Annotated in this window: 51 protein-coding genes and 2 riboswitches (2 of these 53 cut by a window edge); of the genes, 35 read left to right on the top strand and 16 right to left on the bottom strand. The window is 38.8% G+C overall.

Features of this window, described 5'->3' with window-relative positions; translation table 11 throughout:
* Positions 1 to 1,190 carry the 5' portion of a heavy metal translocating P-type ATPase gene (locus J4Q03_RS09790; protein ID WP_426048006.1) on the bottom strand. Its footprint begins 1,186 nt before the window's first position, so only the first 1,190 of its 2,376 coding nucleotides appear in the window; its start codon is at positions 1,188 to 1,190; its stop codon lies off the left edge, out of view.
* Between the two features lie 89 nt (positions 1,191 to 1,279).
* Between J4Q03_RS09790 and J4Q03_RS09785 the strand changes: the two genes are divergently transcribed.
* From J4Q03_RS09785 to J4Q03_RS09725, 13 genes are all read left to right on the top strand, one after another.
* Positions 1,280 to 1,993 carry a Crp/Fnr family transcriptional regulator gene (locus J4Q03_RS09785; RefSeq protein ID WP_062652074.1) on the top strand — a complete coding sequence of 238 codons (714 nt, stop codon included), beginning with the start codon at positions 1,280 to 1,282 and terminating at the stop codon, positions 1,991 to 1,993.
* A 62-nt stretch (positions 1,994 to 2,055) separates the two neighbouring features.
* Complete coding sequence (panB, locus tag J4Q03_RS09780) at positions 2,056 to 2,871, top strand: 3-methyl-2-oxobutanoate hydroxymethyltransferase (RefSeq protein WP_111958535.1); 816 nt, start codon at positions 2,056 to 2,058, stop codon at positions 2,869 to 2,871.
* Between the two features lie 3 nt (positions 2,872 to 2,874).
* Entirely contained in the window at positions 2,875 to 3,198 is a 324-nt protein-coding gene (locus J4Q03_RS09775) for a hypothetical protein (protein WP_426048005.1), read from the top strand.
* Positions 3,199 to 3,201: 3 nt separating this feature from the next.
* On the top strand, positions 3,202 to 3,879 hold the full coding sequence (locus J4Q03_RS09770; protein ID WP_426048004.1) for an RluA family pseudouridine synthase: 678 nt from the start codon (positions 3,202 to 3,204) through the stop codon (positions 3,877 to 3,879).
* 208 nt (positions 3,880 to 4,087) lie between these two features.
* Positions 4,088 to 6,157, top strand: a complete 2,070-nt coding sequence (locus J4Q03_RS09765; RefSeq protein WP_426048003.1) for a T9SS type A sorting domain-containing protein — start codon at positions 4,088 to 4,090, stop codon at positions 6,155 to 6,157.
* Positions 6,158 to 6,258: 101 nt separating this feature from the next.
* A riboswitch (TPP riboswitch) is annotated at positions 6,259 to 6,356 on the top strand.
* Positions 6,357 to 6,414: 58 nt separating this feature from the next.
* Positions 6,415 to 6,621: a sulfur carrier protein ThiS gene (gene thiS / locus J4Q03_RS09760; protein ID WP_426048002.1), complete on the top strand. Its 207-nt coding sequence runs from the start codon at positions 6,415 to 6,417 to the stop codon at positions 6,619 to 6,621.
* 25 nt (positions 6,622 to 6,646) lie between these two features.
* A complete protein-coding gene (gene thiC / locus J4Q03_RS09755; RefSeq protein ID WP_426048001.1) occupies positions 6,647 to 8,458 on the top strand; it encodes a phosphomethylpyrimidine synthase ThiC in 1,812 nt (603 codons plus the stop codon).
* Positions 8,455 to 9,042, top strand: coding sequence for a thiamine phosphate synthase (locus J4Q03_RS09750; RefSeq protein ID WP_426048000.1), 588 nt, complete (start codon positions 8,455 to 8,457; stop codon positions 9,040 to 9,042). Before thiC ends, J4Q03_RS09750 begins: the two co-directional genes overlap by 4 nt.
* Positions 9,018 to 9,767 (top strand): hydroxymethylpyrimidine/phosphomethylpyrimidine kinase, encoded by a 750-nt coding sequence (locus tag J4Q03_RS09745; protein WP_426047999.1) that lies wholly within the window; start codon positions 9,018 to 9,020, stop codon positions 9,765 to 9,767. Before J4Q03_RS09750 ends, J4Q03_RS09745 begins: the two co-directional genes overlap by 25 nt.
* A 2-nt stretch (positions 9,768 to 9,769) precedes the next feature.
* On the top strand, positions 9,770 to 10,384 hold the full coding sequence (locus tag J4Q03_RS09740; RefSeq protein WP_426047998.1) for a thiamine phosphate synthase: 615 nt from the start codon (positions 9,770 to 9,772) through the stop codon (positions 10,382 to 10,384).
* Positions 10,381 to 11,157 carry a thiazole synthase gene (locus J4Q03_RS09735; protein ID WP_426047997.1) on the top strand — a complete coding sequence of 259 codons (777 nt, stop codon included), beginning with the start codon at positions 10,381 to 10,383 and terminating at the stop codon, positions 11,155 to 11,157. The genes J4Q03_RS09740 and J4Q03_RS09735 overlap by 4 nt, the downstream gene beginning before the upstream one ends.
* 11 nt (positions 11,158 to 11,168) lie before the next feature.
* Positions 11,169 to 12,287, top strand: coding sequence for a 2-iminoacetate synthase ThiH (gene thiH, locus J4Q03_RS09730; protein ID WP_426047996.1), 1,119 nt, complete (start codon positions 11,169 to 11,171; stop codon positions 12,285 to 12,287).
* A 126-nt stretch (positions 12,288 to 12,413) separates the two neighbouring features.
* Complete coding sequence (locus J4Q03_RS09725; RefSeq protein WP_426047995.1) at positions 12,414 to 13,124, top strand: HesA/MoeB/ThiF family protein; 711 nt, start codon at positions 12,414 to 12,416, stop codon at positions 13,122 to 13,124.
* A gap of 72 nt (positions 13,125 to 13,196) precedes the next feature.
* On the opposite strand, the gene J4Q03_RS09720 is transcribed toward J4Q03_RS09725, so the two are convergent.
* Positions 13,197 to 15,413, bottom strand: coding sequence for an outer membrane beta-barrel protein (locus J4Q03_RS09720; RefSeq protein WP_426047994.1), 2,217 nt, complete (start codon positions 15,411 to 15,413; stop codon positions 13,197 to 13,199).
* A gap of 122 nt (positions 15,414 to 15,535) precedes the next feature.
* Positions 15,536 to 15,634: riboswitch (SAM-I-IV-variant riboswitch) on the top strand.
* A gap of 537 nt (positions 15,635 to 16,171) precedes the next feature.
* On the opposite strand from J4Q03_RS09720, the gene J4Q03_RS09715 reads away from it, so the two are divergent.
* A complete protein-coding gene (locus J4Q03_RS09715; RefSeq protein ID WP_426047993.1) occupies positions 16,172 to 18,910 on the top strand; it encodes a TonB-dependent receptor plug domain-containing protein in 2,739 nt (912 codons plus the stop codon).
* Between the two features lie 131 nt (positions 18,911 to 19,041).
* On the opposite strand, the gene J4Q03_RS09710 is transcribed toward J4Q03_RS09715, so the two are convergent.
* Together J4Q03_RS09710 and J4Q03_RS09705 are read right to left on the bottom strand one after the other, a co-directional pair.
* The gene (locus J4Q03_RS09710; protein WP_426047992.1) at positions 19,042 to 21,309 is read right to left on the bottom strand and encodes an aconitate hydratase; all 2,268 of its coding nucleotides are present in this window, start codon (positions 21,307 to 21,309) and stop codon (positions 19,042 to 19,044) included.
* 317 nt (positions 21,310 to 21,626) lie between these two features.
* Entirely contained in the window at positions 21,627 to 24,407 is a 2,781-nt protein-coding gene (locus J4Q03_RS09705) for a bifunctional aconitate hydratase 2/2-methylisocitrate dehydratase (protein ID WP_426047991.1), read from the bottom strand.
* Positions 24,408 to 24,849: 442 nt separating this feature from the next.
* Between J4Q03_RS09705 and J4Q03_RS09700 the strand changes: the two genes are divergently transcribed.
* The 9 genes from J4Q03_RS09700 to J4Q03_RS09660 all read left to right on the top strand — a co-directional run bounded on the left by J4Q03_RS09700 (position 24,850) and on the right by J4Q03_RS09660 (position 34,569).
* Positions 24,850 to 25,620 (top strand): WG repeat-containing protein, encoded by a 771-nt coding sequence (locus J4Q03_RS09700; protein WP_426047990.1) that lies wholly within the window; start codon positions 24,850 to 24,852, stop codon positions 25,618 to 25,620.
* A 281-nt stretch (positions 25,621 to 25,901) separates the two neighbouring features.
* Complete coding sequence (locus J4Q03_RS09695) at positions 25,902 to 28,040, top strand: TonB-dependent receptor (RefSeq protein ID WP_426047989.1); 2,139 nt, start codon at positions 25,902 to 25,904, stop codon at positions 28,038 to 28,040.
* A 138-nt stretch (positions 28,041 to 28,178) separates the two neighbouring features.
* Positions 28,179 to 28,931, top strand: coding sequence for a hypothetical protein (locus J4Q03_RS09690; protein ID WP_426047988.1), 753 nt, complete (start codon positions 28,179 to 28,181; stop codon positions 28,929 to 28,931).
* Positions 28,919 to 29,470: an acyl-CoA thioesterase gene (locus J4Q03_RS09685; protein ID WP_426047987.1), complete on the top strand. Its 552-nt coding sequence runs from the start codon at positions 28,919 to 28,921 to the stop codon at positions 29,468 to 29,470. Before J4Q03_RS09690 ends, J4Q03_RS09685 begins: the two co-directional genes overlap by 13 nt.
* An 84-nt stretch (positions 29,471 to 29,554) precedes the next feature.
* Positions 29,555 to 29,941: a GxxExxY protein gene (locus tag J4Q03_RS09680; RefSeq protein ID WP_262901748.1), complete on the top strand. Its 387-nt coding sequence runs from the start codon at positions 29,555 to 29,557 to the stop codon at positions 29,939 to 29,941.
* 44 nt (positions 29,942 to 29,985) lie between these two features.
* Entirely contained in the window at positions 29,986 to 30,915 is a 930-nt protein-coding gene (locus J4Q03_RS09675) for a 2-hydroxyacid dehydrogenase (protein WP_426047986.1), read from the top strand.
* A gap of 147 nt (positions 30,916 to 31,062) precedes the next feature.
* Positions 31,063 to 32,325, top strand: a complete 1,263-nt coding sequence (locus J4Q03_RS09670; protein ID WP_426047985.1) for a serine hydrolase domain-containing protein — start codon at positions 31,063 to 31,065, stop codon at positions 32,323 to 32,325.
* 23 nt (positions 32,326 to 32,348) lie between these two features.
* Positions 32,349 to 34,106, top strand: a complete 1,758-nt coding sequence (locus tag J4Q03_RS09665; protein ID WP_426047984.1) for an Ig-like domain-containing domain — start codon at positions 32,349 to 32,351, stop codon at positions 34,104 to 34,106.
* 4 nt (positions 34,107 to 34,110) lie between these two features.
* Complete coding sequence (locus J4Q03_RS09660; protein WP_426047983.1) at positions 34,111 to 34,569, top strand: heme-binding domain-containing protein; 459 nt, start codon at positions 34,111 to 34,113, stop codon at positions 34,567 to 34,569.
* 62 nt (positions 34,570 to 34,631) lie between these two features.
* Here J4Q03_RS09660 and J4Q03_RS09655 read toward each other — a convergent pair whose 3' ends face one another.
* From J4Q03_RS09655 to J4Q03_RS09635, 5 genes are all read right to left on the bottom strand, one after another.
* Positions 34,632 to 35,150, bottom strand: a complete 519-nt coding sequence (locus tag J4Q03_RS09655) for an NUDIX hydrolase (protein ID WP_426047982.1) — start codon at positions 35,148 to 35,150, stop codon at positions 34,632 to 34,634.
* Positions 35,151 to 35,190: 40 nt separating this feature from the next.
* Positions 35,191 to 36,105, bottom strand: coding sequence for a site-specific tyrosine recombinase XerD (gene xerD / locus J4Q03_RS09650; protein WP_426047981.1), 915 nt, complete (start codon positions 36,103 to 36,105; stop codon positions 35,191 to 35,193).
* A 6-nt stretch (positions 36,106 to 36,111) separates the two neighbouring features.
* Positions 36,112 to 36,534, bottom strand: a complete 423-nt coding sequence (locus J4Q03_RS09645) for a deoxycytidylate deaminase (protein WP_111958590.1) — start codon at positions 36,532 to 36,534, stop codon at positions 36,112 to 36,114.
* 43 nt (positions 36,535 to 36,577) lie between these two features.
* Positions 36,578 to 37,345 (bottom strand): enoyl-CoA hydratase/isomerase family protein, encoded by a 768-nt coding sequence (locus tag J4Q03_RS09640; protein ID WP_426047980.1) that lies wholly within the window; start codon positions 37,343 to 37,345, stop codon positions 36,578 to 36,580.
* A 104-nt stretch (positions 37,346 to 37,449) separates the two neighbouring features.
* A complete protein-coding gene (locus J4Q03_RS09635) occupies positions 37,450 to 38,937 on the bottom strand; it encodes a catalase (RefSeq protein ID WP_426047979.1) in 1,488 nt (495 codons plus the stop codon).
* Between the two features lie 132 nt (positions 38,938 to 39,069).
* Between J4Q03_RS09635 and J4Q03_RS09630 the strand changes: the two genes are divergently transcribed.
* The 8 genes from J4Q03_RS09630 (at position 39,070) to J4Q03_RS09595 (ending at position 46,682) form a co-directional block, all read left to right on the top strand.
* Positions 39,070 to 40,020 (top strand): LysR substrate-binding domain-containing protein, encoded by a 951-nt coding sequence (locus J4Q03_RS09630; protein ID WP_426047978.1) that lies wholly within the window; start codon positions 39,070 to 39,072, stop codon positions 40,018 to 40,020.
* A 230-nt stretch (positions 40,021 to 40,250) separates the two neighbouring features.
* Positions 40,251 to 41,531 carry a methionine adenosyltransferase gene (metK, locus tag J4Q03_RS09625; protein WP_426047977.1) on the top strand — a complete coding sequence of 427 codons (1,281 nt, stop codon included), beginning with the start codon at positions 40,251 to 40,253 and terminating at the stop codon, positions 41,529 to 41,531.
* Positions 41,532 to 41,614: 83 nt separating this feature from the next.
* Entirely contained in the window at positions 41,615 to 42,106 is a 492-nt protein-coding gene (locus tag J4Q03_RS09620) for a hypothetical protein (RefSeq protein WP_426047976.1), read from the top strand.
* A 197-nt stretch (positions 42,107 to 42,303) separates the two neighbouring features.
* Positions 42,304 to 42,894: an RNA polymerase sigma factor gene (locus J4Q03_RS09615; protein ID WP_034726967.1), complete on the top strand. Its 591-nt coding sequence runs from the start codon at positions 42,304 to 42,306 to the stop codon at positions 42,892 to 42,894.
* Between the two features lie 204 nt (positions 42,895 to 43,098).
* The gene (locus J4Q03_RS09610; protein ID WP_426047975.1) at positions 43,099 to 43,794 is read left to right on the top strand and encodes a YjjG family noncanonical pyrimidine nucleotidase; all 696 of its coding nucleotides are present in this window, start codon (positions 43,099 to 43,101) and stop codon (positions 43,792 to 43,794) included.
* Between the two features lie 285 nt (positions 43,795 to 44,079).
* Complete coding sequence (locus tag J4Q03_RS09605; protein ID WP_426047974.1) at positions 44,080 to 44,529, top strand: PepSY-like domain-containing protein; 450 nt, start codon at positions 44,080 to 44,082, stop codon at positions 44,527 to 44,529.
* A gap of 182 nt (positions 44,530 to 44,711) precedes the next feature.
* On the top strand, positions 44,712 to 45,383 hold the full coding sequence (locus J4Q03_RS09600; protein ID WP_426047973.1) for a response regulator transcription factor: 672 nt from the start codon (positions 44,712 to 44,714) through the stop codon (positions 45,381 to 45,383).
* Positions 45,384 to 46,682: a sensor histidine kinase gene (locus tag J4Q03_RS09595; protein ID WP_426047972.1), complete on the top strand. Its 1,299-nt coding sequence runs from the start codon at positions 45,384 to 45,386 to the stop codon at positions 46,680 to 46,682.
* Here J4Q03_RS09595 and trpS read toward each other — a convergent pair.
* The 7 genes from trpS to ileS form a co-directional block, all read right to left on the bottom strand.
* The gene (gene trpS, locus J4Q03_RS09590; RefSeq protein ID WP_426047971.1) at positions 46,679 to 47,647 is read right to left on the bottom strand and encodes a tryptophan--tRNA ligase; all 969 of its coding nucleotides are present in this window, start codon (positions 47,645 to 47,647) and stop codon (positions 46,679 to 46,681) included. The two genes, J4Q03_RS09595 and trpS, sit on opposite strands and share 4 nt — an antisense overlap.
* 289 nt (positions 47,648 to 47,936) lie before the next feature.
* A complete protein-coding gene (locus J4Q03_RS09585) occupies positions 47,937 to 48,581 on the bottom strand; it encodes a SanA/YdcF family protein (RefSeq protein WP_426047970.1) in 645 nt (214 codons plus the stop codon).
* Positions 48,582 to 48,595: 14 nt separating this feature from the next.
* Positions 48,596 to 49,234, bottom strand: coding sequence for a lipoprotein signal peptidase (locus tag J4Q03_RS09580; RefSeq protein WP_116013115.1), 639 nt, complete (start codon positions 49,232 to 49,234; stop codon positions 48,596 to 48,598).
* The gene (locus J4Q03_RS09575; protein ID WP_111958618.1) at positions 49,234 to 49,419 is read right to left on the bottom strand and encodes a DUF2683 family protein; all 186 of its coding nucleotides are present in this window, start codon (positions 49,417 to 49,419) and stop codon (positions 49,234 to 49,236) included. The genes J4Q03_RS09580 and J4Q03_RS09575 overlap by 1 nt, the downstream gene beginning before the upstream one ends.
* A gap of 20 nt (positions 49,420 to 49,439) precedes the next feature.
* On the bottom strand, positions 49,440 to 49,685 hold the full coding sequence (locus J4Q03_RS09570) for a DUF6576 domain-containing protein (protein ID WP_426047969.1): 246 nt from the start codon (positions 49,683 to 49,685) through the stop codon (positions 49,440 to 49,442).
* An 80-nt stretch (positions 49,686 to 49,765) separates the two neighbouring features.
* On the bottom strand, positions 49,766 to 50,146 hold the full coding sequence (locus tag J4Q03_RS09565) for a TraR/DksA family transcriptional regulator (RefSeq protein WP_048505480.1): 381 nt from the start codon (positions 50,144 to 50,146) through the stop codon (positions 49,766 to 49,768).
* A gap of 59 nt (positions 50,147 to 50,205) precedes the next feature.
* Entirely contained in the window at positions 50,206 to 53,595 is a 3,390-nt protein-coding gene (ileS, locus tag J4Q03_RS09560; RefSeq protein ID WP_426047968.1) for an isoleucine--tRNA ligase, read from the bottom strand.
* Positions 53,596 to 53,934: 339 nt separating this feature from the next.
* On the opposite strand from ileS, the gene J4Q03_RS09555 reads away from it, so the two are divergent.
* The 4 genes from J4Q03_RS09555 to J4Q03_RS09540 form a co-directional block, all read left to right on the top strand.
* Positions 53,935 to 55,623 carry a M23 family metallopeptidase gene (locus J4Q03_RS09555; protein WP_426047967.1) on the top strand — a complete coding sequence of 563 codons (1,689 nt, stop codon included), beginning with the start codon at positions 53,935 to 53,937 and terminating at the stop codon, positions 55,621 to 55,623.
* Positions 55,624 to 55,701: 78 nt separating this feature from the next.
* Positions 55,702 to 56,994 carry a phenylacetate--CoA ligase family protein gene (locus tag J4Q03_RS09550; protein WP_426047966.1) on the top strand — a complete coding sequence of 431 codons (1,293 nt, stop codon included), beginning with the start codon at positions 55,702 to 55,704 and terminating at the stop codon, positions 56,992 to 56,994.
* A gap of 12 nt (positions 56,995 to 57,006) precedes the next feature.
* Positions 57,007 to 57,609 carry a hypothetical protein gene (locus tag J4Q03_RS09545; RefSeq protein ID WP_426047965.1) on the top strand — a complete coding sequence of 201 codons (603 nt, stop codon included), beginning with the start codon at positions 57,007 to 57,009 and terminating at the stop codon, positions 57,607 to 57,609.
* A gap of 55 nt (positions 57,610 to 57,664) precedes the next feature.
* Positions 57,665 to 57,671, top strand: the beginning of a protein-coding gene (locus J4Q03_RS09540; RefSeq protein WP_426047964.1) for a hypothetical protein. It continues 602 nt past the right edge of the window; the window shows 7 of its 609 coding nt (coding positions 1-7); it begins with the start codon at positions 57,665 to 57,667; its stop codon lies off the right edge, out of view.

Raw genomic sequence — 57,671 nt, 5'->3', positions numbered from 1 at the left:
TTATTCCAAAGTTGTGTCAGATAACTCTGATCAACATCTTTGATCACTTCCAGTTCCAGTGAAGAACCGATCTGTTTACCTCCTGCAAAGATTTTGTCACCCGGCTGTTTGCTGATGCTTTCGCTTTCTCCGGTGATAAAACTGTTGTCTATATTTCCTTCTCCGTTGATCAGGATAGCGTCAACGGGGATGATCTCCTGATTTCTTACCAGGATCCTGTCTCCCACTTTAATCTCAGAAAGAAGAATATTGTCCTGCTTTCCTTCAAAATCTACTTTGGTTACTGCGATAGGGTAGAATGATTTATAATCTCTGTCGTAAGATAAGGCGCTGTATGTTCTTTTCTGGAAAATTTTTCCCATTAACATAAAGAAAAGCAATCCACATAATGTATCAAAATATCCGGGACCGTAATCTGTAACCACTTCGTAAATACTCCGTCCGAAAAGAACAAGTATCCCCAAGACAATAGGGACATCGATATTGACAATTTTATTCTTCAATCCATACCAGGCAGATTTGTAATAATCTGAAGCGGAATAAAATACAACCGGACAGGCTAAAAGGAACATCAGTGTTCTGAAAAGTCCTTTATAATGTTCCATCCAGTAATCTTCACCTCCTACATATTCAGGAAAGGCCAGGAACATTCCGTTTCCGAATGCAAAACCGGCAATGGCAAATTTTATAAGTAGAGATTTATCGAGATGATCTACATTTTTATCGGCGGTTTCAAGGCTGATAACAGGTTTGTAGCCAAGGTTGGTTAAGAAATTAGCTAGTTCGCTTAATTTGAGGTCGTTATGGTTGAATGAAATCTGTAGGGTCTTCCTGGTGAAATTTACCTGAGAATAATTGATATGCTCATTCAGGGTATGTAAGCTTTCCAGAAGCCAGATGCATGAAGAACAGTGTATTACGGGAATTTTAAAAGTAACAAGACTTGTTTTTCCTTCCGAAAAATCAGTGATTTTTTCAAAAATTTCCGGCGTATCAAGATATTCAAATTGAGAAGAACTCTCATCGGGGCGGATTCCTGCTCTTTTATTAAGTTCGTAGAAATTAGTTAAATCATTGAGATTCAGAATTTCGTAAACAGACTTGCATCCGTTGCAACAGAAAGTCTTTTCATCAAATAAAATTCGCTCCTTTTCTATACCTTGACCACAATGAAAACAGTTCTCGCTCACCACCATAATATATTGAACTACAAAATTATAACAATTTTTTTTGTTTATCGCGTTAAAAAGTTCTATTTTTGTGATAAATGTCATATAAAATGTCGCAGGAACAACAGATTGCAATTGAAGAGAGGTTCGCCAGAGTTTTTAATGATAAATCATTTAAGGAAAGACTTTCTAGCACTGATTTTGAAAAATATATTAACAGCAAGAAAAAATTGAGTTTTCAGAAGCACGACACCATTTTCGAGGACGGGGAAACACCAAAAGGAGTGTATGTTTTAGAAAAAGGAGCTGCTAAGCTTTCCAAGTCGGGAGCTTTTGGAAAAGACCAGATCTTAAGATTTATCAAAGAGGGGGATATTATCGGCTATCGTTCATTACTTTGCGGGGAAAATTTCCAGGCAAAGGCTGAGGCTATGACAGACATTGAATGTATCTTCCTCCCGGCAGATGTTTTCATGTACCTTCTGGAGGTAGATCCGCAGCTTTCTTTTGCGATGCTTCAGAAAATCTCTTATGAACTGGGAGAATCATCCAATACCATAACCTTCCTTGCACAGAAAACGGTAAGAGAAAGACTGGCAGAAATCCTGATTCTTCTGGAACAGAAATTGGGAGTAGATCCTGAAGGGTTTATTAAAATTTCGCTCACCAGAGAAGAAATTGCCAACATTATCGGTACTGCTACAGAAAGTGCCATCCGTTTGATCTCTGAATTCAAACAGGACAGTCTCATAGAAGTAGACGGAAGAAATATCAAAATTTTGAACCACGACAAACTGATGAAACTAGGTCACGTAGTTTTATAACAATCATACAAAAATTTAAGTCGGCGAAAGCCGACTTTTTAACTTTTAAAAAATAGATAATTATGTCTGTTCATTCTGAAATTAAAAAAGTTACAACTGAAACCTTGCGTAAAATGAAATTCGACAAGGAAAAAATAACAATGCTTACTGCTTACGATTTTACCACTGCCAAAATGGTAGATGCCGGCGGTGTTGATGCTATTTTGATAGGAGATTCTGCTGCTAATGTGATGGCTGGTTTTGAAACGACTCTGCCGATTACTTTAGATCAGATGATTTATCACGCTCAAAGTGTTGTTCGTGGAGTAGACAGGGCTCTTGTGGTAGCAGACCTCCCATTCGGGACCTACCAGAGTAATCCTGAGAAAGCCCTGGAGTCTGCGGTAAGAATGATGAAGGAAGGAGGTGCTCATGCAGTGAAAATTGAAGGAGGTAAAGAAATTTCAAAATCTATTAAAAAAATTATCAATGCCGGAATTCCAGTAATGGGACATTTGGGACTGACACCGCAGTCTATCTACAAATTCGGAACCTATAAAGTAAGAGCTAAAGAAGAAGCGGAAGCTGAAAAACTGATCAGTGACGCACAGCTTTTGGAAGAACTGGGATGTTTTTCAATCGTTTTAGAAAAAATTCCTGCTGATCTAGCTAAAAAAGTATCGGAAAGTATTTCTATCCCTACCATCGGGATTGGAGCGGGAGCTGACTGTGACGGACAGGTTCTTGTGTATCATGATATGGTTGGGATGAACAAAGGTTTCAGTCCTAAGTTCTTAAGAAGATATCTTGATCTGTATACAGAAATTACAGGAGCAGTTGCCCAGTACGTGAAAGATGTGAAAAGTGTTGAATTTCCTAATGAAAATGAAAGCTATTAATTAATGATGAACCAACAACAATCACTTCAGGGAATCTTATCAATCGCAGCCATTATATGTATGGCGGTAGGCTGGTTTAACTTATTCTCTCCGGAGATCAACGAGCTTCTCTCCAGAAAAGTTTTTTATGTATTGATAGGAGCGAGTTTCTTCGTTCAGGCCCCGTTACTTACCAATAAAAATTTTATGTATGCCATGTATGTGGCAGCAGCAATTTGTGTAATCGGAGCATTTCTGCCGTCGGATTCTAAACTTTCAATGCTTAAAACAATTGGTCTTCTCGGAGGAATTATCATTTCTTTTACCAACAGACCGGGACGTTCGTAATGTATGGAGGAGCAGATTGTATATGAAGATAACCATCTTCTGGTGGTTAATAAAAAAGCAGGACAGCTTGTTCAGGGCGATAAAACCGGTGATGAATCTTTGCTGGAGTCCATTAAGAATTTTATAAAGAAAAGAGATGCTAAGCCGGGAAATGTTTTTCTCGGCTTAGTTCACCGTATAGACCGCCCGACTTCGGGACTGGTCATCTATGCTAAAACCTCCAAAGCACTTTCCAGACTTACCCAGATGGTAAAAAGCAGGGAAGTCAGGAAAACATACTGGGCTGTTGTAGGAAAAGAAATGATTCCTCAGAGCCAGAGGCTTGTTCATTATTTAAAAAAGAATGAAAAGAATAATAAGGCTATTGTTTTTCCAAAGATAACCGAAGGAGCAAAGGAAGCTATTCTTACTTATCGGGTGATTAAAACATTGGATAATTATATGCTCCTTGAAATTGATCTGGAAACCGGAAGGCATCACCAGATCCGTGCCCAGCTGTCAAAAACCGGGGTTCCTATAAAAGGAGATCTGAAATACGGAGCGGCCCGCTCCAATCCGGATGGTGGAATTAATCTTCATGCAAGAAAACTGGAGTTTATTCATCCTGTTACGAAGGAAAAAATAGAAATTACAGCTCCCGTTCCGCAGAATGATGCCATATGGAGAGCCTGCGAAGAATAAAAAATTGATCCTGCATATTTTGCAGGATTTTCTTTTGTTGCTTTAGATATTGAATTTTATTGACGATTCTGTATTTGTATTTTTCCATTATGTGTGATAAATTCGTTGTTTTTAATTGTATTTAATATAAATAATGTTGTTAATTTCATTTTTTATTTAGATTTTCGTAAAAATTAATATCTTAGTGGGAATTTTAATCCAATCCCATATGAAACATTTTTACAATTTTTTTCCTCAACGAAGAGAAAAAGTAAATTATTTAAAAAGTGCCTTATTCGGTTTTACCGCTTTGCTTGCAGGCAGCAGTTTAGTATCAGCACAGGTAAGTGCTTATAGTTTTTCCCGTTCTTCCGGAACCTACACTCCCATTGTAGGAACTGCATTGGCAGACGCTACCGGCAATACTTCATCAACAAACCTTAACAGCGATGTTTATCCTTTAACCTTGCCGTTCGACTTTGTATTTAACGGAACTTCCTACAATGCATTGAATGTATCAACGAACGGCTTTATTACTTTTGGTACAACGGCTCCGGGTACAACTACGACTACTCCAATATCAAGTTCTACAGCCTATGACGGAGCAGTTTCCGTTTTTGGAAAAGACATAAGCAGTTTTTTCGATATCAGTGGAACTACCGGCAGCATCAACTGGGAAATAACCGGTTCGGCTCCCAACAGGGAAGCTGTTATACAATGGAAAAATTTCAGGCCCAACAGCAGTACCTCTACAACAACAGCATATGCCTTTTCGTTTCAGATCCGTTTGAAGGAAATTTCAAATATTATTGAAATGGTTTATAGCAGCGGGGCCTATTTAGTAGGGAACACAACTATTTCAGGAACAGCTCAGATCGGTCTGAGGGGAACTTCCTCCGCTGATTTTAATACCCGGCTTAATGCCACAACACTGGAATTTGTAAACTCTACCGAAGGAACAGCAAATAACAGCACACAGGCATTTAATACAGTTAACTCAATTCCGGGAATGCCTTCTGCAGGGTTAACCTATACCTGGACACCGCCAACATGCTATGCTCCATTGGGACTTACGGCAGGCACAACTACCAATAACAGTGCCTCAGTATCCTGGACCGCTTCTCCATCAGCTCCATCAGGATATGATATTTATTACAGTACTTCCAATACAGCTCCAATATCTTCTACAGCACCTACTAACCCAAATCTTACCGGCACTTCAGCTACCATAGGATCATTGGCGCCTTCTACCGTATATTATGTCTGGATCAGATCAAATTGTGGAGGAGGAAATACAAGTGTATGGTCGCTTCAGCCTATACGGGTTGTTACACAATGCCTGCCGCCGGCAATTCTTACAACTGCTGGTGCTACTGTTTGTCCTAATCAGACTGCAACACTGTCGGCTACAGCAGACACCGGAGCTTCTATAACCTGGTATGATGCTGCTACGGCAGGAAATGTAGTCGGTACGGGACCGAGCTTTACAACTCCGGTATTAAGCAGCACAACTCCTTATTATGTAACTGCTTCAACAGGAAATACCGCTTCGGCAGGAATGACGAATGCTATATCTACATCAGGTTATACTCAGGATGCAGGTTTGCTTTTTGACGCTTATTCTACTGTTGTCATTAATGGGGTAAATGTATATCCAATGGGTACAGGAGCAGGAACGGTAGAAATTGCTTTACAGGATGGAAATGTTTCCCCTGCTGTGACACTACAGACCATTACGGTAAACCTGGTGGGCTCTGCCACTCCACATGTAAAAACTTATGTCCCTTTAAACTTTACAGTCCCACCTGGAAATAACTATAAATTAATGATGCTTGCCAAATCAGGTGGTGTGTCTGGATTGATAAGAGAATCAGGAGATACCTGGGGTAGTTATCCATTGACGGTTCCGGGAGCATTATCTATAACAGCCGGAAACCTTACTGGAAATAGCCCTATAGCATCTTACTATTATTTCTATGACTGGCAGATTAGCAGCAAATGCGAAAGCGCAAGAACAACTGTTACTGCAACAGTGGACAGCGCATGCTTAAGTACATCCGAAGTGAATGCTAAAGACCGCATGAAAGTATATCCTAATCCATTTAAAGATATCATAACGATCACTGATATTGAAAAAGTAAAATCTATTCAGGTTTTTGACAGTGCAGGAAGAATGATAAAAACTATTGAGGATCCATCTCAAGAAATCTACTTAGGTGAATTAAAATCAGGATTATACATTCTAAATCTGACTATGAAAGACGGAAGTATAGGCCACGTAAAAGCGATTAAAAAATAAAATCTTAAAATAAAAATTAAAAGCCCGGAGTTTTGAACAGCTCCGGGCTTTTGCTTTTTCAATCTTATATTTTGTCTGTTCTGAAAAAATACCTACCTTCGTCACAACTTTAGGGGTGTCTGTAGACATACAGACTGAGACTTTACCCTTTGAACCTGATCTGGATTATACCAGCGTAGGGAAAAGTAGATGACTTTTACTGTACATTCTATTGTACAATAACGGCCATTCCTAAAGTATATATAAAATAATTAGGAATGGAACTTACAATCAACCACAGTACGAAAACATTTGAAGTACTTCCGGATAATCTGGAGGTACTGATGGCTATGGAAATACCCGGAAAGAAAAAAGGGATAGCCGTGGCTCTCAATAACCGTATTATTCCACTGTCCGCCTGGGCAGAAACAATCCTTAAAGACAAAGATTCAGTTTTAATCATTGCTGCCACTCAGGGCGGTTAACTCTCACTTAATAATACAAAAACTTATGGCTCATTCAATCACCTGTTCGCCATTTCCGAACGCCAGGAAAATTTACGTTGAAGGAAAAATACATCCTATCAGCGTAGCAATGCGTGAAATTCATCTAAGTCCCACAAAGCTTAGCAACGGAACTTTAGAAGATAACCCTCCGGTTACTATTTATGACACCTCGGGGCCCTATACCGATGAAAATGCATCCATTGATATCACAAAAGGACTTCCACGAATCAGGGAGCAATGGATACTGGACAGAAAAGATGTGGATATCCTGAGCGGAATCACTTCAGAATACGGAAAAGCCCGTCTTGCAGATTCCCGCCTTGATGAACTGCGTTTTGCGTACGATCACAAACCTAAGGTAGCCAAAGAAGGATTAGAGCTTACCCAGCTTTATTATGCAAAACAGGGAATCATTACCCCGGAAATGGAATATGTGGCGATCAGGGAAAACCAGCGGATTGAGCAGCTGGAAACAGTCTCTAAAGAAATGTCATTTCAGCATCCCGGAAACAGTTTCGGTGCCAATACTCCGAAAAGCAAAATAAGTCCCGAATTTGTAAGAGATGAAATTGCTGCAGGAAGAGCAATCATCCCGAATAACATCAATCACCCGGAGAGCGAGCCAATGATCATTGGGCGTAATTTTTTAGTTAAAATTAATGCCAATATCGGAAACAGTGCTGTTTCATCAAGTATTGAAGAAGAAGTAGAGAAAGCGGTCTGGGCCTGCCGTTGGGGTGCAGATACCATTATGGATCTTTCTACGGGGAAAAATATCCACGAAACAAGAGAATGGATCATCAGAAACAGTCCGGTTCCTATTGGTACCGTCCCCATTTATCAGGCTTTGGAAAAAGTGAAAGGTGTTCCCGAAGATCTGACATGGGAGGTTTTCAAAGATACCTTAATTGAACAGGCAGAACAGGGCGTTTCATACTTTACGATTCATGCCGGCGTTTTATTGAGATACATCCATCTTACCGCAAAAAGAGTAACAGGAATTGTTTCCAGAGGAGGTTCCATCATGGCAAAATGGTGTCTTTACCATCATAAAGAAAATTTCCTGTACACCCATTTCGAAGAGATCTGTGAGATCATGAAGAAATATGATGTGGCTTTTTCGCTTGGAGATGGTCTCCGTCCGGGATCTATTGCAGATGCTAATGATGCTGCACAGTTTGCAGAACTTGAAACTTTAGGTGAGCTGACGAAAATTGCCTGGAAACACAATGTACAGGTGATGGTCGAAGGCCCGGGACATGTACCCATGCACATGATCAAAGAAAATATGGAGAAACAACTGGAAGAATGCCAGGAAGCTCCGTTTTATACTTTAGGGCCTTTGACAACAGATATTGCACCGGGTTACGACCATATTACCTCTGGTATCGGTGCTGCTATGATCGGCTGGTTCGGCTGTGCAATGCTGTGCTATGTAACCCCGAAAGAACATTTGGGTCTTCCTAACAAAGAAGATGTAAAAGTTGGAGTGATCACCTACAAATTAGCAGCACACGCGGCAGATTTGGCGAAAGGTCATCCCGGAGCACAATACAGAGACAATGCTTTAAGTAAGGCAAGATTTGAATTCAGATGGGAAGACCAGTTCAATCTTTCACTGGATCCTGATACGGCAAGAGCTTATCATGACGAAACGCTGCCGGCAGAAGGAGCTAAAATAGCTCATTTCTGTTCCATGTGCGGTCCGAAATTCTGTTCCATGAAGATTACCCAGGAAATTCGCGATTCTGCAGAAAAGGGCATGCTGGATAAATCCCAGGAATTTATTGAAAAAGGAAAAGAAATTTATATATGATCCTTGTCATCACTCCCGAAACAAGAGTTCATAATGAGACGGAGATCATCAACCGGATGTTTCAGGAAGGATTGGATCTGCTCCATATAAGAAAACCTTTGATGAGCCGGGAAGAAATGACCAGTTTCCTGTACAGTATTGATGAGAAATTTTATCCTCAACTGGTACTGCACGGATATTATGATTTGGGGAAGGATCATCGTATTTCCCGGTTTCATTTCAGAGAAGCTGACCGGAAAGACGAAGCTTATCAATCTTATATAAGCCAAAGTACCCTTTCCACTTCTGTTCATGATATCGAAACCTATAATTCCTTGGAAGAAGAATGGGAGTATGCATTGATAAGTCCGGTTTTTCCGAGTATTTCCAAAAAAGGCTACGGAGAAGAATCAACGGTAATAGAAGAGATAAAGCACAGAACCAATCCAAACGTAAAATTAATTGCATTGGGAGGAATTAATGAGAATAATATCTGTAAAGTGTTTGAAAGCGGAGCAGACGGAGCTGCATTATTGGGTGCGGTTTGGGAAAGTGAAGAACCATTAAATACATTCAAAAGATGCAGGAAGAACGTCCTTTTGTGATAAGTATTGCAGGATTTGATCCCTCAGGAGGAGCAGGTCTTTTAGCTGATATAAAGACATTTGAGCAGCTTGAAGTAATAGGATTGGGTGTGTGCACAGCAATGACCATCCAGACCGGATCTCAATGTCTGAGTATTGACTGGCAGTCTTTGGAGCAAATAGTTTCGTCAATAACTGTTTTAATGCAGGAATATACTATTCAGGCTGTAAAAATAGGGGTAGTAAAAGATGCCGTATTTCTGGAAAAGATTATAGAAACCGTACGGTTCCATAGCGGGGGAGCAAAGATCATCTGGGATCCCGTATTAAAAAGTACCTCAGAGTTTTCTTTTTTTGATCTGGAAACCTTAGCTCTTTTGACAAATGTTTTAAAGAAGATTGATCTTATCACACCCAATTATAATGAATACCATGTTTTAAAGGAGCACAGTCTTTTAAATAAAGACCAGAACTCATGCGCCATATTGGTCAAAGGCGGCCACAGAAGTGATAGAATAGGAACAGATATCCTGATCCAGAACGGAGAAGAGATCTCCTTGGAGCCAGGCTTTGATGATTCTTCCGGCTATTCTCCGAAACATGGCTCAGGATGCGTACTGTCTTCAGCAATTGCGGGTTGGCTGGCAAAAGGAGAAAGCCTGGAAAGTGCTTGTAGGAAAGGAAAATTATATATTGAGAAATTTTTAAAAAGTAACCCTTCTTTATTGGGTTTTCATTCAGTTTAATCATGGAAAAATTACAATACATATCACAGGGATCAACAAGAGAAGAGCAGGAGCTTAATATCCGGAATGCTTTGAATAATGGTATAAAATGGCTGCAGGTCCGCTGGAAAAATGCCAATGAAAGTGAGTTCTTTCAACTCTGTGAAATTTCAAAGAAACTTTGTTCAGAGTACCAGACGGTCTGTATCATTAATGACCATGTTCAGATGGCAAAAGACATTGATGCAGACGGTGTTCATTTAGGTTTAAAAGATATGTCCGTTGAAATTGCGAGACATGTTTTAGGTAAAAATAAAATCATAGGCGGAACAGCCAATACCCTTTCAGATGTCCTTCAGAGAATCAGTGAGCCATGTGATTATATAGGTTTGGGACCTTTGAGATTTACAGCTACAAAAGAAAAACTGAGTCCTGTTCTGGGATTTGAAGGCTATCAGAATATCATTAAAAGTTTAAAAGACAAATCAATCACTATTCCGAGGATTTTTGCGATTGGAGGAGTTGTGCTTCAGGATATAGAACGTCTTCAGCAGATCGGAATATATGGTGCTGCAGTTTCCGGAGAGATCACCAGCCGGCCATCTGTAATCAGTGAATTTAAAAAAGCAATGATATGAATAATCAGAAATTAATAATAGCAGACAGGATATTTGAGTCAAGATTGTTCTTAGGAACAGGAAAATTCGGAAATCTTCAGGAAATGGCAGCCTCTGTGATCGCTTCAGGAACAGATATGGTTACCATGGCTCTGAAAAGAATAGATTCCGGGGCAGCAGAAGACGGATTATTGGATTCATTAAAAGGAACCAATGCCCATCTCCTTCCCAATACTTCAGGAGCAAGAACTGCAAAAGAAGCGGTATTGGCAGCCCAGCTTGCAAGAGAAGCGCTGGAAACCAACTGGGTAAAATTAGAGATCCATCCCGATCCTAAATACCTTCTTCCGGACCCTATTGAAACCCTATATGCAACAGAGGAACTGGCCAAACTGGGATTTATCGTAATGCCTTACATCCACGCCGACCCTGTTCTGTGTAAACGTCTGGAAGATGCCGGAACCGCTGTGGTAATGCCTTTGGGTGCTCCAATCGGGACCAATAAAGGATTGAGAACATTGGATTTTCTGGAGATCATTATCAGCCAGAGCAATGTTCCCGTTGTAGTAGATGCCGGAATCGGAGCCCCTTCGGATGCCGCAAAAGCGATGGAAATGGGAGCTGATGCCGTTCTTGTCAATACCGCTATTGCCGTAGCAAGGAACCCTGTAAATATGGCGCTGGCCTTTAAAGAAGGAGTTATTGCCGGAAGAAGAGCCTTTGAATCAGGCTTGGGAGCAATAGCAGATCATGCCGAAGCATCAAGCCCTCTGACGTCTTTTCTATTTGAATAATATGTAGCACAATGAACAGCTTTAAAGATATTTTTGAACACTATCAATGGGATGAGGTAAAAGAAAGACTCGGAAAAGTAACCCACTCAGAAGTATTGAGCAGCCTTCAGAAAAAACAAAGGACGATGGATGATTTTCTCAATCTTCTTTCTCCTGCCGCTGCCCGGGAGCTGGAAATGATGGCCAGAATGACCCGTCACCTTACCCAGAAACGCTTTGGAAAAACCATCCAGCTCTATGCACCGATGTACCTCAGTAATGAATGCCAGAATATCTGTACGTATTGTGGTTTTAGTCTGGATAATGAAGTAAGGAGAAAAACCCTTTCCGATACGGAACTGATGGTAGAAGCTTCTGTTTTGAAATCTATGGGGGTTAATCATGTTCTCTTGGTAAGTGGAGAGGCTAATAAAACGGTTGGTATTTCCTACTTTCTGAATGCCGTGCGCCTGCTGAGACCACATTTTGCCAATATCTCGATCGAGGTACAGCCTTTGTCAGAAGAAGAATATCTGCAGCTGCATCAAGAAGGCGTTTATTCCGTCTTGGTTTATCAGGAGACCTACCACCAGGAAGTCTATAAACAATATCACCCCAAAGGAAAAAAATCAAACTTTCATTTCCGGCTGGATACACCGGATAGAATAGGACGTTCTGGAATTCATAAAATAGGGCTTGGCGTTCTGCTTGGGCTGGAAGACTGGCGGGTAGACAGTTTCTTTAATGCACTTCACATTGATTATCTGCAGAAGCAATACTGGAAAAGCCGTTTTTCAGTTTCATTTCCAAGGTTAAGACCTGCGGAAGGAATCATTGAGCCCAATTTTATTATGGAAGATAAGGATCTGCTGCAACTGATCTGTGCCTACAGAATTTGGAATGAAGACCTGGAAGTTTCAATATCCACCAGGGAAAATGAAAAATTCAGAGACCATATCATATCCCTTGGAGCCACGGCAATGAGTGCTGCCTCAAAAACAAATCCCGGAGGTTACGCCGTAGACGTAGAATCTCTGGAACAGTTTGAAACCAGCGACGAAAGGACTATGGAAGAAGTGAAAAACAGCATCAGAAAAGCCGGCTATGATCCGGTGATGAAAGACTGGGATCCTGCATACGGCAGAACTTAAACCATTAAGAGCATTGAAGTCATTAAGTTTAATTAAGAAAAATCAGTTGATTTTTTAATCTTAAAGCAGACTTGTCCTAATATTCTTAACAGCTTAAAAACCTTAATGGTTCAAAAACAATTTATAGTGAAAAGTAAAGACATTTTTGCCAGATACAGCCGGCAGATATTTATCGAAGAAATAGGTCTGGAAGGACAGAGAAAAATCAGGTCGTCCAAAGTGCTTATCATTGGGGCAGGAGGTTTGGGAAGTCCCGCTATCCAGTATCTGGCAGCGGCCGGAGTAGGAACTTTGGGGGTGGCAGATTTTGATGAGGTGGAGCTTCATAACCTGAACCGCCAGATCATTCATAACGAAAATACCGTTGGATCCTTAAAAATCAAAAGTGCAGAAGCATTTGTGGAAAATCTTAACCATCAGGTGAAATTTATCGGAATCAATCAGAAAATTGACAGCTTAAATGCAGAAGAAATCCTTTCACAGTATGATATTATTCTAGACGGATCCGATAATTTTATCACCAGATATCTCATCAACGATACCTGTGTGAAGCTTGGGAAGACTTTGGTGTATGGAAGTATCTTGGGTTTTTCAGGACAAATTGCCGTGTTCAACTATAAAGGCAGTAAAAGCCTCAGGGATCTCTTTCCTGAACCTCCTTTTGATGAAGATATCCCGGACTGCGACAGTCTCGGAGTTTTGGGAGCGCTGCCGGGCATGGTAGGGAGCATGATGGCTATGCAGGCTTTAAAAATCATTACAGAGCTTCCTGTATATCCGGATCAGCTTACCCTTATCGATACCCTGGAATGGAGATTCCAGACCATCAATTTTTAAATTATATTGTTTTAAATAAATGAGGCAGTAAAGAAATTTTACTGCCTCATTTTATGATCTTGATTCTAAAAGTTACTGTGCCTGCGGCATCACGCCGGTATCCTCTTTTTTAGTCTGGTTCAGGATGTTGGGATCTTCCTTAGCCAGTTTATTTTTCGTTGGAATTTTGTAATTGATTGAAATTCCGAAATTTCTTGTGTCATACTTGCTTCTTATCATTACAGCCTGTCCTTCAGGTGGATTGGAATATACCTGCATCACCTGCCCGTTGAAAATATCATTCGCGAAAACAGAAACCGTAAGACGGTTGTTCATGAACTTTTTCGTCAGCGTGATATCCAGATTATTATTGAACGGTTTATCTGCTGTAAAGTAGAAATAGCCTGCTTTTGGAGTCAGATAGCTGTAATTAGCCGTTAGTTTGATGTCTTTTGGTAAAAGCAACTGAGTCATAATATTGAAGATCCAGAAACCTTTGTTGTTTAAATTATCAATCTCGTGCTTCTGATATCCTGTATACAGGTACATGAAATTAATTTTATCAGGGTTAAAATTGAACTTCATGATCTCGCTCATCGGTTTGCTGAAAATCATAAACGGAACCGGAAGACCCAGGTTGAAGTTATGAATTTTCATATTCGAAATATTCACCTGCTTGTTGAAAAGGTTCTTGCCGTCCTTCATGACGATCTGGGCTACCTGATCTTTAGCAGAACTTACACTGTACCCGATAAAAGCATAGTCAAAAGCTGATACTTTAACTTCGTAATTGTCAAATATCGTTGGCTGCAGATCCGGGTTACCCGTTACCTGGGTATTCGGGCTGCCAAACGTTACGTTATTCGGGTTCAGGGCAGAAATACTTGGAAGGCTGATCTTTTTGTTATAGTTGGCGGCCACATAAACCTGGTTCATCAGGCTGTACTGTACACTTGCATTAGGGAAAAGTTTGAACCTGTTGAAGGGAGTAAGATCTCTTTCAAGAACAGCACCGTCTTTTATGGTTCTTGTAATTCCTGAAATATCATAATTTTCAGCACGGGTGCCTAATATAAAGTCAAACTTCTTGAGTTTTGCCTGGAATTCAAGATAAGTAGAAGTCGTTTGTCTCTGATATTCTAAGTTGGTAAGCCCTTTACTTTCCGTATCATAATCCTGTCTTTCATATAAACCTCCCAAACTCACTTTCCCACCATCCATAAGCTTGATTGGCTGCGAATAGTCTACCTTGAAATTCGCCACTTTCATATCCGATTGGTTATCAAGCACATTTTCTCCGCCAATATTAAGAAAAGGCTGCCAAAGGTCTGTGTAAAATCCTCTCTGGAAAAAATTATCCTGAGCGAATTTAGATGTAGATTTTGTATATCCGAACTGAAAGTCCAGCTTTTGAGATTTATCGCTGAAACGTTTTTGATAGGTCACAACGGCTTCTTGTCTTAAGTTGTTAGTATGGGCAACATCCGATGCTTCATAATCTGCTTCCCGGTACTTAATAGGATTAAAGCTTACAGGAATGTCAGCAAGCCCTCTGCTCGCAGTATAGTTGTCATTATTATTATGATAAATATCGTAGTTCAGCAATAATCTGTCCTGTCCAAGATCAAAAGTCAGACCTGACTTAGCAAAATATCCGCGTCCGATTCTATCTGTATTGTTATGCAGAAGTATATCCTGATCACCGTTCAGCATGCTTTCGCGATAGTTTTGCCCAACATTCAGCTGCCATCCGAAATACTTGTTTCTGGCATTTAAGTTTAAAGAATTGGTAGTTCTGCTTCTGAATTTATCATAATTCGTGAAAGAGTAATTCCCTGAATACGTTGCGGTTAAATATTTATTGGCATTTTTATTTGTAATAATATTCATGATTGCACCTCCTGAAGTGGCAGGAAATTCTGCGCCGGGCTGAGTGATGACTTCAATTTTTTCTACTGAATTAGCCGGCATTCCTTCCAGGAAAGAGTTTAATTCATTGGAGGTAATATTTAGAGGTCTTCCGTTAAGATATACATCCAGAATTTTCCCCTGATACATCATTCCTGCAATATCGGTAGCCACTAGTCCAGGGAGTTTTTTGATGCCTTCCAGAACATTACCATTATTAAGCTGAGGCTGTTCAGAAAAGTCAAAAATCGTACGGTCAGCTTTCTGTTCAACGGCTTTTTTAGTTTTGGTAATGACAACGCCTTCAATTTGTTTTTCTTTTTCTGTACTGTTGCTTTTTTTCTCCTGCGAAAAGACAAAAATAGAGCCTAACAGAGATAAAGCAAGTATAGTTTTTCTCATAATGTTTTTTTACTACTCTTCAGTTAGACGTAAAAAAGAACAATTTGTTACGGTGAAATTTGCGAAAAGTTAAATTTTTAAGCAATTATTTTTTTATTTCCGAAATAATTATATCTTTGCCGGGTAATTATCAAGAATCTCATAGATGGGATAGCAACCTGCAAAAACAAGCAAGGTGCTGAAATAGATAAGCCGGTATGCCCGGAAAAAATGTTTATTCTCTATTTTCTTCCCATCTTGACATTTTTGTTTTAAAAATAAAATCAATGTTTAAAGACAAGGGAAACCACAAGACCAATTTAAATTTTCGTTTCTCAGATCATGAAGTGTCCCTTCATTATTCTGACCTCTTTTCATGCCATTTCCACATGCGCATGTGTTGCTGTTTCTAGACTTTGGATCAACTTCAAATCTGTGTAAGAGATAAGCTTTTTTTTGACGCAAAGAAATTAATTATTGTATTGATAAAGGGAAGCAAAGGCGGAATCAATTTCATTGATTCGATTAAGCGAATGTTGTAAACCTATAGCTTCATCAGTGACGCAGTCACATTCTTTGCCTTCCTCAAAACTAAACGTTAACAAGATTAAACTTTGCGTTAAAAACCATTTTCTCTTCCCAAGTTTTGCATATGATCCTAGACTTCTTTAAAAAATAATCTAAACATTCCGGCTTTTTGCAGCGCCCTGAAATAGAGGTTGCAGGAGAACTATGGCCTGAAATCAAACCAACAATCAGTAATAAAAAATAGAAAACACATGCGTAATTTCGATAAAAAAATAATCACGGCATCAGCTGCCCTTATTTCAGCATTTTACTTTGGGCAGACGGATTCTGCCTCATCCAAAACAATTGATGATGTAGTGATCCTTGGATCGAGAGGATCCGGAAGATCTCTGACAGAAACCCCAGTTCCGGTAGACATTATCAATATTTCAAAGATTTTAAGACAAAGTCCGGTTAACAATATAAGCCAGGCCCTCAACTATGTAGTGCCTTCATTTTCTTCCACATCACATACGGTTAATGACGGAACCGATTTCGTAGATCCAGCTCTTCTCCGAGGACTTGGCCCGGATCAGGTTTTGGTACTTCTTAACGGAAAAAGAAGATACCAGTCTTCTCTGATTAATGTTACATTGACACCTGGAAGAGGTTCGGTGGGAACAGACCTTAATGCTATTCCTGCGTTTGCCCTGGATAAAATTGAAGTACTTAGAGACGGAGCTTCTGCCCAATACGGCTCTGATGCCATTGCCGGTGTGGTGAATTTAGGACTTAAAAGAAGGTTAGGACTATCAGGACAGGTTTTCCTGGGAGGATATGCTTCACCGGTTGCCAATAATTTTTCCGGAGGAGTAGACGGACAGACCATTTCAGCTGATCTGAACTATGGAGCAAGAATTGGTGAAAAAGGGTTCATTAATGTAACCGGATCGGTACAGTACCGTGATCCGTATTCAAGAGCGGGCGTACGCCAGGGAAATATTTATAATGCGTATAATGCAATTAATTACAGAGCATTGCAGAATGGAATCAATATCGATGGATTATATAAAAACATCACCAATACTTCCAATACTCAGCAGATCATTAATACAGTCAAGCAATATGCGTCACAGGTTGATTACTTTTCACAGGATTTTAAAGATCAGATATCGGGTGCAAACAGTATTTCAGCATTACAAGGGTTGCTGGGAAAAGATTTTACCGATCAGGAGCTCAATTACAGAGGCTTGGAAAGGAAAGATTTCAGCTTAAGAGCTGGGCAGTCTAAGCTGCAGTCGGCGCAGCTTTTCTTCAACTCTGAGATTCCGGTTAATGAGGAATGGAAGGTTTATTCCTTTGGAGGATATAGCTACCGCCTGGGAAATGCGGGAGGATTTTACCGTCTGCCGAATACAGAAAGAAATATCAATGCAGTCACTCCCAATGGATATCTGCCGCAAATTGAAGCCAATGTCAATGATTATTCCTTAGCCGCAGGAATTAAAGGAAAATGGAACGGCTGGAATGTGGATTTAAGTAATACTTTCGGGAAGAATGCTTTTAATTTCGGAGTGGTTAATACATTTAATGCCTCTCTTATAGATCGTTCACCAAGAACTTTCGAAGCAGGAGGATCAGAATTTTTACAGAATACCCTGAATTTAGATTTTTCAAAAAAATATGATGTCCTTCACGGCTTAAATGTGGCCTTCGGAGGAGAATACCGTTATGAAAACTATAAGGTAAATGCAGGAAATGAAAACTCCTATGTTTCCTATGATATTTTTGGACGTGTAGTGACTGCCGCTACCCCTGACAATGAAAAGGTAACCGACTTTTTTGGAGCTGTAAGACCTGCCGGATCACAGGTTTTCCCGGGATTCAGCCCGGATAATGCCGTTTCCGGAAGCAGAAACAGTATTGCTGCGTACGCCGATGTTGAAATTGAACCAACCGATTGGTGGCTGCTGGAAGGAGCCATACGTTTTGAAAATTATTCAGACTTCGGTTCTACCTTTAATTATAAATTGGCGACCAATGTAAAACTGGCTAAGAATTTCAACTGGAGAGGAGCAGTCTCCACCGGATTCCGGGCACCTTCTTTAGCACAGATCTACTACAGTTCCACTTCTACACTGATACAGCAGGGACAAACCACGCAGGTCGGTACATTCAGAAACAATTCTGAAGCAGCCCAGGCTTTAGGAATTCCAAAGTTGAAGCAGGAAACTTCGCAATCGTACAGTACTGGAATTACATGGAAGATTCCGGCTTTAAGTCTGGTATTTACCGCGGATGCCTATCTTATAAAAATTAAAGATAGAGTAGTGCTTACTGATCTGTTTTTCCGTCCGAGCAAAATCAACGGACCTGATGATCAAGTACTGCAAAGTGCTTTCGATCTTGCGAGAGCCAGTGCCGCGAATTTCTTCGCCAATGCTGTAGATTCCCAGACCAAAGGACTGGACATTACGGTTTCCCAGAATACAAGAATTTCAGAGGGGATATCTCTGGAAAATAACCTGGGGCTTAATCTTAATCAGACGAAGAGAGTTGGCGATATTCATGCTTCTCCGAAGCTGGTAAGTCAGATCAATAATTATTTCTCTGAACCCAACAGAGTGTACTTTGAAGAAGCGGTACCCCGCATAAAAGCTACCCTGGCCAATACGCTGAAATTCTCTGCGCTCACAGTTGCTCTTAGAAATTCCTACTTTGGAAAAGTGACTGATGCAGATGTATTGGATACCAATTTTGACGGCGTTACTGAAAGCAGAGAACATTTTGTTTTGAATGACCGTATTGTGACAGATTTGTCAGTGGGTTATGATTTTAACAAGAATATTTCTGCAACGATAGGAAGCAATAATATATTCAATATACTTCCTGCCAAAAGTCCGGATATCAGTTCACTGACCGCCGATAATCAGTTTGTATATTCCAGACAGGTTTCGCAATATGGTATTGGGGGACGATTTGTGTTCGCGAGAGTGGAATTTAAATTTTAGGACAAATAAAGGATAAAGCAGAATAACAGAGACCTGGTTCTCTATAGGGAATTAAATGCATCATCTATTACAATAATAAAAAAGCAGTTTCGATCGAAACTGCTTTTTCTATGATTAATTAAATCTAACAATTAATTTTCTTGTTTCTTAATCAGGTTAAGAGCAGAACCTGCCTTAAACCAGTCGATCTGCTGATCATTGTACGTATGGTTAGCCATAATGATATCTCTGGTTCCGTCAGTATGAATGAATTCTAAAGTCAGCTGCTTTCCTGGAGCAAACTGATCAAGATCTAGGAAATTAACCACATCATCTTCCTGAATTTTATCATAATCAGCTTCATTAGCGAAAGTGATCCCAAGCATTCCTTGTTTTTTAAGGTTGGTTTCATGGATTCTCGCAAATGATTTTACCAATACCGCTTTTACACCAAGATGTCTTGGCTCCATTGCAGCATGTTCTCTTGAAGAACCTTCCCCGTAGTTTTGGTCTCCAACAACAATGGTAGGAATTCCTGCCGCTTTGTAAGCTCTCTGTACAGCCGGAACTTCACCATATTCGCCTGTTAATTCATTTTTAACACGGTTGGTTTCCATATTGTAAGCATTTACGGCTCCAATCAGCATGTTATTTGAAATATTGTCCAGATGACCTCTGTATTTCAGCCATGGTCCAGCCATAGAAATATGGTCAGTAGTACATTTTCCGAAAGCCTTGATCAATACTCTGGCCGCTTCAATATTCTTACCGTCCCAAGCCGGGAATTCTTCCAATAACTGAAGCCTGTCCGAAGTAGGACTTACCTTTACAACAACAGAAGAACCGTCTTCAGATGGTGCCTGATATCCGTTATCGTCAACAGCAAATCCTCTGGCTGGTAATTCAGAACCTTTAGGCTCATCAAGTTTTACCTGCTCACCGTTTTCGGTTGTTAAAGTATCTGTAATCGGGTTAAAGTCTAATCTTCCGGAGATGGCAACAGCAGCTACCATTTCAGGAGAAGCTACGAAGGCGTGCGTATTTGGGTTACCATCAGCTCTTTTAGCAAAGTTTCTGTTGAAAGAGTGAATGATAGAGTTTTTCTCTCCTTTATCAGCTCCTTCTCTGTCCCATTGTCCGATACAAGGTCCACAGGCATTGGTAAAGATTCTTGCGTTTTCAAATTTTCTGAAAGAATCTAAGAACCCGTCTCTTTCTGCTGTGAATTTTACCTGCTCAGAACCAGGGTTAATTCCAAGGATCGCTTTAGGCTTAACTCCTTTTGATACTGCATCTTCCACGATAGAAGCTGCTCTTGATAAATCTTCATAAGAAGAGTTGGTACACGAACCGATAAGAGCCCATTCCACTTCTATTGGCCATCCGTTAGCTTCAGCCTTAGCTCTGAATTCAGCTACAGGAGTAGCAAGATCCGGAGTAAAAGGACCATTTAAGTGCGGGGTAAGCTCAGAAAGGTTGATTTCAATTACCTGATCAAAATACTGCTCAGGGTTGGCATATACTTCAGCATCACCTGTTAAATGTTCTGCTATTTTATCGGCGGCATCTACTACATCCTGCCTTCCTGTTGCTGCCAGATATCTTCTCATGGAATCATCGTAGCCAAAAGTAGAGGTTGTTGCTCCCACTTCAGCACCCATGTTACAGATTGTTCCTTTACCTGTTGCTGAAAGAGACTCTGCCCCTTCTCCGAAATATTCTACGATACATCCTGTACCTCCTTTTACAGTAAGAATTCCTGCCACTTTCAGGATAACATCTTTTGCAGACGTCCAGCCACTCATTCTACCGGTTAATTTTACTCCGATAAGTTTTGGCATTTTAAGTTCCCACGCCATTCCGGCCATTACATCTACTGCATCAGCACCACCTACCCCGATAGCTACCATTCCCAGACCACCTGCATTTACAGTATGTGAGTCAGTACCGATCATCATTCCTCCCGGAAATGCATAGTTTTCCAGTACAACCTGGTGAATGATCCCGGCTCCGGGCTTCCAGAAACCGATTCCGTATTTGTCGCATACAGAGCTCAAAAAGTTGAAAACCTCAGAGTTTTTGTTGATCCCTTCCTGTAAATCTGATTCAGCACCTACTCTTGCCTGGATCAGGTGATCGGCATGAGCAGTTGAAGGAACGGCTACTTTAGCCTTTCCTGCCTGCATAAATTGTAAAAGCGCCATCTGCGCAGTTGCATCCTGCATGGCTACTCTGTCCGGTGCGAAATCTACATAAGAGTTTCCTCTTTCATGTGCTGATGTAGCATTACCTTCCCAAAGATGGGTGTAAAGGATTTTTTCTGAAAGTGTAAGAGGTTTTCCCACGATTTGTCTTGCCGCAGCAATTCTCTCAGGGTAACGCTCATATACTTTTTTGATCATATCAATATCAAAAGTCATATCTTAATTTAATTTTTCTTTTTTTAAATAAACTTCCGTCATTAAAAAACGGAAATATCTTTTGTTACTCAATTCATCAAATTCTATTCCTTCAATTCATAAAAAAGGATAATTATATAAATAACGAGGATGTTTTATTTCTATCAAGTTAAGAAAAAAATGGAATTTCTTTCTATATTTTTATTTTAAATAATTCTAAAGTAGTCTTAAATAGAAAGGTTCTAAACAAAAATTGAAAGATTTTAAATCCAATAGGACTAAAATCTTTCAATTGTATAATTTTTTAAAACAGTCCTGGGACTTATCGTCAAGCTTTATTAATGGCCAACCTGAACCAACTCCTTAATAGGCGGAGCAAATTTAGTAAGGTCAATCCCTTCAACGGCTGCTTTATATTCATCGATATTAGGAATCCTTCCAATGATGGCAGATAAAACAACAACTGGTGTTGAAGCCAATAAAGATTCTCCTTTTTTACGTTCGGAATCTTCAACCACTCTTCCCTGGAAAAGTCGGGTAGAAGTTGCCAGTACCGTATCTCCTTTAGCCGCTTTTTCCTGGTTACCCATACAAAGGTTACAGCCGGGACGCTCAAGATACATCATGTTTTTGTATTCAACACGTGCTTCACCTTTAGGAGCATTATCATCAAATTCGAAACCGGAATATTTTTCTAAAAATTCCCAGTCTCCTTCTGCTTTTAATTCATCGATGATGTTATAGGTAGGAGCCGCTACAACAAGTGGAGCATTGAACTCAACTTTACCCTGTTGTTTTTCAATGTTTCTAAGCATTTGAGAAACAATTTTCAAATCGCCTTTGTGAACCATACAAGATCCAACAAAGCCCAGGTCTACCTTTTTCTCTCCTCCGTAGAAAGAAAGTGCTCTGATTGTATCGTGTGTATATCGTTTGGAAACATCATCATTGTTTACGTCAGGATCTGCAATCATAGGCTCTACAATCACATCAAGATCAACAACAACTTCGGCGTAATACTTAGCATTCGCATCGGGAGCCAGAGCCGGCTTTTCACCTGATCTGATTTCAGCGATTCTCTTGTCAGCTTTATTAATTAATCCCTGAAGAACCTGGTTATGGTTATCCATTCCTTTGTCGATCATGATCTGGATTCTGCCTTTTGCAATTTCCAGTGATTCGATTAAAGTGTTGTCTTCAGAAATGTTGATGGATGCTTTTGCTTTCATTTCTGCAGTCCAGTCTGTAAATGTAAATGCCTGGTCGGCAGGAAGTGTTCCGATGTGAACCTCAATAATTCTGCCCTGGAATACGTTTTCTCCTCCAAACTGCTTCAACATTTGAGCCTGAGTAGCATGAACAACATCACGGAAATCCATGTGTTCCTTCATATTCCCTTTGAATGTTACCTTTACAGATTCAGGGATTGGCATAGATGCTTCACCTGTAGCCAAAGCAAGTGCCACTGTTCCTGAGTCTGCTCCAAAAGCAACTCCTTTAGACATTCTTGTGTGAGAGTCACCACCGATGATGATTGCCCACTCGTCTATCGTTATATCATTAAGAACTTTGTGAATAACGTCTGTCATGGCGTGATATTCACCTTTCGGGTCACGGGCCGTGATCAAACCAAATTCGTTCATGAATTTCATTAGTTTCGGAATGTTGGCCTGCGCTTTTTTATCCCAAACAGAAGCGGTGTGACATCCGGATTGGTAAGCACCGTCAACAATTGGAGAAATCACGGTAGCTGCCATTGATTCAAGTTCCTGAGCGGTCATCAAACCTGTTGTGTCCTGAGAACCAACGATGTTAACCTCTACACGGACATCTGAGCCAGCGTGTAAGACTTTCCCCGGCGTTGTTCCAACTGCATTTCTGTTGAAGATTTTCTCAACTGCAGTTAAACCTTGCCCTTCATGAGAAATTTCTTTTGACGGAGCAAAAACAAGAGGTGTTTCTATTCCTAGAAGTTTAGCAGCAAAGGTCTGCAGCTTTTTCCCGAATACAATAGCATATGATCCGCCAGCTTTGATGAACTCCATTTTCTGAGGAGTGAACGCCTTGGAAATGTCAATCAGTTCCTGATCGCCATTGTATAATTTTTTTGTTTTTGTATTAATAGTAAGAACGGTTCCTGTAGCTACAGAATAAGCTTCTTCAAGAATCGGTTCTCCAGCTTCGTTACGGATTGGTTCTCCATTCCCGTCTAATTTTTTAACCCAGTTTTTAAGGTCAAGACCAATACCTCCTGTAACGTCAACAGTGGTCAGGAAGATTGGAGAAATACCGTTTGTTCCTCCAACGATTGGAGCAATATTCACGAATGGAATATATGGGCTTGCCTGTTTACCAGTCCATAAAGCAACGTTGTTCACTCCGGACATTCTGGATGAACCTACGCCCATGGTCCCTTTTTCAGCGATCAGCATTACGCTTTTATCAGGATGCTGTGCCTGTAAAGCTTTAATTTCCTCCTGTGCCTGAGGAGTGATCATGCATTTACCGTGAAGCTCACGGTCTGATCTTGAGTGAGCCTGGTTACCCGGAGAAAGTAGATCTGTTGAAATATCACCTTCACCGGCGATAAAAGTCACTACTTTTATTTCTTCAGCAACTTCCGGAAGTTTAGTGAAAAACTCTGCTTTTGCATAGCTTTCAATAATCTCTTTTGCGATTTCGTTACCGCTATTGAATGCTTCCTTCAGACGGTTGGTATCCGCCTCATAAAGGAAAACCTGTGTCTTAAGAACGTTCGCTGCTTCCTTGGCAATAGAAATATCATTACCCAGAGCCAGATCAAGCAATACCTCAATGGAAGGACCTCCCTTCATGTGAGATAATAATTCAAAAGCAAAGGCCGAAGATATTTCTTCTACTATGGATTCACCCAAAATGATCTCTTTTAAAAACTTAGCTTTTACGCCTGCAGCACTTGTTGTTCCTGGTAAGGTGTTGTAAATGAAAAATTTAAGAGAATCCGATCGATATTCGTTACCTGAATCTTTAATTTGTGCAATGATTTCGCTTAGTAATCCGGCACCGTCAATTGGCTTTGGATGTAGCCCCTGGTTTTTTCTTTCTTCAATCTCTTGGATGTAATCCTGATACATATTCATAATAATAGAAGTCTTTTAAATTTTAAAAGTAGATTAAAAGCAGTTGTCAGTGCTACCGTTCTTTGTTACAGATTGTAATTACAATAAACCATTCAAAGTTGCCGTAAAAAAGAGTATAGGCATAAACAACATAATCTACCCCTTTAAAAATGTAAAATAACGCTGTTCCGAATGGAATATATTGGCTCTTGATAGAGTGGAAGTAATTACCTGCGATTTGCCTTGCTGAAAAACTCTCTTTGGGTAAGAATTCTACACTTTTTTGATAGCATTCCTATAAAAATTATATATCCAAAACGTTTTTAGATTATCAAACACTTAAAAAGTGCTCCCAAATTTACGATTTTTTAGTATTTTATCAGATGAAATTATTTAGATTCTTTATAAATATGAATTTGATAGTTTCTATTTTTGGCCGTAATTTTGCAGGCAAATGATGAATATGAAAAATATCCTGAATCTATGGTGCTTGTTTATTTCGATTTTTGTTTTTTCACAGACGAAATCGGTGAAGAAGCTGCCTGTTAAAAATGTAACGAAAACTGCAGTAAAGAAGGGCCCTGCAGTGGCTAAGCCAAACCCGGATCTGGTGATCATTAACCCGGACCTTCCGGTTCTGATTCCGAAAAAAGAAGACGGAAAATTTGGTTACGTTAATCAGAATGGGAAATTTATCATCAAGCCTGAATATCATATTGCTGTCTTTTTTTATGAAGATTGTAATCTTTTGAATTCTCCCAACCCAAAAGTGAAAAAATTCGGAACCAATGAGTATGCTACCGTGGAAAAGGATATGATTTCTTACCGGGTGAATAAAGCAGGAAAAAGAGTTTATCAGTTCAAAGATTCAGATCTGGGAAAATGTAAGCTGGAAGATTATAAACAGCAGCTTTACCAGGCATACGTTTTAAATGGATTTTACGGTATCATTGAAAAGACCAGATTTGTGAACGCGGCAGATTACAGAGATTACCAGATTTATCCACAATATCAGTATTTATACATCCTGGAAGGTGATGATACCGCAGATCCAATGATCGTGGCTTCGCATGATGACAGATTTGGGGTGATAGATGTTAATAATAAAGTGATTGTCCCTTTCGAATATTCCAATATAAAAAGAAATTTCAGCTGGAAACTGGGTAAAATGTTCGAAGTAACAAAAGACGGCAAGAACTATTATTATATTGATGCGAAAAATAAAACATATTAATGAGCTTTTTGTGTCGGTAATCTTCCGCAGATTGAATAGCTGATACCGATCTTCGTTTACAGGAAATCATTAACTCTTATATATTACATTTTTTTTGTAATTTTGCGGCTGAAATAAAGGGGTGCTTTAACAAGCTGAGATTATACCCAATGAACCTGGAACAGATAATGCTGTTTAGGGAATTTTGAAAATGTACCAATCATTGCTAGACTGTTAAATTAGGAAATTGCTACATTATTTAATCCGCCCCTTTTATTCATTAAATTTTTAAAATTTATAGAATGAAAGGATTATTTTTTTTAGGGCTTACCGTAGGCTCTGCAGCCTTTATCCAGGCGCAAAATAAGGATTCCCTGAAGGTCAGGGAAATTGAGGCTGTCAACTTTACTAAAAGACTGCCTGTTGCCAAAGAAATCATCAATGTACAGAAAGATGTAGACAGCAGGAACCTGGGGCAGGATCTTCCGATTCTTTTAAAAAATCAAACGTCTATTATCTCAACTTCTGATGCCGGAAACGGGGTTGGATACACGGGATTCAGAATTCGTGGAGTAGAGGGGAAAGGAATAAACGTGATGATGAATGGTGTTCCCTATAACGATTCTGAAAGCCAGGGAACATTTTTCGTTAATGTTCCGGACCTTACCAGTTCTGCCTCGCAGATTGTGATCCAGAGGGGTGTGGGAACTTCCAATAACGGGGTTTCAGCATTTGGCGCAAGTATTAATGTGATCTCCAAAGAGCCGGATGAGAAAATGTATTTTAAAACTGATGACAGCTACGGCTCATTTAATACCTATAAATATTCAGCAGAAGCGGGTTCCGGGAAATTCTGGAAAAACAGACTTTCGGTGATGGGAAGGTATACACGTATCCATTCCGACGGATATATTGACAGGGCTTCTTCCAACCTGGATTCTTACAATTTTACCGCATTATTTGAAGAAGGCAAAACAAGGCTCCGTCTGATGGCTTTCGGAGGAAAAGAAAAAACCTATCAGGCCTGGAACGGAATCGACCGGCCAACCTGGGAAACCAATCCAAAGTTCAACTATTCAGGACAATATACAGATCTGTTTACCGGAGAAGAGAAGTTTTACGATAACGAGACGGATAATTACAGACAGAATCACTATCAGCTTTTGTGGGAACAGAAATTCAGTGATAACTGGCATTTGGAAACAACACTTCATTATACGAAAGGAAAAGGGTATTATGAAAACTATAAAAGGGTTGATGAAACGGATGTAGAGGCTACCCACTATTCCAATTATAATCTGTCCGTACCGATCGTCAATGGATCACCGGTGGAAATAACGGATTTTATCAGGAAAAAATGGCTGGATAATGATTTCTACGGGGCTGTTTCCACACTTTACGGAAAGTTGGATGATGTAGATCTGAACTTCGGTGTGGTTGCCAACCAATATTATGGAAGGCATTTTGGAAATGTTACCGGCGTTTATTTTCCGCAGATCAATGAATATGAGTATTATAGAAACCGTTCTGTAAAAACTGAGCTGGCAGGTTTTGCAAAAGCTTTATGGAGAACAGGTGATCATTTTGAATTCTTCGGGGATCTACAGATCAGAAATATTGATTATGATACCAAGATCCTGACTGCCGGAGACGGAGAAGGCGGAAACCTTGATAAGAACTGGCTTTTCTTTAACCCAAAAGCAGGGTTGAATTATAAAATAGGAAACGGAAAAGTTTTCCTTTCATACGCACATGCTCACCGCGAGCCAAACAGGGATGACCTGATGAGTGATAATGAAGTGAAAGCTGAAAAACTTCACGATTTTGAGGCAGGTATTGAAAAACAATTCGGGATTTTATCCGTAACCGCCAATTTATACTATATGTACTATGTCAATCAGTTGGTACTGAACGGACAATTGAATAATGTAGGAGCATTTATCAGAACCAATTCAGGGAAGAGCTACAGAAGAGGAATTGAAATCGGAGCACTGGCTAAGCTTTCAAAACAATGGGAAATAAACGGAAATGTAAGTTTGAGCCAAAACAGGAACCTTGATTTTAAGATTAAAAATAATGGAGTACTTGAAAATCTTGGAGATACCGATATTTCATTCTCACCGAATGTTATCGCTAATCTAGGCCTGAAATTCAATCCTTCCAAGAGTTTCCTGTTTGCTTTAACGAATCAGTATGTCGGAAAACAGTATCTGGATAATACAGGAGATAAAAACCTGCAGCTGAAAGATTATTTTCTGACCGATTTCAATGCACAGTATCAGTTTACCATTGCTCATAATGATATTGCTTTAAAATTATTGGTCAATAATCTGTTCAATAAAAAATATGTTAACAATGGAGCAGTTTACAGTGGCGACCCATACTATTTTTCACAGGCCGGAACTAATTTTATGTTCGGGATCAGCTGGAAAATTCAATAATACGGATGATAATTTACCAAACAGGGTTTAATACACTCAGTTTTATACATAATTATCAAAAGACTGTTCCGGCAGTCTTTTTTTATATCCTATAAATCTCTTCAGAAAGTCACGAAAAAATTATAAATTTGCTGCCAAATGAATATTTCAGCTTACATTTTAGAATATCTGAAACAATTTGGAACTGTGACGGTTCCGGGATTCGGTGCGTTTTCGCTTAAAAACTCCAAAGCAATTATTAATTCTGAGAACGGAAGCATTCTTCCGCCGGCAAGCGAGATTGTTTTTACGATGGATTATGAAATACAGTCTGATGAACTGGCTGCCTTTATAGCCGGAGAAAAACAGATGTCTTTAGAGGCTTCCAGAAGTGATCTGAAAATCCAGACCGATTTTTGGAAGAAAAAACTTCAGGCAGATCAGCTTCTGGAAATCCAGAATCTCGGACTTATCCATATTGAAGATGATAAAACCCACTTTAAAGGAAAAAGAATAGAGGCGGGACATCCGGATTTCTACGGGCTCGAAGAGATCAGGCTCTCGGATATTAATAACGGTGAAAAAATCAGTGCTAAAGAAAGTAAGGAGAAAGATTATACATTCAAAAAATCTATTCTTTGGATTTTCCTGCTGGTCATTCCTGTTTTAGGAATTCTGTATCTGGCATTCGCTCAGAGAGAGCTCCTTTTCGGAAAAAAATCTTTTGATAAAGTTTCTGTCCAGACTTCTACACACAGAATTGTAAAGGACACCGCAAAAGAAATGGTTCAGAGACCGGAAGCGGCTGTTTCAGATACCCTGAAAAAAGATTCATTAGCAAAACCGGCCGGAAAAGGTATAAAGCCAGCTCCGGCAGCTCAAAACAACACTAAGACTCAATGGCAAAAGTAAAAAAAGCGTCAGAATCTCTGACGATCATGACCAATATTGTTCTTCCGAACGAAACCAACTCTTTAAGAAACCTTTTCGGAGGTGAGCTTCTTGCAAAAATGGACCGTTGTGCTTCCATTTCTGCAGCCAGACACTGTGAAAGAAGAGTGGTAACGGCATCTGTAAATCACGTTTCTTTCAATCATCCTATCCCTGAAGGAGGAGTGGTGGTGCTGGAATCTAAGGTTTCAAGAGCTTTCTCTACGTCAATGGAGGTGTATGTGGATGTTTGGTTGGATGATCCTATCAATCAGAAGAAAGTTCATACCAATGAAGGAATTTATACTTTCGTTGCAGTAGATGAATTCAACCGCCCTATTCCAATCCCGGACATGATCCCGGAAACAGAAGTGGAAAAACTGAGACATGCTGCTGCTTTCAGAAGAAAAGAGCTTTCTCTTATCCTTTCCGGAAGAATGAAACCTCTTGAATCTGTAGAGCTTAAGAAACTGTTTCAGGAACCGGAGGAAACAAAAGAGTCAAAGAAAGATAAGAAATAAAAAATTAAACACAAATAACACAAATGGCTGGCACGAATTTTCACAAAAGGTTTGTGCCTAATCAAATGAAAAAAAATAATAAAAATGGATATTTCAGAAAATGATATATCAAAAATTGTTTATGAAGCAGGGTATATAGTTCATAAGTCATTAGGGCCAGGGCTTTTGGAAAGTGCTTATGAAGAATGTTTGTTTTATGAATTAAATAAATTTGATATTCTTGTAGAGAGGCAAAAACCGATGCCATTAGTTTATGATGAGGTTAAAATGGATATTGGTTATAGGCTTGACTTTTTAATTGAAAAAAAATTTGTGCTGGAAATAAAATCCATAGAATCATTACAAGATATTCATTTAGCACAAATACTTACTTACCTTCGTCTAAGTAATTGTAAACTTGGAATGTTAATTAACTTTAATACGCTTCAATTTAAAAATGGAGTTAAAAGAGTGATTAACGGCACTTTATAATTGTGTTATTTGTGAAATAAATTAGTGTCATTTGTGTTTAAGTTATGAAAATACTTCTTTTAGATAAAAACCATCCTCTCATTACAGAACAACTTTTGGCTAAGGATTTTATGCTGGAAGAGGATTTCACATCTTCCTATGATGAGGTTTGCCATAAAATTGGAAACTATGACGGGGTCATCATCAGAAGCAGAATTCCTCTGGATAAAAACTTTCTGGAAAAAGGAAAAAACCTGAAATTCATTGCCAGAGTGGGAGCCGGAATGGAAAATATTGATATTCCTGTTGCGGAAAAACTGGGAATTCAGTTGATTAATTCTCCGGAGGGTAACAGAGATTCGGTAGCAGAGCATGTTGTAGGGATGCTGTTAATTTTAATGAACCGTCTTTTTATCGCTTCCCAGGAAGTGAGGAACGGGATCTGGCTTCGTGAAGAAAACAGGGGCGATGAGCTTCTCGGAAAAACAATAGGGCTTATAGGATACGGAAACATGGGGAAAGCCACGGCAAAAAGATTCTCGGGATTTGGCTGTCAAGTTATTTTTCATGACATCCTTCCCGGACTTTCTGATGAACATGCTTCACAGGTCAGTTTAGAAGAATTAAAACAGTCTGCAGATATCCTGAGTCTGCATATTCCGCTAACTCCTGCAACCCACTATCTTATTGATGAAAAGTTTATTTCAGAAATGAAAAAAGACTTCTATTTTGTCAATACGGCAAGAGGGAAAAATGTAGAAACGAAATATTTAGTTGATGCCTTAAAATCAGGGAAGGTAAAAGGTGCCTGTCTTGATGTTCTTGAATATGAAAAAGCTTCGTTCGAAAAACTGGAAACAGAGAATGAAGATCTGAAATACCTTCTGGAATCTGAAAAAACAATCGTAACACCTCACATCGCGGGATGGACTCACCAAAGTAAAGAAAAGCTGGCACAGGTAATTGTAGATAAGATCATTGCTTCCTACTGTTAGGAATATAATGCAAACAAAAATTATTCATTGTTTTTGCGCTCTCCCTTTCACAAATTTCATCCTTTGTGTTAAATAATTCATAATGTACGCTCCGGACTGAGAATTTATTTTGAGTTTTATTAAATTGCTGCTCATTTTTTGATACTCATGACGAAGCGTAATTTTTTACTTATTGTAGCTGTTTTTTTATCCTTTATTTCCTGTAAAAAAAATTCTGAATCCAAGCAGACTTCAGCGGAAAACACGACCCATCTTCCCAATTACGGAAATGTAGATCTCGGGAATGTTTTCACCAAAGAAGACAGCCAGCTTGGAGATAAGGAAATACTCACAGGGTATATCGACCAGTATTATAAAAAGATCTGGGAAGGAGGAGACCTGAGCGGAGGTATACTCGTGGCAAAAGGAGACGAAATTCTATATGAAAGTTACAGAGGTTTCGGCAGAGAAGGAAATCAAATGCCGATCGGTAAAAATACACCGCTGCATGTAGCTTCCGTTTCAAAGACATTGACGGCTATGGCCATGTTGAAATTGGTAGAAGCCGGAAAAATAAAACTTACCGACCGCCTTACCCAGTACTTTCCGGGATTTCCTTATCCTGATGTTACTGTACAGACTTTGCTGGATCAGAGAAGCGGTCTTCCGAAATATGAATATTTTATTGCCAAAATACAGCCGGCTCCGGCAGAGCTTTCAAAGCCTTTTATTACCAATCAGGATGTTCTGAATATGATCATCAAATACAAACCTGACCTGGCAAGGGATACGGATACAGGTTTTATGTATTGCAATACGAATTTTGCAATGCTTGCTTTATTAATAGAAAAGATTACAAAAACTCCGTTTCCACAGGCTATGAAAGAAATGGTATTCCAGCCTTTGAAAATGGAACACACTTATATTTTCCAGGAAAAAGATATTCCTACGGCTGCACAGTCCTTTTATTACGGAGGAAACCGACTCTATCCTTTAGACAGGCTTGATCTTATTTATGGTGATAAAAATGTGTATACCACACCGAGAGACCTTTATAATTTCTCCAAAGCCATGTTTTCAAAAGATTTCTTAAAGCCCGATCTGATGCAGATGGTTTTCACGCCTTACAGCAATGAGAAAGCAGGTATGAATAATTACGGACTCGGCTTCAGGATGAAAATTTTCGATAACGGTGAGAAACTTACCTATCATAACGGATGGTGGCATGGCACCAATTCTGTATTTGCCCATCTGCTGAAATCAAAAGTAACCATTGTAGCTATTGGAAACAAATATTCCGGTAAAGTATATACAGCACTGGCTTTATCAGGATTATTTGAGGATTTTCCGGCCCAGAAAGATAAGCTGCACAGTGTAATGAATGACAATAAAGATACTTTGAATGCCGGACATGAAGTTTTTGGAGAATAATGTTTAATTTTGCTTAAACATATATGAAAAGACTTCTTCTATTATTCGTTATCTGTTTTCTTGTACACTCGTGTGCAAGAGTAGGCTCTCCAGTGGGAGGACCGAAGGATACCCTGGCTCCCAAGTTTTTAAGCTCTAATATTGACACTACAAGAGTTAATGTAAAAAGAGATATCCACGAGCTCAGGCTGGATTTCGACGAATATATTACCTTAAAGGATATCAATAAAAACCTGATCATTTCTCCGCCTATTAAAAATATAAAGCGGATTCTTCCTTCCAATATTGCCAATAAGTACGTGATGATCCAGTGGGAAGACACTCTTCAGGCCAATACGACTTACAATTTCAACTTCGGGAATTCAATTGCTGATAATAATGAGTCTAATATTCTTCGTTATTTCAATTTTGCTTTTTCTACGGGAGATAAGCTGGATGACCTTTATATTAGCGGTGAAATTTCAGATGCGGTGGCTATCAAAAAGAAAGAGGGCGAAAATAAGCTTGTAGTAGGGCTTTACCAGGTGAAAGATACCATGAATTACAGACAGAAGCCTTATTACATTACAAAAGTGGATGAAGACGGCTATTATGAGCTTAATTATCTTACGCCGGGAAAATATAGAATCATAGCCTTTGAGGATGAAAACAGTAATTCTATTTATGATCCGGGGAAAGAAAAAATAGGGTTTCAGAAAGAAGCTGTAGATGTTGAAAAGTCTGTTTCAGGATTAAATTTAAAAGTATACCCTTCGAAAAAGCCTTTGAAATATGTTGAAATGAAAGAAAGCCCGGGAGGAGTTATCATGACTTTTGAAGGAAACCCGGATAACGTGAAAGTAGCTTCTGTAAACGAAAAACTTCAGGACATTAAAGTGACTCACCGTCCAAAATCAGATACCGTAAAAATCTGGTTTGATCCTGTAAAGAGTGATGTAGGGCAGACGGTTACTGAAAACCTTAAATTCAGCTACGATATCGGCACCAAACAGGATACTGTTTCCGTATTCTATAAATACAACAAGAAAAATGCAATGGATCTTGAAAACGACAGCGGAGGCCCTCTATTGGCCCCGAATTCTGACTTTAATATAAGATCCGGCTATATCATTGATAAGATCAGTCCTGAAAAATGGACTCTGAAAAGTGACAGTTTAACCACTCAGGAATTTACTGCTAAAATCTCTGAAACAGATCCTTACCAGATTCAGATTCATTCAGACTTTGTAAATGGTAAAAAGTATCAGCTTACGGTTCCAAAAGAAACGGTATCATCTTATTATGCTAAAAATACACAGTCAAAACGTTTTGATTTTGAAGTAGAAAAAGTAGATCAGTTCGGAAGTCTTGCCTTTACCCTTCAGAATGCTCCGGAGGCCAGTTATTGGATCCAGCTACTGGATGGTTCGGATAAAGTGATTTATTCAAGATATACCAAAGGTAACAGCGTAAAATTTGATATCCTGAAACCTAATGAATATATTGTAAGGATATTGGTGGATAACAACGGAAATAAATTCTGGGACGAAGCAGATTTTGAAAAAGAAACCTTTGCCGAAGATTCCTATGTCTTCTACAAAAAAGCCATTGTACGGCCATTGTGGGAAACCAAGGAAGACTGGGATTTAAAAGATACCAGAACGCTGGATAATCCTAAAGGAAATATTCCTAAACCTGTAGACGTTCCTGCAGAAGAAACTACGGATGCGGCTGTACCGAAGGAAGTAACCAAAGAAGTGAAGTCAGATTCCGGAAATGCAGTCCTGACGCCGGTAAAATAAAAGTATGGGTACAGTAAAAAAAGTATTATTCTGGACACTTGTTGCTTTTGCATTAATCCAGTTTATTCCCATTGATAGAGTAAATAAACCTGTAAATTCAGCAGCTAACTTCGTTGATACAAAAAAGGCACCGGAAAAAATCAGGAGCCTGATAAAAGGAGCCTGTTACGACTGCCACTCCAATGAAACAGTATATCCCAAATATGCTTATGTTGCCCCTGTTTCATGGTCTGTAAAAAGCCACATTAATGAAGGGAGAGAACATCTCAATTTTTCTGTTTGGGGCACTTATAATAAGGAACTGAAAGAAAGTATGCTCAGCAAATCTATCCAGACGATCCAAAGCAAAGCGATGCCAATGGCGGGGTACATCGTCTATCACAAGGAAGCTAATCTTACAGATGCTGAAAGAACATTGCTGGTTCAGTATTTTGAAGACATGCTGAAATCAAAATCTTACTGAAATCAAATAAAAATAACTCCCACACATTGTCATCTGCGGGAGTCAGTTTCTTTTATAATAACTTACCGGTTATTCTTCAGGTATTCCTTAAAAAATCTCTGCTGAGACTCAAAAGCAATCTCTTCAAGATCCAGAGCATTCAGAGGAATCCAGATCGCCTCCGATATCTCGGAAAGTTCAAGATTGACCTCAAACTTTTCCTGAACACGATACTCATAAAAAAGATCGATCGTATGGTAATCAATTTCTTTATACTGATAGATATTGGGAAGACTGGTAAGATACTTTAGGTTTGAAATATCTACATCAAGCTGAAGCTCTTCAAAAAGCTCTCTTTTGCATGTTTCCTCTGCGCTTTCCTTTGGATCTACGAAACCTCCGGCCAGATCGAGTTTTCCCTTTTTAGGGTCCCTGTTTCTTCTGGTAAGGTAGATTTCATCACCACATCGGATAACAACAGCTACCGCGCCGGCAACATTATTGTAGAGGGTAAAACCGCATTCGGGACAGCTCCATTTCTTTTCACCGTCCCAATGCAGGGTTTCTTTGCCACAGCTTGGGCAGTATTTCAATAATTTCATCTGTTAACAATATTTTTTCAAAAGTCAGATGAACTTCGTTTTATTGAGCAATATTAATATTCCTCGGGTGATAAGTTAAAATCACGTCACGAAGCTCTTCCGTTTTCAGATGAGTGTAGATCTCCGTAGTAGTAATACTGGAATGTCCCAGCATTTCCTGGATATAACGAAGGTCTGCCCCATTCTGTAAAAGGTGCGTTGCAAAAGAATGTCTGAAAGTGTGTGGAGATATTTTTTTGCTTACTCCAGCTTTATCTGTAAGTTCTTTAATGATCAGAAATACGATCACTCTGGACATAGATGTTCCACGGCTGTTAAGAAACAGCGTATCCTCATATTTTTTATTGATCTTGCTTTTCGAACGTACTTCTTTAATGTAAGTTTCCAAAAGCTCAGCAGTATAATCGGCCAAAGGAACGAAACGTGTTTTGTTGCCCTTTCCGTTTACTTTAATGTACTGTTCTTTGAAATTGATGTTCGAAATTTTAAGGTCAATAAGTTCCGAGACACGTAATCCGCATCCGTAAAGAACTTCAATGATACAATGGTTTCTCTTTCCGAGGTCAGAATTCGACTCAATGGCTGCAATGATTCTATTGATATCAGGCAGGCTTAAGGTGTCAGGAAGATACAATCCCAGTTTTGGACCTTCAAGCAGTGACGCAGGATTGTCTTCTCTGAACTCATCCTCAAGCAGAAACTTGAAGAAAGCTTTTATAGAAGAAATCCATCTTGCCTGTGATCTTTCGCTGAACTTCTGTTTGGAAAGATTGAAGATATATTCCTGTAAGTTTTCGTAACCGATAGAGTCTGGACCGACGTTTTCCAGATCCACTTCGGCATAATCTTTTAATTTTTTGATGTCTCGAATATAGGCATCGAGAGTGTTTTCTGAAAAATTTCTTTCGAAGCGAAGAAAGATTTCAAAATCTTTGATTTTTTCATCCCAGGTCATTTGTGCTTATTTTTTTAGTTCACAGTCCGATATTTGTTCTATTTCAATGTTATGGTTTCTCAAGAACGCTATCCCGTCGTCGTCTGAATACTCATTAATATACACAAGTCTTGTAATTCCAGCCTGCAGAATCAGTTTACTGCATTCTTTGCATGGCGACAGCGTTAAATATAACGTTGCCCCTTTTGCAGACTGTGTGGAAGCGGCCAGCTTTAATATAGCATTGGCTTCCGCATGAAGTACATACCAGTGTGTTTTCCCCTCTCCATCTTCACAGCAGTTTTCAAATCCCGAAGGAGTTCCGTTGTAACCGTCTGAAATAATCATCCTATCTTTTACGATAAGAGCTCCTACCTGTTTTCTCTTACAGTAGGATAGTTTTGCCCACTCTTGGGCCATTTTTAGATAAGCTTTATCAAACTTATTCATACCGCAGCATTAGTTTTTTTCGAAATAATTTGGATTAAAAATCTTAGAAGTTAGGCTTTCTTTTCTCTAAAAAAGCGGTAACCCCTTCTTTCTTGTCGTTCATTTCAAAAAGTTCCCCGAAATATTTAATTTCAGATTCAAAACCTTTATCCGTGTCAGACAAGTTTACGGCTTGGATGGCCTTTGATATAGCCATTGGTGAGTTGCTGGCTATAATACTCGCTAATTCTTTTGTTTTGGTTAATAATTCTTCAATAGGGTATACTTCATTCACCAAACCTATTTCCTTTGCTTTTTGAGCGGGAATCATTTTGGCAGAGAAGATCATTTCGTTGGCGATGCCCTTTCCTACCAGTTTAGGTAGTCTTTGAGTCCCTCCGTACCCGGGAATTAATCCCAGTGTAACTTCCGGAAGCCCCAGTCTTGCATTCTCTGATGCATATCTGATGTGGCACGCCATAGCTAACTCTAAACCTCCTCCCAATGCAAAACCGTTCACGGCTGCAATAACAGGCTTAGATGTATTTTCAATTTTGTTGAACAGGGTATTATGCCCGTTTCTGGCCAGTTCTTCGGCTTTTTCCTGTCCAAAATCACTGAATTCTTTTATATCAGCTCCTGCTACAAATGATTTTTCGCCACTTCCTGTAATAATAATCACCCTACAGGACTCATCAGCGTTAAGTTCATCCATGGCTGAGCTTATCTCTTGAATCGTTTTTGCATTTAAAGCATTTAAGCTTTGTGGTCTGTTTATGGTAACAACAGCTAATTTCCCTTCCTTTTCTAATAATATATTTTCGTAACTCATTTTTCCACTATAAAATATTATTTTTTGCAAATTATGAATTTTTTATAAAAAAAAGGAAAAAATATTAGTTTTTTTTCCTTTTACTTAATGAATCCTTCAAAATCCTATTTCGAGTGATTCATCATATTTGCATCAATATTGATATTAAGCTGAGATGCCACTTTCATGCCAAGTTCAATATTAGTCCTGAAAAAGTGACATAATTGGCGGTTAATAATCTCGTCTTTTTTCGGTCCGGAAATTCCTCTCATACTTCCTACGATGTTGCTGATTAAGTGTTCTCTATCCTCAGCCGTCATAGATTTTGTATACAATAATCCGGGCTGGGTATAATGATCATCGTCATTTTCATTCCTGTTATAGTTGGCAACATGGGCACTGTCCAGCTCATATTCATAATTCTTATAAGCGGAATCCGGCTTAATGTCGTCAAAGCTGTTTGGGAAATAATTCGGTTTGTCCTGATACTGGCTGGAATCTGCCATAAAACCGTCTCTCTGGTAGTTGTTGACGGCAAAAGGGCATCGGTTCACTTCCAGTTGGTGAGCATTTACTCCAACCCTGTATCTGTGGGCATCCGGATAAGAAAATAGTCTTCCCTGCAGCATTTTGTCCGGAGAAAAACTGATTCCGTTAATAAGACTGCTCGGTGAAAATGCTGACTGTTCTACATGAGCAAAATAGTTGACCGGAACTTCGTTCAGTTCCATTTCACCTACTTCGATCATCGGAAAATCATCGTGAAACCATACTTTGGTTACATCAAAAGGATTCCATCTGAAATCTTTTGCCTGCTCTTCCGTCATCACCTGGATATACATGGTCCACTTCGGAAAATCTCCGTTTTCAATGGCATTGCAAAGATCTTCCTGTGCGAAATCAGGATTTTCTCCGGCCATCTTTACCGCTTCAGCATCCGTGAAGTTTTTGATTCCCTGCTTTGTTATAAAATGGAATTTTACCCATACTCTTTCATTCTGAGCGTTGATCATCGAAAAAGTATGTGATCCGAATCCGTGCATATGTCTGTAGCCATACGGCGTTCCTCTGTCTGACATTAAAATAAGAACCTGGTGAAGCGATTCCGGATTATGGCTCCAGAAATCCCACATCATCGTGGCACTTTTTAAATTGGTTTTCGGAACTCTTTTCTGAGTGTGGATAAAGTCCGGGAATTTTTTAGCATCCTTAATAAAGAATACCGGTGTATTATTTCCTACCAGATCCCAGTTTCCGTCTTCCGTATAAAATTTTAAAGCAAAACCTCTCGGATCTCTTGCCGTATCTGCACTTCCTTTTTCTCCACCTACGGTAGAAAACCGGGCAAACATTCTGCAGGAGTTTCCGATTTTTGAAAATAATTTGGCTTTTGTATACTGGCTGATGTCATGCGTTACGGTAAATGTTCCGTAGGCTCCACTTCCTTTAGCATGCACAATTCTCTCCGGGATTCTTTCCCTTACAAAGTGCGCAAGGTTTTCCTGAAGAATGAAATCCTGCAGCAGCACAGGCCCTCGGGGACCTACGGTCTGTGAGTCCTGATGTTCAAAATAAGGTGCGCCGTTGCTTAGCGTTAATTTTTTAGAATCCATATAGTTATGATTTGTATGGTTGATTTCCCTTGTAAACTGTCTTATGCAGACGTATTAAATATCAAATTTACTTGAATTTTTGATTACAAATAGCAAAAACATTTTATCTTTGTAATAGATAATATTAATCAGATGAACATTCAGCAACTGGAGTATCTTATCGCTGTTGATAAGTACAAACATTTTGGTAAAGCAGCTCAGGCATGCTTTATTACACAGCCTACATTAAGTGCGATGATACAAAAATTTGAGGATGAACTGGATGTGAAGGTGTTCGACAGAACAACACACCCGATCCGTACTACAGATGTTGGGCTTCAAATCATTGATCAGGCAAAGGTAATTATAGAATCTGTCAATGAGCTGAAAAATAAAGCGAATCTTTTGAATAATATTTTGGGAGGGACGATCAATTTAGGAATCATTCCTACCGTTTCTTCTTTCATTCTGCCGACGGAAATCTTCAAATTTTTGGAGGATAACCCGAAAATCCAGATGAATGTGAAAGAAATGACAACGGATAATATTGTCAAGGCTTTAAAAGCAGGTGAGCTGGATGCCGGAATTATTTCTACCCCTTATGATTCTGCCGATGAATTTTATCAGGACTTCCTTTTCAATGAAGAATTGATGATCTACAGCTCCAATACGGAAGCGAATAAAAAGAATTCTTACATCATACCTGAAGAGCTGAATGTTGAAAAAGTCTGGCTTTTAGAGGAAGGAAACTGTCTGAGAAACCAGTTTGAGAATATCTGCCATTTAAAAGAAAATACCTTGAAGCCTAAGAATTTAGATTTCTTAGCGTCTAATATTCAGACTTTGGTTCATATGGTGGATAAAGTAGGAGGCATCAGCATTCTGCCGGAATTAGCATTGAGCCAGCTTTCAGAAGAGCAGAAGGAGAATGTTTTCAGATTTAAAAAGCCTTTTCCTTACAGAGAGATCAGCATTATTTATTATAAGCCGACCTTTAAGCAGAAAATCATTGATGAACTTTCACTCTCTATCAAAAATTCTCTTGAACTTAAACTGAATTATCATATCAACCCGAAGGAATTTGTGAGCATCAAGCCGCAATGAACTAAGAAGGCCGCAAAATGATATAAATCATTAATTTTAAGAAAATTATAATTAATAAGCAAAATCCTTTAGTATTAAAAAAATAGTACTTAAATTTGCGGACGTTTATAAACGAGGAAAAATTTGACCTGATTGCAACCTCTCTAAAAATATGCTAAAACAGTATTCTTTCTAGGCAATTTATTCTTATTTTTCTTCATATATTTTTAATCTAAAAAACAAAGAATAATATGTCTTATCTATTTACATCTGAATCAGTTTCAGAAGGACATCCGGATAAAATTGCCGATCAGATCTCCGATGCATTAATCGATCACTTTTTAGCATATGATAAAAGCTCTAAGGTAGCATGCGAAACCCTTGTAACGACAGGGCAGGTTGTGCTGGCCGGAGAAGTGAAGTCCGATGCATATCTTGATGTTCAAACTATTGCAAGAGATGTTATTAACGGAATTGGATACACTAAAGGGGAATATATGTTCAATGGGGATTCGTGCGGCGTTATTTCTGCAATTCACGAACAGTCTCCGGATATTAACCAGGGAGTTGACAGAGCAGTAAACGACGAATCTTTTGAAGCTAAAGCCAATGCACAGGGTGCTGGTGACCAAGGGATGATGTTCGGTTATGCAACCAACGAAACGGCTAATTATATGCCGCTTGCTCTGGACCTTGCCCACACTATTCTTAAAGAACTTTCTGTATTGAGAAGAGAAGGAAACGAAATCGCTTACCTTCGTCCGGATGCAAAAAGCCAGGTAACTATTGAATATTCTGACGATCACAAGCCGGTAAGAATAGATTCTATCGTAGTTTCTACACAGCATGATGACTTTGGAGCTGAAGAAGAAATGCTGAGCAAGATCCGTGAAGATATCAAAAACATCCTGGTTCCAAGAGTAGTGGCTCAGCAGACTGAAGAGATCAAGGCATTATTCAATGATCAGATCAAATATCACATCAACCCTACAGGGAAGTTTGTAATCGGAGGTCCTCACGGAGATACAGGTCTTACGGGAAGAAAGATTATTGTAGATACTTACGGAGGAAAAGGAGCTCACGGTGGTGGTGCTTTCTCTGGAAAAGACCCGTCAAAAGTAGACAGAAGTGCCGCTTATGCTACAAGACACATTGCTAAAAACTTAGTGGCTGCAGGAGTGGCTGACGAAGTTCTGGTACAGGTTTCTTATGCAATTGGTGTTGCTGAACCTTGTGGTTTATATATCAATACGTATGGAACTGCGAAAGTAGATCTTCATGATGGTGATATTGCTAAGAAAGTGACTTCAATCTTTGATTTGAGACCTTATGCGATTGAGCAGAACTTAAAATTAAGAAATCCTATCTATCAGGAAACGGCTTCTTACGGACATATGGGGAAAGAGCATTATATAGCTGACAAAACATTCAATAAAGGTCAGAAAAATGAAATTACTCTTACAGGTCTTGAGTTCTTTACCTGGGAAAAACTTGACAAAGTAGATGAAATTAAAGCCGCTTTTGGTATTTAATTCTTCTCCAAAAATAATAAAACAGACTGCTTTATCTTTAGGTAAGGCAGTTTTTTTTAATTTTACATCTTAAATAATTAGTGATGATGAATTTTAAATCAGCAGTTACCGTACTTTTTATATTTTGTCTGGGTATAGCTACAAAGGCACAGTATACCATGCATAAAATGGTTACCGTGGGATATACCTACCAGAACCAGAGCTTTGGAGAATTGGGAGGGAAGCTGCTATTTCTGAAGAATGATGATGTGATATACCGACTGGGCGGATCTGCTCTGATGGGTTCTGCGGGTTCTAAATTTGCGATCATGCCGAAACTGCAGGCCGATGTGCTTCTTAATTTTGAGAAAAATGTAGATTTTTATCATTCCTACTATCTGCTGATAGGGGCGGAGGGAACCAATAAATATATTGCACCGAAAATAGGAGTTACTCTTTTTGGGATTTTAGATCTTGCCGGAGGCTATGCTTTTCCGATTGGAGATGCGCGCTTGAACGGAAAAGAGTTGAAAGGTTTAAATGTTAATTTAACATTAAATATTCCTACAGTCTTTATTCATGACATGTTTAATTGATTTTTTTTAAATTTTCTCGTAAAAATTTAATAATAGGTTAACGGTTATTAAAAAATTATTATATTTACACCATATAATAATTGTACTGCCTATTGATTTTACTTTACTCTAAAAAACTGTTTTGTATTTACAGCTAGGGCCAGATAAAATATCTGGAGAATTGCTGGTCTGCAAATTTTTTATTATTGAGAAGAGTTATGAAATCAAAAACGGACAGCCTACTAATTTCCCTTTACCAGAAAGGAGACGAAGAAGCCCTATCAGCCCTTATTCATCGTCATCAGAGAGAACTGTTTACATTCATTTTTTACAAAATTAATGATGAAGACCTGGCCAATGATGTTTTTCAGGATACATTCATGAAAATCATCCTGATGCTGAAAGAAGGACGTTATAACGAAGAAGGCAAATTTATTCTTTGGGCAAAAAGAATTGCACACAACCTTATTATTGATCACTTCAGACTGAAAGCGAAAAACGTTAAAGTTTCAGAAACCACTTTTGAAACAGACGAATATTCTATTTTTGATCTGATCCGGGAGCCTTCGGAAAATATTGAAGATCAGCTTGTAACCCTGCAGATCCAGGAGGATCTTTTGAGGATGCTTCAATTCCTGCCACAGAACCAGCAGGAAGTCATTAAATTAAGATTTTTCGATGGTTTGAGCTTTAAAGAAATTGCAGACCATACCAATATGAGTATCAATACCACATTGGGGAGAGTACGTTATGCACTCATTAACCTGAGAAAAATCATGGACGAAAATAATATTGTATTGACACGTTAGGATAATAATTTCGAAAAATTCACGTTTAAAGGAAAACATACTTTCGCCTATGAAAAAAAATGATTCCTTAAAAGTGAAAACTTTGAAACCTAAGAAACAAACAATTGATTTTTTATTGAGTTACTCAAAAAGTCTTGAACTGGTACAAACCAAAAGCAAGAATTTCCCGATTTCCAAAAATTAAAATGAGTAATTTTGTGCTGTATGAAAATTCAGCACATTTTTTTTGACCTGGACAATACGCTCTGGGATCACCGTAAGAACGCTTACCTTACCATCAAAGATCTTTTTGAAAAACAGGAAATTACCTTACACTATAATATCGAATTTGAGGCATTTCATTCTGCCTACCATGAAATTAATGAGAGCCTCTGGGAAAAAATCAGAGACGGTATCATTGGTAAAGAATACCTGCGAAAGCACCGTTTCTATGATACTTTTAACCGTTTCGGAGTGGATGATGAAGAGCTTTCGCAATATTTTGAAGAACATTTTCTGGATAAGATTCTCAATCATAACGAGCTGGTAGAAGGTGCAGAGTACATTTTGGAGTATCTGAAATCCAAAAACTATACACTGCATGTCATTTCCAACGGCTTCCAGGAAGTGACAGAGCGGAAATGCATCCTTTCAGGAATTGATAAATACTTTAAAACCATTACCAGCGCTGATTCTGTAGGCGTGAGAAAACCCAATCCGAAGATATTTGAATATTCATTGAGCCTTGCAGAAGCCAGTAAAGAAGAGAGTATCCTGATCGGTGACGACTGGATTGCTGATGTTGTAGGGTCCCAAAATTATGGTCTAGACGTCATCTTCTTTGATGTTTATAAAGAAAATAAGCAGGAGGAAGGGCTGAAAGCTATAACCCATCTTTTACAGATCAAGGAATACTTATAAAATACAGTTTTCGGCAGCAGGAAGCCGGATTTTTAAACTACCCAGAAGCAAGTTGCAGAAATTATCCTTGTCAAGATTTCAAATCTTGACAAGGATATGGTAGTGTCCGGAAGTCAGGTTAATTAAGAAAAGTCAAAATGCTTCATATTAATTCCTTGCACTCTTATCTGATCTTAATGGTTAAAATATTTTCCACTATTCATTCTCTACTTTTCATTTTTCCTAATTCTTTCCTAAATTGATTCTGAACTTTGCTTCATAATAAAACAGAAAAAATTTAACATTATGAAAAATTTTAGAAAAATCACCGGAGCATTCGTTTTAATTTTCTTATTGGCAGGAGGGTTTATTTTTGCACAGGATAAGGCAATCAATGCCAATCAATTGCCTAAAACGGCTAAAAACTTCCTTGCATCCCATTTTAAAGGGATCACAGTAGGATCGGCTATTGAAGACCGGGAAATCTATGGTGTTGACGAATACCAGGTTTATCTGACCAACGGGATGAAAGTAGAATTTGACAGCAACGGAAACTGGAAAGAAGTGGACGGGAAACATCAGAAGCTGCCTTATGCATTTATTCCGGCATCGATCAGGAATTATGCTGCTAAAAATTTTCCAAACACCTATATCGTTAAGATAGAAAAAGAAAGATGGTCTTATAAAGCAGAGCTTTCAAATGGGCTGGATCTTGAATTTGACAGAAAAGGAAACTTCAAGAGGATTGATGATTAATTCATTGAAAAATAACTGAGGGAAGAAGGAAGCCTGAGGATGAAAGTTTTTAAGCAACAGTATTAAGTGGAGAATATTCAATTACTATTGTAAAAATGACAGTCAGATGTCTGCCCTTAAAAACAGCTTCGAGCTTCTATCTTCCTTTCTATTTCATATATTTGATAAGCCAATACTGCAGAATGAAGATATTGATCATAGAAGATGAACCGGAACTGAAAGACACTGTACAGACTTTTCTGGAAGCAGAGCATTTTATTGTAGAATTTGCTCTTACGTACAATGCAGGGTTGGAAAAGATCATTTCATATGAGTATGACTGCATTCTTCTGGATATTATGCTGCCGGACGGAAATGGCATTGATCTGCTGAGAGAGATCAGGAAACTGCATAAAAAAGATCCTGTGATCATTCTATCGGCTAAAGATTCTGTTGATGACAAGGTCGCGGGGTTGGAAATAGGTGCCGATGATTATCTGGCCAAGCCTTTTCACCTTGCCGAATTGATGGCAAGAATCCGGTCTGTGATCAGAAGAAAGAATCAGGATGGGGAAAATACAATTGCCTATAAAAATATAAGCATTGATCCGGAAAACAGGACTGTTAAAGTAGGAAATGAAGATCTGGTTCTTAACCGTAAGGAATATGATCTTCTGTATTATTTTGTGATCCATCCGGAAAAAACGCTGCAGAAGACAACTTTGGCTGAAGCCATCTGGGGAGATTATATTGATCAGGCAGACAGTCTGGATTTTATTTACTCTCAAATTAAAAATCTCCGTAAAAAACTGAAAAGTCTCAATGCAGAAGCTGATTTCCAGGCCGTTTACGGAATAGGTTATAAATTCGTCTAAATGAAAGTTTCGTTAAAATACTACACCATCAAATACATGATCGGTATTCTGCTGTTGATCATTGCGATCTGGGCGGCATTATTTTATGCCTATATTCTGGACGAAGTTTATGATAATGTAGATGACGGGCTGAAAGACAGAAAGATACAGATCATTAAAGCGGTGTATCATGAGCCTAAACTGTTGAACAGTAAAGACTTCGGATTCAATGAATTTAAGATCAAGCCGATTTCAGAATCTGAATACAAGGATAAAAACAGGCTCTATAACAAGATGTTTTATATGGAATACGATGATAAGGACCAACCTTACCGTGTGCTTGAGACAGATTTTATAGATCAGTTTGGAAAACGTCAGAGACTTGAGATACGGACCTCTACTGTAGAGCAGGATGAATTGGTATATGACCTGACTACAGCTTTAATTGTGCTGTATATTTTACTTGTGATCAGTATTGTTGCTGTCAACGGTTATATGCTGAATAAGGCCATGCGTCCGTTCTATACCATTTTAGACAGACTGAAAAGATATCAGTTCGGAGCTTCTTCGCCACAGGAAACTCAGAATTATTCTATCAAAGAATTTGAAGAGCTTAATGTGGAAATAGAGGAAATGATTAAACGGAACGAACTTGTTTTCCATCAGCAGAAGCAATTCATTGAAAATGCATCCCATGAACTTCAGACGCCGCTGGCTATTGTGACCAATAAAATTGATCTGGCGATCCAGAATGGCGATCTTGACAGGAAAAACATGAACTTCCTCACTGAAGTAAAGGGTGACCTCAGAAGAATGGCCGGACTGAACAAATCCCTGCTCATGCTTTCGAAAATAGAGAACAGCCAGTTCAGTAGGACATCAAAAGTAAATTTCAATGAAATGATTGCTGAGCTGGTCAAAAGCTATGAGGATTTTATCGAGTTTAAAAAAGTAGAAGTCAGCATTATTGAGAAAGGATTTTTTGGAGGTGATTTTAATCCTGATCTGGCGGATATCCTGCTTTCCAATCTGCTTAAAAATGCAATTAAGTATAGTAATCAGGAGGGAATTGTCAATGTCATTATAGAAGATAACAGACTTATCTTCCAGAATAGCGGAAACGGCACTCCGCTTGATAAAGCCCAGATCTTCAACCGTTTCTACAAGCAGGGTTCAGACCACAGTTCTACCGGTTTGGGGCTGTCTATCATCAGGACTATAACAAAACAATATCCCGGATGGGATATTGTCTATGAGTTTGAAGATGGATTGCATTGCTTTATTCTTTCTAAAAACAATGCTTTAGTATCTAATGCTTAAATTCCTAAGCTTGCTCTTACTTTTCTGATGGTTTCTGTTGCAACCACTCTTGTTTTTGCGGCACCTTCCTGAAGTTTTGCTTCCAGTTCATCCAGGTTGTTCATATAATAAGCGAACATTTCCCTTTCTTTTGCAAAACGGGTTAAGATCAGATTCAGCAGTTCTAATTTAGCATGTCCGTAACCGAAGTTTCCGGCTAAGTACTTAGCTCTTAATTCTTCCGTCTGCTCAGGAGTAGCGATCAGCTCATAAATAGCAAAAACCTTATCTGTTTCAGGATCTTTTGGTTCTTCCAGAGCTTTAGAATCGGTTTCTATGCTCATTACCTGTTTTTTCAGTTCTTTTTCAGGTAAGAAAATATTAATGATATTTCCCATGGATTTAGACATTTTACGGCCATCTGTTCCGGGAACATATTTGGTGTCTTCCTGAAGCTCAGCTTGAGGTAAAACCAAAACTTCACCCATCTGATTGTTGAACCTTGATGCTACATCACGGGCAATCTCAAGATGCTGAAGCTGATCTTTTCCTACGGGAACGATCTCTGCATCATACAGTAAAATATCTGCAGCCATCAGAATAGGATAGGTGAACAGCCCGGCGTTAACATCCTGAAGTCTGTCTGCTTTATCCTTAAATGAATGTGCAAGAGTTAATCTCTGGTAAGGAAAAAAACATGATAAATGCCAAGAAAGTTCGCAGGTTTCAGGGATATCACTCTGCCTGTAAAAATATGTTTTTTCTGTATCCAGCCCACAAGCAAGCCAAGCCGCAGCAATCTCGTAGGTATTCTGTTTTAAAACCTGTGCATCTTTAATCTGGGTAAGAGAATGAAGATTCGCAATGAATAAAAATGATTCATTTCCTTCCTGCTTGGAAAGTTCAATAGCAGGAATAATTGCCCCAAGGAGATTTCCAAGATGGGGGGTGCCGGTGGCTTGAATGCCGGTAAGAATTCTTGACATTTGTTTAAATTATTTATAAAAATTAATGAATTGCAAATTTAATTAATTCTCCCACTGATTGCACGGATTTTCACAGATGATTGTGTTTTATCTTTATTTAAAAATTAATTTAAACGCAAAGATTTATTTTCAAAGCTATTATTTAAGAAAAACAAAGGCAAATAAATTTGCTGCGCTAAGCTTGAAAACAGAGCTCCATCAAATCAACTTGTTGATTCTTCTTTGCTCACTTGAAATTAATTATTATTAGATTTAAACTTTGCGTGAAAAAAATCAGTAAGAGCAAAAATTAAGGAATGATAATCTTTTCTCCTCCGAATTTAGGCTGAACTCCGAAAAGCAGATCCCAGTAAACTTTTGTTTTCGCAAGATATTCTCTCAGATTTGTTTTTAAACCGGCGTATTTATTTACATCATTGGCATTATACCCGAAAGCTTCCATTCCATTCTTTCTTGCCAGAAAAACGGCTCTCTCATTGTGGAATTTCTGCGAAATGATCACCAGTTTATGCTGTCCGAAAATATCTTTGGCCCTGACTACAGAATCCAGGGTTCTGAATCCGGCGTGGTCCATAATGATCCTGTCTTTTGGAATACCATACTGCATTAGACTAAGCTGCATATCTTCCGGTTCATTATAATCTTTGGTGCTGTTGTCTCCGCTTACGATGATGTAGTTTATCTTTCCGCTTTTATACAGATCTATGGCAGCCTGGATTCTGTTGTAGAAATAGGCGTTAGGCATTCCGTTGCTTAGTTTTTTGCCGGTTCCCAAAAGCAAGGCCACTTTGGTTTCAGGAACATCAGAAATCTTGTAAGAAACAAAAGGACTGCTTTCTTTTCTGATACTGTAATTAGCCCACGCTATAAAAATAATTCCTGCTACAAGAAGCAGCAGGAAAATCTTAAAAATATTTTTGATTACTTTTTTCATCCGGAATACTGTTTTTAAAACTCAAGTCCGTTAGGAAAAGCTTTTTTTCTGAATATTAATAGTAAAGCAGCTCCTACTGTAATAGCAGAATCGGCTACATTGAAGATATACTTGAAAAATTCAAGGTGTTTACCGCCAATCAATGGGATGTTATCAGGAACATACCAGTCTACCAAAGGAAAGTGAAGCATATCCACTACGCAGCCTTTCATAAAAGCAGAATAACCCTGTCCGAAAGGAACAAACTTGGAAACTCCTCCATATCCTATCCATCGGTCGATGCTTGGGTCGTAAACTGTTCCGCTGTCGAAGATAAGTCCGTAAAACATTCCGTCAATAATATTTCCGATAGCGCCGGCAAAAATAATAGCCATTGGGATCAGAAGATAGTTGGAGGCTCCCTGTTTCAGCCATTTTTTGAACATATAAACCATTCCTCCAATTAAGAAAAGTCTAAGGATGACCAGGAAATATTTCCCGATAATGCCTCCGAAATGAAGGCCGTAAGCCATTCCCGGGTTTTCTACGAAAGTCAGTTTAAAGCCTGGAAAAACAGTAACACTGTCATCCAGATTGAAATGGGTTTTGATGTAAATTTTTGAAGCTTGATCAATTAACAATACTAAAAATGTTATAGCTAAGATCTTTTTCATTACTGTCCTTTTGGTTTAGAAGGTTTCTCAGAATTTTTCTTGTCGAAAATTTTCTTGGCCACCTTTTCTGTATGGAACGTATTTTTGGTCTGAGCACGCTCATATCGGATGTTCATATCTTTTAAAACACTTTTCAGTGCACTCAGTTCCATAGGATTCTTAGGATGTACTATGATAGATTCCATTTTCTTTTCTTTTTTAAATGTTACATTTTGGACAGCTCATCGAGTCTTTTCCGGTCTTTTGCAGACAGGTCATTAATGCCGTTTTTGCCCATCTTACTCAAAATTCTGTCGATTTCTTTTTCCCTTTCACGTTTATCAGAATTAAACTGATCATCGATGGTGTAGTTCTTCTGCCGGTCAGGAAAGAATCTGTTTCTGATCCATTTCCTGTTGAAAAACAGTAAAACTGCAGCAACAATAATTGCTAAAATTAATACTTCGTTCATGGGTCTACATTAAAAATTAGGTTTATAAAGTATCCGTGAATACGATATAAACCCAATATTATTTACAAAACCTTGACGGTTTATTTCTGCATATTTTTGGCTTCAATGCTCAGCGTAGCATGAGGAACGGCTAAAAGTCTTTCCTTAGGAATCAGCTTTCCTGTCACTCTGCATACACCATAGGTCTTATTTTCGATTCGGATCAAAGCATTCTTAAGATCACGCACGAATTTCTCCTGACGTCCTGCCAATATAGAGTTCTGCTCCTTGCTCAGTGTTTCTGCTCCTTCTTCAAAAGCTTTGAATGTAGGAGAAGTATCGTCCGTACCATTATTCTGGTCGTTGATGAAACTTTCTCTGATCAGCTGAAGATCTCTTTCTGCTTTTTCTATTTTTTCTCTTATGATAGCCTTAAATTCCTGTAAATCAGCATCGCTGTATCTTACTCTTTCGTCTGACATATTCTTTTCTCTTTTTTAATAAAATTATGAAATGGAATTTGAAATACAATAACTATATGTTAATTTTTTTCGACATTTATCTTAAAATTAACCTCATCTATTTCGATTTCGTTAAAATTTGAAAGTGAAGATACAATTTCTATTTTATTTGACAAGACCTCGGATGAAATATATTCCTCATTTTTCTTAACATCTTCAATGAAAGGAGAGTTTTCTTCAATGGAGATTTTAATCCTGTCTGTCAGCTCAAAGTCCTTCTCTTTTCGCAGGTTCTGAATTCTGTTGATGAACTCCCTTGCGATACCCTCAGATTTTAATTCTTCTGTTAACGTCAAATCTAATGCCACAGTTGTTTTCCCGTCGGAAGTTACCGTCCATCCCGGGATATCTTTTGTAGAGATTTCCACATCATCAAGAGTGATCTCATACCCTTGAATGTCTATTTTTCCTTCTTTTTCAAGGCTGGCAATCTGCTCTGTGTTAAGATTGGCTATTGCTCCGCCTACTGTTTTCATATCTTTCCCTAATTTAGGACCTAAAGCTTTGAAATTCGGCTTGATTTGCTTTACAATTAAATGCGATGCTTCTTCCGCATTGATCAGCTGTAATTCTTTAACATTTACTTCCTGTTTGATCAGGTCGGCAACAGCTAAAATCTGCGCTTCCGTTTTTGCATCCAGAACCGGAACCAATACTTTCTGTAATGGCTGGCGAACTTTCACATTCTCTTTCTTTCTCAGGGAGAAAACCATACTCGTGATGTTCTGAGCCAGGTGTGTTTTTTCTACCAGATCCTGATCGATCAGACTTTCGTCAGCTACAGGGAAATCTGTTAAATGTACAGATTCACAGTTTTCTTTTCCGGTTACCTTATTTAAATCCTGATACAGCTGATCCATAAAGAACGGAGCAATAGGTGCGGATAATTTCGCCACTGTTTCAAGACATGTATATAAAGTCTGGTAAGCCGATATTTTATCATCAGAATAATCTCCTTTCCAGAAACGTCTTCTGCACAGTCTTACGTACCAGTTGCTCAGGTTATCATTCACAAATGTGCTGATGGCTCTGGCTACTCTTGTCGGTTCGTAATCTTCGTAGAATGCTTTTACTTCTTTAATTAAAAGATTAAGCTCAGAAAGGATCCAGCGGTCTATTTCCGGACGGTTTTCCACTTCTTTCTCCGTATAATTGAAGCCATCCACATTCGCATACAATGCAAAGAATGAATAGGTATTGTAAAGTGTTCCGAAGAACTTTCTTCTCACTTCGTCAATTCCTTCGATGTCAAACTTCAGGTTTTCCCAAGGATTTGCATTCGAGATCATATACCATCTCGTAGCATCCGGACCGTATACAGAAAGTGTTTCGAACGGATCTACAGCATTTCCTAGACGTTTTGACATTTTTTGTCCGTTTTTATCCAGAACAAGCCCGTTACTCATTACATTTTTATAAGCAACAGAATCAAAAACAGCAGTACCGATGGCATGAAGCGTATAGAACCAGCCTCTTGTCTGGTCAACACCTTCTGCGATAAAATCAGCAGGGAATGCTTTATTGTTATCGATCATCTCTTTGTTCTCAAACGGATAATGCAGCTGTGCATAAGGCATAGATCCTGAATCGAACCAAACGTCGATAAGATCACTTTCGCGGTTCATTGCTTTTCCGGAATCTGAAACAAGAACTACTTTGTCCACCACATTTTTGTGAAGATCAACCAATTCATAGTTCTGCTCAGACATATTTCCGATCACAAAACCTTTGAATGGATTCTCTTTCATGAATCCTGCCTCAACAGACTTCTCTATTTCATTATATAATTCTTCTACAGATCCCATGATCTTTTCTTCTTTAAGATCTTCAGTTCTCCAGATCGGCAATGGGATACCCCAATATCTTGAACGGGATAAATTCCAGTCGTTCACATTTTCAAGCCAGTTCGCAAAACGTCCTTCTCCGGTAGCTTTCGGCTTCCAGTTGATTTCCTTGTTTAAATTAACCAGTCTGTCTTTTACAGCGGTCATTTTCACAAACCATGAATCAAGCGGATAATACAACACCGGCTTATCAGTTCTCCAGCAGTGTGGATAACTGTGGACGTATTTCTCTACTTTAAAGGCTTTGTTTTCAGTCTTCAGAACAATAGCCAGCTCTACATCCCATGATTTTTCAGGGGCAGTTCCGTCATCGTAATATTCGTTCTTGATATATTTTCCTGAAAATACTTCAGGTACATTTTCACCTTTGATAAATCTACCCTGAAGGTCAACTAATGGAACCAGATTGTCATTTCCGTCTTTTACCAACATGGGAGGAATGCCTGCCTCCTTGGCTACTCTGGCATCATCTGCACCAAATGTAGGCGCAATATGAACGATACCTGTACCGTCCTCAGTGGTTACAAAATCTCCGATGATCACTCTGAAAGCTTTTTCAGGTGATTCATCCGGTGTAAACCATGGGATCAGCTGCTCATATTGAGTTCCGGCCAATTTTTCTCCGGTGAATTCTTTAACTACTTGGAAAGGAATCACTTTGCTTTCTGCAGTATACCCGGCAAAATCTTCATCTGTACCTTCTGCATATTTCTTACCGAATACTTTAGGTAAAAGAACTCTTGATAAAACAATCGTTATCGGCTCAAATGTATATTGGTTGAATGTTTTAACCAAAACATATTCAATATCTCTTCCTACCGCAAGCGCGGTATTGGACGGTAAGGTCCATGGAGTAGTCGTCCATGCTAATACATGTACGTCTCCATTCACATCATTGAACAGTTCAGAAGTTTCTTTCTTCGCTTTAAACTGAGCCACAACCGTTGTGTCCGAAACATCACGGTACGTTCCCGGCTGATTCAGCTCATGGGAAGAAAGTCCTGTTCCTGCTTTCGGAGAGTAAGGCTGGATTGTGTAGCCTTTGTACAATAATTCTTTATCATACAACTGCTTCAGCAACCACCAAACCGTCTCCATATATTTTGATTTATATGTGATATACGGATCCTCAAGGTCTACCCAGTATCCTATTTTTTCCGTAAGGCTGTTCCATACGTCTGTATATCGCATTACCGCTTCACGGCAGGCTTTGTTGTAATCTTCAATAGAGATTTTTTTGCCAATATCCTCTTTCGTGATTCCTAATTCTTTTTCTACGCCCAGTTCCACAGGAAGTCCGTGTGTATCCCAGCCCGCTTTACGGAAAACCTGTTTCCCGTTCTGAGTCTGGAAACGACAGAAAATATCCTTTAATGCTCTGGCCATAACGTGGTGAATTCCGGGCATACCGTTTGCTGAAGGCGGACCTTCATAAAAAACAAACTCGGCATTACCCTCGCGAATCTCAACACTTTTACTGAACGTTTTATTCTGTTTCCAAAATTCCGCTACATTCTCGGCTACGTCAATAAGGTTGAGGTTTTTGTATTCTTTAAATTGGCTCATTGTAAATATCTCAATATCGTTGATTAATTAAGTCTGCAAATTTAGTGATTTTTGTCGGTTTATAAGATATGTTTTATTTAGCTTATATCTATTAAAAACTTCAATTTCAGAAATATAAATGCAGGAGGTGGTAAAATGTGAATGGTGAATGATGAATAGGTTAATTTTCCCTGTGTTTTTTATAAATATTTTACAGCTGTTTTTATCAATAGGAGCGGGCTAAAGCCCGCTTAAAAATGTAAACCCACATATTGGCTTTAGCCAAAAATTACTAAAAATATTACCACCATTATTATTTAAAATTTCGTAATTTTAAATAAACCTCAAACCAAATGCTGTATGAAAAACTTATGTAAAATTCTATTCGTCATCTGTTTCATCAACATAATAACAATAGGTGCTCAGACTAATTATCCACAAAATTATTTTAGAAATCCTTTAAACATCCCCATGCAGCTGGCTGCCAACTTTGGAGTGGTCCGGGCCAATCATTTTCATATGGGTTTGGATTTACGCACCAATAGCCAGGAAAACCTGTCAGTTGTCGCCGCAGCAGATGGTTACGTGAGCAGGATAAAAGTGGAGCGGTACGGTTTTGGAAATGCTGTTTATATTACCCACCCGAATGGTTATACCACAGTATATGCCCATTTAAATAAATACTTTGCCCAGCTGGACGAATATGTAAAAGAAAGACAGTATAAAGATGAAAAATGGGAACAGGATATCACGTTCTCTCCCGGACAGTTTCCTGTAACAAAAGGGCAGCTCATTGCTTTGAGTGGAAATACAGGAGGTTCAGCCGGACCACATTTACATTTTGAAATCAGAGATACAAAAACAGAAGAATGTATCAACCCTTTGCTTTTCGGCTTTAAGATTCCGGATGGTATTTCACCTGTTATTAGCGGATTTTATTGGTATGACAGGCGGTTCAGTACTTATGAGCCCGGTGCGAACGGAATTGCTGTGAAAAAAAATGGAGGTAATTACACAACCGATATCATTCAGGTCAGTTCACCGGAAATAAGCTTTGCTATTAAAGCGGTGGACAAAGCCAATCAGGGGTTTAATCTTGGAATTTATCATGCAGAACTACGGATGGATGATCAGATAATCTACAGCTTTTCCATTGATCAAGTAAGCTATGATGATACAAGATATATCAATGGCTGTATTGATTATACCAAATTTGTAAAAGATAAAATGAGCATTCAGCATTTATCTGAATTGCGGGGAATGAAACTGAAAAATTATAATTCATCCGGTAAAACAGGAATTATTCACCTTAAGGATGACAGTGTTCACAATATTGAAATTGTTTTAAAAGACGTCACCGGAAATACAAGTAAGCTGATCACAAAAGTTCGTTATACTGGAAATTCGCAACAGGTGATCCCTTCGGATAAATTGGTGAAGCCGGATGAAGCAAAAACAGTAAGCACGGAAAATGCCGACATCAGTCTCAGCAAAAATGCAGTTTATGATGCTGTGAATTTTAATATGTATGAAAAACCAGGTGCCAATGCCGATGCTGTTTCCAACTCGGTTATTCTGCATACTCCATACATTCCGGTTCATGACGATTATACGTTGAAAATAAAGCCCAACAGAAAATTAACGAATGAAGAAAAAGAAAAAGCAGTTGTTCTGTTCGATTATGGAAATGATACGAAAGTTGTTAAAGGAAAGTGGGGCGGTGACAGATTAGAAGCCAGTTTTAATAGACTGGGCACGGCAATACTCTTGTTAGATCAGAGTTTACCGTCTGTTTCTCCAGGCTGGAAGGTCGGAGAACTTATAAAAAGCAGTACTCTGCGATTGAGTGGAAGAACTAAAATTGGTGACATCATATCGTTCCGTGCAGAACTGGACGGGAAATGGCTCCGTTTTGCCCGGGTAAAAGATGACTTTGTTTATATTTTTGATGAAAAATGTCCTAAAGGCTCAGGTTCACATACTTTAAAAGTAACTACAACCAATACGGCGGGAAATACCAATACACAGACTTTTACCTTTCAAAGGTAAATTATTAAGGTTCCCATTTTTTTAATTATTCAATCTTTTAATTTTAATTAAATAAATTTGTTCCTTAAAATTAAATCATTGGAATTCTATCCGGACATCGAAAGATCAGACCTTAAAGACATTAAAAAATTTCAGGAGCATAAGCTTCAGGAACTTTTAACGTATCTTCAAACCCATTCGCCTTTCTATCAGAAACTGTTTAAAGAGAACAATATCAATATCTCACATATCCGGACATTAGAAGATCTGCAAAAAATTCCTACGACCACAAAGAACGATCTGCAGGAAAGCAATCATGATTTTTTCTGTATTTCACCGGATAGAATTGTTGACTACAGCACCACTTCAGGAACCTTAGGTGATCCGGTAACTTTCGGACTCTCCGACAGCGATCTTGAAAGATTGGCCTATAACGAAGCCATTTCTTTTGCCTGTGCAGGAATCCAGAAAGGAGATGTAGTACAGATGATTACCACGATCGACAAGAGATTTATGGCAGGGCTGGCCTATTTCCTGGGATTGAGAAAAATGGGCGCCAGCGTGGTAAGAATGGGGCCTGGTATTCCCGAACTGCAGTGGGATTCTATTTTCAGATATAAACCCAAATACCTGATCACAGTTCCGTCTTTTCTTTTAAAGATGATTGATTATGCTGAAAAGCACGGATTGGACTATAAGAATTCCAGTGTTTACGGAGCGGTATGTATCGGTGAAAGCATCAAGAATCAGGATTTTACAGATAATATTCTTTCGCAGAAGATTAAAGAAAAGTGGGATATTAAATTATTCTCAACCTACGCTTCCACAGAAATGAGTACAGCCTTTACGGAATGCGAGTTCCAGATCGGAGGTCATCATCATCCGGAATTGATTATCACAGAAATTCTTGATGATAACGGAAATCCTGTGCAGGAAGGTGATAACGGCGAGCTGACCATCACCACTTTAGGGGTTGAAGCTGTTCCTTTGCTGCGTTTCAAAACAGGAGACATTGTAAAGGCGCATTACGAGCCCTGCAGCTGTGGAAGAAATACCATGAGGCTTGGTCCTGTTGTCGGACGAAAACAGCAGATGATCAAGTACAAAGGAACAACACTGTATCCGCCTGCCATGAATGATATTCTGAACGATTTCAATACTATTTTATGCTATCAGATTGTGATTCAGTCTAATGACATAGGGTTGGATGAGATTATCATCAAACTAAGCACAGACCAGGACCAGGAAACCTTCGTGAATGAAGTTCGTGATCATTTCCGGGCAAAACTGAGGGTAAGTCCAAAAATTGAAATCGTAGATTTTGAGATTCTGTCCAAAACCGTTTTTAATCCGAACAGCAGAAAACCCATCACATTTATAGATTTAAGATAATAAGACCAAAGGATGAAAAAAATATTATTTCTTTTGTTAATTACTCTTTCTGCCGGTGTTATGGCTCAAAGGGTAAGAGTTGTTTCCGGGGATTACAAGTTCCTGAAAGATCAGAAATTCATCAAAGTAATTTTCAAATTTGATGGCGTTACGTTTGCGAAAAAGAAGATCAGTGAGGAGCAGTATATTAAAGACAGAATGGAAGATATTGAGCAGACCAGCGGTAAAGAAGAATCTGAAAAATGGAGAAAAGACTGGGAATATTCAAAAGAAAAAAGCTTTCAGGATAAATTTTTGGCTTCGTGGAATAAAAATATCGATATAAAGGCTGCCACAAACATTGAGCAGACAAAATATACCCTTATTGTAGAACCTACATGGATTTCCCAGGGATGGTTTGGCGGGGTTATCAATGAACCTGCAAAATTGGATTCCAGAATGACCTTTGTAGAAACGAATAATCCCGATCATGTTTTACTGGTTGTTGAAGGAGTAGGAGCAACAGGTGATAATGTGATAGGAATTCCAAACCATAATGACCGGATCGCAGAATGCTATGCAAAGACTTCTAAAATGTTGGCTCTGAAAGCAAGACACTACAAAGAAAAAAAGTAATAATTGATTGCTTTTTTATAATATATTTGAAACTTCAATTTTTAAAGAAAATATAATGATGA

The organism is Chryseobacterium sp. NFX27 (assembly GCF_049887855.1).
Taxonomy (GTDB): Bacteria; Bacteroidota; Bacteroidia; order Flavobacteriales; family Weeksellaceae; genus Chryseobacterium.
Note: the sequence above shows the minus strand (reverse complement) of the source record. Positions and strands in the feature narration are given on the sequence as shown.

Excerpts from the sequence above, each read along its gene's own strand:
- thiC (WP_426048001.1), top strand. The coding sequence starts at position 6,647 with ATGGCTCATTCAATCACCTGTTCGCCATTTCCGAACGCCAGGAAAATT.
- J4Q03_RS09735 (WP_426047997.1), top strand. The coding sequence starts at position 10,381 with ATGAATAATCAGAAATTAATAATAGCAGACAGGATATTTGAGTCAAGA.
- J4Q03_RS09785 (WP_062652074.1), top strand. The coding sequence starts at position 1,280 with ATGTCGCAGGAACAACAGATTGCAATTGAAGAGAGGTTCGCCAGAGTT.
- J4Q03_RS09665 (WP_426047984.1), top strand. The coding sequence starts at position 32,349 with ATGAAAAGACTTCTTCTATTATTCGTTATCTGTTTTCTTGTACACTCG.
- J4Q03_RS09545 (WP_426047965.1), top strand. The coding sequence starts at position 57,007 with ATGAAAAAAATATTATTTCTTTTGTTAATTACTCTTTCTGCCGGTGTT.
- J4Q03_RS09630 (WP_426047978.1), top strand. The coding sequence starts at position 39,070 with ATGAACATTCAGCAACTGGAGTATCTTATCGCTGTTGATAAGTACAAA.
- J4Q03_RS09570 (WP_426047969.1), bottom strand. The coding sequence starts at position 49,685 with ATGAACGAAGTATTAATTTTAGCAATTATTGTTGCTGCAGTTTTACTG.
- J4Q03_RS09660 (WP_426047983.1), top strand. The coding sequence starts at position 34,111 with ATGGGTACAGTAAAAAAAGTATTATTCTGGACACTTGTTGCTTTTGCA.
- J4Q03_RS09635 (WP_426047979.1), bottom strand. The coding sequence starts at position 38,937 with ATGGATTCTAAAAAATTAACGCTAAGCAACGGCGCACCTTATTTTGAA.
- J4Q03_RS09565 (WP_048505480.1), bottom strand. The coding sequence starts at position 50,146 with ATGTCAGACGAAAGAGTAAGATACAGCGATGCTGATTTACAGGAATTT.
- thiH (WP_426047996.1), top strand. The coding sequence starts at position 11,169 with ATGAACAGCTTTAAAGATATTTTTGAACACTATCAATGGGATGAGGTA.
- J4Q03_RS09690 (WP_426047988.1), top strand. The coding sequence starts at position 28,179 with ATGAATATTTCAGCTTACATTTTAGAATATCTGAAACAATTTGGAACT.
- J4Q03_RS09720 (WP_426047994.1), bottom strand. The coding sequence starts at position 15,413 with ATGAGAAAAACTATACTTGCTTTATCTCTGTTAGGCTCTATTTTTGTC.
- metK (WP_426047977.1), top strand. The coding sequence starts at position 40,251 with ATGTCTTATCTATTTACATCTGAATCAGTTTCAGAAGGACATCCGGAT.
- thiS (WP_426048002.1), top strand. The coding sequence starts at position 6,415 with ATGGAACTTACAATCAACCACAGTACGAAAACATTTGAAGTACTTCCG.
- J4Q03_RS09670 (WP_426047985.1), top strand. The coding sequence starts at position 31,063 with ATGACGAAGCGTAATTTTTTACTTATTGTAGCTGTTTTTTTATCCTTT.
- J4Q03_RS09685 (WP_426047987.1), top strand. The coding sequence starts at position 28,919 with ATGGCAAAAGTAAAAAAAGCGTCAGAATCTCTGACGATCATGACCAAT.
- J4Q03_RS09655 (WP_426047982.1), bottom strand. The coding sequence starts at position 35,150 with ATGAAATTATTGAAATACTGCCCAAGCTGTGGCAAAGAAACCCTGCAT.
- J4Q03_RS09620 (WP_426047976.1), top strand. The coding sequence starts at position 41,615 with ATGATGAATTTTAAATCAGCAGTTACCGTACTTTTTATATTTTGTCTG.
- J4Q03_RS09555 (WP_426047967.1), top strand. The coding sequence starts at position 53,935 with ATGAAAAACTTATGTAAAATTCTATTCGTCATCTGTTTCATCAACATA.
- J4Q03_RS09710 (WP_426047992.1), bottom strand. The coding sequence starts at position 21,309 with ATGACTTTTGATATTGATATGATCAAAAAAGTATATGAGCGTTACCCT.
- J4Q03_RS09615 (WP_034726967.1), top strand. The coding sequence starts at position 42,304 with ATGAAATCAAAAACGGACAGCCTACTAATTTCCCTTTACCAGAAAGGA.
- J4Q03_RS09680 (WP_262901748.1), top strand. The coding sequence starts at position 29,555 with ATGGATATTTCAGAAAATGATATATCAAAAATTGTTTATGAAGCAGGG.
- ileS (WP_426047968.1), bottom strand. The coding sequence starts at position 53,595 with ATGAGCCAATTTAAAGAATACAAAAACCTCAACCTTATTGACGTAGCC.
- J4Q03_RS09675 (WP_426047986.1), top strand. The coding sequence starts at position 29,986 with ATGAAAATACTTCTTTTAGATAAAAACCATCCTCTCATTACAGAACAA.
- J4Q03_RS09605 (WP_426047974.1), top strand. The coding sequence starts at position 44,080 with ATGAAAAATTTTAGAAAAATCACCGGAGCATTCGTTTTAATTTTCTTA.
- J4Q03_RS09610 (WP_426047975.1), top strand. The coding sequence starts at position 43,099 with ATGAAAATTCAGCACATTTTTTTTGACCTGGACAATACGCTCTGGGAT.
- J4Q03_RS09715 (WP_426047993.1), top strand. The coding sequence starts at position 16,172 with ATGCGTAATTTCGATAAAAAAATAATCACGGCATCAGCTGCCCTTATT.
- panB (WP_111958535.1), top strand. The coding sequence starts at position 2,056 with ATGTCTGTTCATTCTGAAATTAAAAAAGTTACAACTGAAACCTTGCGT.
- J4Q03_RS09705 (WP_426047991.1), bottom strand. The coding sequence starts at position 24,407 with ATGAATATGTATCAGGATTACATCCAAGAGATTGAAGAAAGAAAAAAC.
- J4Q03_RS09580 (WP_116013115.1), bottom strand. The coding sequence starts at position 49,234 with ATGAAAAAGATCTTAGCTATAACATTTTTAGTATTGTTAATTGATCAA.
- J4Q03_RS09595 (WP_426047972.1), top strand. The coding sequence starts at position 45,384 with ATGAAAGTTTCGTTAAAATACTACACCATCAAATACATGATCGGTATT.
- J4Q03_RS09775 (WP_426048005.1), top strand. The coding sequence starts at position 2,875 with ATGATGAACCAACAACAATCACTTCAGGGAATCTTATCAATCGCAGCC.
- J4Q03_RS09645 (WP_111958590.1), bottom strand. The coding sequence starts at position 36,534 with ATGAATAAGTTTGATAAAGCTTATCTAAAAATGGCCCAAGAGTGGGCA.
- J4Q03_RS09770 (WP_426048004.1), top strand. The coding sequence starts at position 3,202 with ATGGAGGAGCAGATTGTATATGAAGATAACCATCTTCTGGTGGTTAAT.
- J4Q03_RS09585 (WP_426047970.1), bottom strand. The coding sequence starts at position 48,581 with ATGAAAAAAGTAATCAAAAATATTTTTAAGATTTTCCTGCTGCTTCTT.
- xerD (WP_426047981.1), bottom strand. The coding sequence starts at position 36,105 with ATGACCTGGGATGAAAAAATCAAAGATTTTGAAATCTTTCTTCGCTTC.
- J4Q03_RS09740 (WP_426047998.1), top strand. The coding sequence starts at position 9,770 with ATGGAAAAATTACAATACATATCACAGGGATCAACAAGAGAAGAGCAG.
- J4Q03_RS09575 (WP_111958618.1), bottom strand. The coding sequence starts at position 49,419 with ATGGAATCTATCATAGTACATCCTAAGAATCCTATGGAACTGAGTGCA.
- J4Q03_RS09695 (WP_426047989.1), top strand. The coding sequence starts at position 25,902 with ATGAAAGGATTATTTTTTTTAGGGCTTACCGTAGGCTCTGCAGCCTTT.
- J4Q03_RS09750 (WP_426048000.1), top strand. The coding sequence starts at position 8,455 with ATGATCCTTGTCATCACTCCCGAAACAAGAGTTCATAATGAGACGGAG.
- J4Q03_RS09700 (WP_426047990.1), top strand. The coding sequence starts at position 24,850 with ATGAAAAATATCCTGAATCTATGGTGCTTGTTTATTTCGATTTTTGTT.
- J4Q03_RS09640 (WP_426047980.1), bottom strand. The coding sequence starts at position 37,345 with ATGAGTTACGAAAATATATTATTAGAAAAGGAAGGGAAATTAGCTGTT.
- trpS (WP_426047971.1), bottom strand. The coding sequence starts at position 47,647 with ATGTCAAGAATTCTTACCGGCATTCAAGCCACCGGCACCCCCCATCTT.
- J4Q03_RS09745 (WP_426047999.1), top strand. The coding sequence starts at position 9,018 with ATGCAGGAAGAACGTCCTTTTGTGATAAGTATTGCAGGATTTGATCCC.
- J4Q03_RS09600 (WP_426047973.1), top strand. The coding sequence starts at position 44,712 with ATGAAGATATTGATCATAGAAGATGAACCGGAACTGAAAGACACTGTA.
- J4Q03_RS09765 (WP_426048003.1), top strand. The coding sequence starts at position 4,088 with ATGAAACATTTTTACAATTTTTTTCCTCAACGAAGAGAAAAAGTAAAT.